General features: G+C 63.4%; 58 protein-coding genes (2 of these 58 only partly in view). 20 read left to right on the top strand and 38 right to left on the bottom strand.

What is annotated here, in order from left to right; genetic code table 11:
• Together sdhA and HJO_RS10875 are read left to right on the top strand one after the other, a co-directional pair.
• Window positions 1-643, top strand: the 3' end of a protein-coding gene (gene sdhA / locus HJO_RS10870) for a succinate dehydrogenase flavoprotein subunit (RefSeq protein WP_035617169.1). It extends 1,145 nt beyond the left edge of the window; the window shows 643 of its 1,788 coding nt (coding positions 1,146-1,788); its start codon lies beyond the left edge, outside the window; the stop codon is at window positions 641-643.
• A 10-nt stretch (window positions 644-653) separates the two neighbouring features.
• Window positions 654-1,436 (top strand): succinate dehydrogenase iron-sulfur subunit, encoded by a 783-nt coding sequence (locus tag HJO_RS10875; protein WP_035616878.1) that lies wholly within the window; start codon window positions 654-656, stop codon window positions 1,434-1,436.
• Window positions 1,437-1,449: 13 nt separating this feature from the next.
• On the opposite strand, the gene HJO_RS10880 is transcribed toward HJO_RS10875, so the two are convergent.
• The 4 genes from HJO_RS10880 to HJO_RS10895 form a co-directional block, all read right to left on the bottom strand.
• Window positions 1,450-2,460 carry an alpha/beta fold hydrolase gene (locus HJO_RS10880; protein ID WP_051618522.1) on the bottom strand — a complete coding sequence of 337 codons (1,011 nt, stop codon included), beginning with the start codon at window positions 2,458-2,460 and terminating at the stop codon, window positions 1,450-1,452.
• Between the two features lie 68 nt (window positions 2,461-2,528).
• Complete coding sequence (locus HJO_RS10885) at window positions 2,529-3,281, bottom strand: HesA/MoeB/ThiF family protein (protein ID WP_035616879.1); 753 nt, start codon at window positions 3,279-3,281, stop codon at window positions 2,529-2,531.
• Window positions 3,278-3,871: a nicotinate-nucleotide adenylyltransferase gene (locus HJO_RS10890; protein ID WP_035616881.1), complete on the bottom strand. Its 594-nt coding sequence runs from the start codon at window positions 3,869-3,871 to the stop codon at window positions 3,278-3,280. The genes HJO_RS10885 and HJO_RS10890 overlap by 4 nt, the downstream gene beginning before the upstream one ends.
• Complete coding sequence (locus HJO_RS10895; RefSeq protein ID WP_084141925.1) at window positions 3,868-5,154, bottom strand: glutamate-5-semialdehyde dehydrogenase; 1,287 nt, start codon at window positions 5,152-5,154, stop codon at window positions 3,868-3,870. The genes HJO_RS10890 and HJO_RS10895 overlap by 4 nt, the downstream gene beginning before the upstream one ends.
• 192 nt (window positions 5,155-5,346) lie before the next feature.
• Between HJO_RS10895 and HJO_RS10900 the strand changes: the two genes are divergently transcribed.
• On the top strand, window positions 5,347-6,915 hold the full coding sequence (locus HJO_RS10900) for a long-chain-fatty-acid--CoA ligase (RefSeq protein ID WP_035616883.1): 1,569 nt from the start codon (window positions 5,347-5,349) through the stop codon (window positions 6,913-6,915).
• 63 nt (window positions 6,916-6,978) lie between these two features.
• Here HJO_RS10900 and HJO_RS10905 read toward each other — a convergent pair whose 3' ends face one another.
• The 5 genes from HJO_RS10905 to HJO_RS10925 form a co-directional block, all read right to left on the bottom strand.
• A complete protein-coding gene (locus tag HJO_RS10905; RefSeq protein WP_035616884.1) occupies window positions 6,979-7,512 on the bottom strand; it encodes a CarD family transcriptional regulator in 534 nt (177 codons plus the stop codon).
• A gap of 248 nt (window positions 7,513-7,760) precedes the next feature.
• Entirely contained in the window at window positions 7,761-8,102 is a 342-nt protein-coding gene (fdxA, locus tag HJO_RS10910) for a ferredoxin FdxA (RefSeq protein ID WP_035616885.1), read from the bottom strand.
• 96 nt (window positions 8,103-8,198) lie between these two features.
• Window positions 8,199-8,645: a tellurite resistance TerB family protein gene (locus tag HJO_RS10915; RefSeq protein WP_035616887.1), complete on the bottom strand. Its 447-nt coding sequence runs from the start codon at window positions 8,643-8,645 to the stop codon at window positions 8,199-8,201.
• Window positions 8,645-8,929 (bottom strand): RNA-binding S4 domain-containing protein, encoded by a 285-nt coding sequence (locus tag HJO_RS10920; protein ID WP_035616888.1) that lies wholly within the window; start codon window positions 8,927-8,929, stop codon window positions 8,645-8,647. Before HJO_RS10920 ends, HJO_RS10915 begins: the two co-directional genes overlap by 1 nt.
• Window positions 8,926-11,637, bottom strand: coding sequence for a helicase-related protein (locus tag HJO_RS10925; RefSeq protein ID WP_051618523.1), 2,712 nt, complete (start codon window positions 11,635-11,637; stop codon window positions 8,926-8,928). The genes HJO_RS10920 and HJO_RS10925 overlap by 4 nt, the downstream gene beginning before the upstream one ends.
• 142 nt (window positions 11,638-11,779) lie before the next feature.
• Between HJO_RS10925 and HJO_RS10930 the strand changes: the two genes are divergently transcribed.
• Complete coding sequence (locus HJO_RS10930; protein WP_156945595.1) at window positions 11,780-12,730, top strand: hypothetical protein; 951 nt, start codon at window positions 11,780-11,782, stop codon at window positions 12,728-12,730.
• A 99-nt stretch (window positions 12,731-12,829) separates the two neighbouring features.
• On the opposite strand, the gene HJO_RS10935 is transcribed toward HJO_RS10930, so the two are convergent.
• Window positions 12,830-13,390 carry a DUF1993 domain-containing protein gene (locus tag HJO_RS10935; protein ID WP_035616892.1) on the bottom strand — a complete coding sequence of 187 codons (561 nt, stop codon included), beginning with the start codon at window positions 13,388-13,390 and terminating at the stop codon, window positions 12,830-12,832.
• A 257-nt stretch (window positions 13,391-13,647) separates the two neighbouring features.
• Between HJO_RS10935 and HJO_RS17780 the strand changes: the two genes are divergently transcribed.
• Window positions 13,648-14,280: a hypothetical protein gene (locus HJO_RS17780; protein ID WP_051618524.1), complete on the top strand. Its 633-nt coding sequence runs from the start codon at window positions 13,648-13,650 to the stop codon at window positions 14,278-14,280.
• A gap of 5 nt (window positions 14,281-14,285) precedes the next feature.
• Window positions 14,286-14,594, top strand: coding sequence for a winged helix-turn-helix domain-containing protein (locus HJO_RS10945; protein ID WP_035616893.1), 309 nt, complete (start codon window positions 14,286-14,288; stop codon window positions 14,592-14,594).
• 13 nt (window positions 14,595-14,607) lie between these two features.
• Here the strand turns inward: HJO_RS10945 and HJO_RS10950 are convergent, their stop codons facing one another.
• Complete coding sequence (locus HJO_RS10950; RefSeq protein ID WP_035616894.1) at window positions 14,608-15,423, bottom strand: UDP-2,3-diacylglucosamine diphosphatase; 816 nt, start codon at window positions 15,421-15,423, stop codon at window positions 14,608-14,610.
• A gap of 128 nt (window positions 15,424-15,551) precedes the next feature.
• Here HJO_RS10950 and HJO_RS10955 point away from each other — a divergent pair, with 128 nt between their 5' ends.
• Window positions 15,552-16,139 carry a YdeI/OmpD-associated family protein gene (locus HJO_RS10955; RefSeq protein ID WP_035616895.1) on the top strand — a complete coding sequence of 196 codons (588 nt, stop codon included), beginning with the start codon at window positions 15,552-15,554 and terminating at the stop codon, window positions 16,137-16,139.
• 10 nt (window positions 16,140-16,149) lie between these two features.
• Here HJO_RS10955 and HJO_RS10960 read toward each other — a convergent pair whose 3' ends face one another.
• From HJO_RS10960 to ftsE, 7 genes are all read right to left on the bottom strand, one after another.
• Window positions 16,150-16,713 (bottom strand): HNH endonuclease, encoded by a 564-nt coding sequence (locus tag HJO_RS10960; protein ID WP_035616896.1) that lies wholly within the window; start codon window positions 16,711-16,713, stop codon window positions 16,150-16,152.
• Between the two features lie 135 nt (window positions 16,714-16,848).
• Window positions 16,849-17,484, bottom strand: coding sequence for a DNA-3-methyladenine glycosylase family protein (locus HJO_RS10965; RefSeq protein WP_051618525.1), 636 nt, complete (start codon window positions 17,482-17,484; stop codon window positions 16,849-16,851).
• The gene (locus HJO_RS10970; protein ID WP_035616898.1) at window positions 17,481-18,527 is read right to left on the bottom strand and encodes a DUF2125 domain-containing protein; all 1,047 of its coding nucleotides are present in this window, start codon (window positions 18,525-18,527) and stop codon (window positions 17,481-17,483) included. Before HJO_RS10970 ends, HJO_RS10965 begins: the two co-directional genes overlap by 4 nt.
• The gene (locus HJO_RS10975; RefSeq protein ID WP_241764730.1) at window positions 18,524-19,279 is read right to left on the bottom strand and encodes a lysophospholipid acyltransferase family protein; all 756 of its coding nucleotides are present in this window, start codon (window positions 19,277-19,279) and stop codon (window positions 18,524-18,526) included. The genes HJO_RS10970 and HJO_RS10975 overlap by 4 nt, the downstream gene beginning before the upstream one ends.
• A gap of 27 nt (window positions 19,280-19,306) precedes the next feature.
• Window positions 19,307-19,897, bottom strand: a complete 591-nt coding sequence (locus HJO_RS10980) for a YdcF family protein (RefSeq protein ID WP_051618526.1) — start codon at window positions 19,895-19,897, stop codon at window positions 19,307-19,309.
• Entirely contained in the window at window positions 19,894-20,763 is an 870-nt protein-coding gene (locus HJO_RS10985) for a cell division protein FtsX (protein WP_035616900.1), read from the bottom strand. The genes HJO_RS10980 and HJO_RS10985 overlap by 4 nt, the downstream gene beginning before the upstream one ends.
• Window positions 20,764-20,765: 2 nt before the next feature.
• Window positions 20,766-21,518: a cell division ATP-binding protein FtsE gene (ftsE, locus tag HJO_RS10990; RefSeq protein WP_051618527.1), complete on the bottom strand. Its 753-nt coding sequence runs from the start codon at window positions 21,516-21,518 to the stop codon at window positions 20,766-20,768.
• 63 nt (window positions 21,519-21,581) lie between these two features.
• On the opposite strand from ftsE, the gene HJO_RS10995 reads away from it, so the two are divergent.
• Window positions 21,582-22,319, top strand: coding sequence for an MJ0042-type zinc finger domain-containing protein (locus HJO_RS10995; RefSeq protein ID WP_035616901.1), 738 nt, complete (start codon window positions 21,582-21,584; stop codon window positions 22,317-22,319).
• On the top strand, window positions 22,316-22,846 hold the full coding sequence (locus tag HJO_RS11000; protein WP_035616902.1) for a phosphoribosyltransferase: 531 nt from the start codon (window positions 22,316-22,318) through the stop codon (window positions 22,844-22,846). Before HJO_RS10995 ends, HJO_RS11000 begins: the two co-directional genes overlap by 4 nt.
• A gap of 34 nt (window positions 22,847-22,880) precedes the next feature.
• Here HJO_RS11000 and HJO_RS11005 read toward each other — a convergent pair whose 3' ends face one another.
• Complete coding sequence (locus HJO_RS11005; RefSeq protein ID WP_035616903.1) at window positions 22,881-23,474, bottom strand: hypothetical protein; 594 nt, start codon at window positions 23,472-23,474, stop codon at window positions 22,881-22,883.
• A gap of 30 nt (window positions 23,475-23,504) precedes the next feature.
• Here HJO_RS11005 and HJO_RS11010 point away from each other — a divergent pair, with 30 nt between their 5' ends.
• Window positions 23,505-24,563, top strand: a complete 1,059-nt coding sequence (locus tag HJO_RS11010) for an asparaginase domain-containing protein (RefSeq protein WP_035616904.1) — start codon at window positions 23,505-23,507, stop codon at window positions 24,561-24,563.
• Between the two features lie 72 nt (window positions 24,564-24,635).
• On the opposite strand, the gene HJO_RS11015 is transcribed toward HJO_RS11010, so the two are convergent.
• From HJO_RS11015 to HJO_RS11030, 4 genes are read right to left on the bottom strand one after another with little or no spacing between them, the layout of a single operon-like run.
• Window positions 24,636-25,028, bottom strand: a complete 393-nt coding sequence (locus HJO_RS11015) for an MAPEG family protein (protein WP_035616905.1) — start codon at window positions 25,026-25,028, stop codon at window positions 24,636-24,638.
• Window positions 25,029-25,087: 59 nt separating this feature from the next.
• Complete coding sequence (locus HJO_RS11020) at window positions 25,088-25,555, bottom strand: VOC family protein (RefSeq protein ID WP_199285760.1); 468 nt, start codon at window positions 25,553-25,555, stop codon at window positions 25,088-25,090.
• 2 nt (window positions 25,556-25,557) lie between these two features.
• Window positions 25,558-26,016: a hypothetical protein gene (locus tag HJO_RS11025; RefSeq protein ID WP_035616907.1), complete on the bottom strand. Its 459-nt coding sequence runs from the start codon at window positions 26,014-26,016 to the stop codon at window positions 25,558-25,560.
• Window positions 26,017-26,071: 55 nt separating this feature from the next.
• Window positions 26,072-26,956, bottom strand: coding sequence for a bifunctional helix-turn-helix domain-containing protein/methylated-DNA--[protein]-cysteine S-methyltransferase (locus HJO_RS11030; protein WP_035616909.1), 885 nt, complete (start codon window positions 26,954-26,956; stop codon window positions 26,072-26,074).
• Between the two features lie 143 nt (window positions 26,957-27,099).
• On the opposite strand from HJO_RS11030, the gene HJO_RS11035 reads away from it, so the two are divergent.
• Window positions 27,100-28,410 (top strand): O-acetylhomoserine aminocarboxypropyltransferase, encoded by a 1,311-nt coding sequence (locus HJO_RS11035; protein WP_035616910.1) that lies wholly within the window; start codon window positions 27,100-27,102, stop codon window positions 28,408-28,410.
• A 77-nt stretch (window positions 28,411-28,487) separates the two neighbouring features.
• On the top strand, window positions 28,488-29,435 hold the full coding sequence (locus HJO_RS11040; protein WP_035616911.1) for a glutathione S-transferase: 948 nt from the start codon (window positions 28,488-28,490) through the stop codon (window positions 29,433-29,435).
• Between the two features lie 15 nt (window positions 29,436-29,450).
• Here the strand turns inward: HJO_RS11040 and HJO_RS11045 are convergent, their stop codons facing one another.
• Window positions 29,451-29,858, bottom strand: coding sequence for an ExbD/TolR family protein (locus tag HJO_RS11045; RefSeq protein WP_051618528.1), 408 nt, complete (start codon window positions 29,856-29,858; stop codon window positions 29,451-29,453).
• A 177-nt stretch (window positions 29,859-30,035) separates the two neighbouring features.
• On the bottom strand, window positions 30,036-32,543 hold the full coding sequence (locus tag HJO_RS11050; protein WP_051618548.1) for a TonB-dependent receptor plug domain-containing protein: 2,508 nt from the start codon (window positions 32,541-32,543) through the stop codon (window positions 30,036-30,038).
• Window positions 32,544-32,746: 203 nt separating this feature from the next.
• Between HJO_RS11050 and HJO_RS11055 the strand changes: the two genes are divergently transcribed.
• Entirely contained in the window at window positions 32,747-33,556 is an 810-nt protein-coding gene (locus tag HJO_RS11055; protein ID WP_035616913.1) for an SDR family NAD(P)-dependent oxidoreductase, read from the top strand.
• Here HJO_RS11055 and HJO_RS11060 read toward each other — a convergent pair whose 3' ends face one another.
• Window positions 33,557-35,944 carry a hypothetical protein gene (locus HJO_RS11060; protein WP_035616914.1) on the bottom strand — a complete coding sequence of 796 codons (2,388 nt, stop codon included), beginning with the start codon at window positions 35,942-35,944 and terminating at the stop codon, window positions 33,557-33,559.
• A 203-nt stretch (window positions 35,945-36,147) separates the two neighbouring features.
• Between HJO_RS11060 and HJO_RS11065 the strand changes: the two genes are divergently transcribed.
• Window positions 36,148-37,848 carry an acyl-CoA dehydrogenase family protein gene (locus HJO_RS11065; protein ID WP_035616915.1) on the top strand — a complete coding sequence of 567 codons (1,701 nt, stop codon included), beginning with the start codon at window positions 36,148-36,150 and terminating at the stop codon, window positions 37,846-37,848.
• Between the two features lie 21 nt (window positions 37,849-37,869).
• Here the strand turns inward: HJO_RS11065 and HJO_RS11070 are convergent, their stop codons facing one another.
• Window positions 37,870-38,754 (bottom strand): N-acyl homoserine lactonase family protein, encoded by an 885-nt coding sequence (locus tag HJO_RS11070; protein ID WP_035616916.1) that lies wholly within the window; start codon window positions 38,752-38,754, stop codon window positions 37,870-37,872.
• Between the two features lie 35 nt (window positions 38,755-38,789).
• Window positions 38,790-39,191: a phosphoribosyl-AMP cyclohydrolase gene (gene hisI, locus HJO_RS11075; protein ID WP_035617181.1), complete on the bottom strand. Its 402-nt coding sequence runs from the start codon at window positions 39,189-39,191 to the stop codon at window positions 38,790-38,792.
• 93 nt (window positions 39,192-39,284) lie between these two features.
• Here hisI and HJO_RS11080 point away from each other — a divergent pair, with 93 nt between their 5' ends.
• From HJO_RS11080 to HJO_RS11090, 3 genes are all read left to right on the top strand, one after another.
• Window positions 39,285-39,839: a DUF421 domain-containing protein gene (locus tag HJO_RS11080; RefSeq protein ID WP_035616918.1), complete on the top strand. Its 555-nt coding sequence runs from the start codon at window positions 39,285-39,287 to the stop codon at window positions 39,837-39,839.
• A gap of 63 nt (window positions 39,840-39,902) precedes the next feature.
• A complete protein-coding gene (locus tag HJO_RS11085) occupies window positions 39,903-40,733 on the top strand; it encodes an enoyl-CoA hydratase (RefSeq protein ID WP_035616920.1) in 831 nt (276 codons plus the stop codon).
• 18 nt (window positions 40,734-40,751) lie between these two features.
• Window positions 40,752-41,663: a hydroxymethylglutaryl-CoA lyase gene (locus HJO_RS11090; RefSeq protein WP_035616921.1), complete on the top strand. Its 912-nt coding sequence runs from the start codon at window positions 40,752-40,754 to the stop codon at window positions 41,661-41,663.
• A gap of 1 nt (window position 41,664) precedes the next feature.
• On the opposite strand, the gene HJO_RS11095 is transcribed toward HJO_RS11090, so the two are convergent.
• The gene (locus HJO_RS11095; RefSeq protein ID WP_035616922.1) at window positions 41,665-42,423 is read right to left on the bottom strand and encodes a YebC/PmpR family DNA-binding transcriptional regulator; all 759 of its coding nucleotides are present in this window, start codon (window positions 42,421-42,423) and stop codon (window positions 41,665-41,667) included.
• A 138-nt stretch (window positions 42,424-42,561) separates the two neighbouring features.
• On the opposite strand from HJO_RS11095, the gene HJO_RS11100 reads away from it, so the two are divergent.
• The gene (locus HJO_RS11100) at window positions 42,562-44,583 is read left to right on the top strand and encodes an alkyl/aryl-sulfatase (protein WP_035616923.1); all 2,022 of its coding nucleotides are present in this window, start codon (window positions 42,562-42,564) and stop codon (window positions 44,581-44,583) included.
• Window positions 44,584-44,589: 6 nt separating this feature from the next.
• On the opposite strand, the gene HJO_RS11105 is transcribed toward HJO_RS11100, so the two are convergent.
• Together HJO_RS11105 and HJO_RS11110 are read right to left on the bottom strand one after the other, a co-directional pair.
• Window positions 44,590-45,165 carry a TetR/AcrR family transcriptional regulator gene (locus HJO_RS11105; protein WP_035616924.1) on the bottom strand — a complete coding sequence of 192 codons (576 nt, stop codon included), beginning with the start codon at window positions 45,163-45,165 and terminating at the stop codon, window positions 44,590-44,592.
• 94 nt (window positions 45,166-45,259) lie between these two features.
• The gene (locus HJO_RS11110; RefSeq protein WP_035616925.1) at window positions 45,260-45,820 is read right to left on the bottom strand and encodes a carboxymuconolactone decarboxylase family protein; all 561 of its coding nucleotides are present in this window, start codon (window positions 45,818-45,820) and stop codon (window positions 45,260-45,262) included.
• Between the two features lie 168 nt (window positions 45,821-45,988).
• Between HJO_RS11110 and HJO_RS11115 the strand changes: the two genes are divergently transcribed.
• Complete coding sequence (locus HJO_RS11115) at window positions 45,989-46,414, top strand: DoxX family protein (RefSeq protein ID WP_051618529.1); 426 nt, start codon at window positions 45,989-45,991, stop codon at window positions 46,412-46,414.
• A gap of 15 nt (window positions 46,415-46,429) precedes the next feature.
• On the opposite strand, the gene HJO_RS11120 is transcribed toward HJO_RS11115, so the two are convergent.
• The 3 genes from HJO_RS11120 to HJO_RS11130 all read right to left on the bottom strand — a co-directional run bounded on the left by HJO_RS11120 (window position 46,430) and on the right by HJO_RS11130 (window position 49,765).
• Complete coding sequence (locus HJO_RS11120; RefSeq protein WP_084141929.1) at window positions 46,430-47,143, bottom strand: DUF4328 domain-containing protein; 714 nt, start codon at window positions 47,141-47,143, stop codon at window positions 46,430-46,432.
• A gap of 69 nt (window positions 47,144-47,212) precedes the next feature.
• Window positions 47,213-48,034 carry a TIGR00282 family metallophosphoesterase gene (locus tag HJO_RS11125; protein WP_035616928.1) on the bottom strand — a complete coding sequence of 274 codons (822 nt, stop codon included), beginning with the start codon at window positions 48,032-48,034 and terminating at the stop codon, window positions 47,213-47,215.
• An 87-nt stretch (window positions 48,035-48,121) separates the two neighbouring features.
• Window positions 48,122-49,765, bottom strand: a complete 1,644-nt coding sequence (locus HJO_RS11130) for a hypothetical protein (RefSeq protein ID WP_035616930.1) — start codon at window positions 49,763-49,765, stop codon at window positions 48,122-48,124.
• 65 nt (window positions 49,766-49,830) lie between these two features.
• Between HJO_RS11130 and HJO_RS11135 the strand changes: the two genes are divergently transcribed.
• Window positions 49,831-50,550: a M48 family metallopeptidase gene (locus HJO_RS11135; RefSeq protein WP_035616932.1), complete on the top strand. Its 720-nt coding sequence runs from the start codon at window positions 49,831-49,833 to the stop codon at window positions 50,548-50,550.
• A gap of 173 nt (window positions 50,551-50,723) precedes the next feature.
• On the opposite strand, the gene HJO_RS11140 is transcribed toward HJO_RS11135, so the two are convergent.
• The 4 genes in view from HJO_RS11140 to HJO_RS11155 are tightly spaced (at most 58 nt apart) and all read right to left on the bottom strand, a layout consistent with a single transcriptional unit that may run on beyond the window.
• Complete coding sequence (locus HJO_RS11140; RefSeq protein WP_051618530.1) at window positions 50,724-52,640, bottom strand: cation:proton antiporter; 1,917 nt, start codon at window positions 52,638-52,640, stop codon at window positions 50,724-50,726.
• 42 nt (window positions 52,641-52,682) lie between these two features.
• Window positions 52,683-53,207, bottom strand: coding sequence for a hypothetical protein (locus tag HJO_RS11145; RefSeq protein WP_035616934.1), 525 nt, complete (start codon window positions 53,205-53,207; stop codon window positions 52,683-52,685).
• 43 nt (window positions 53,208-53,250) lie between these two features.
• Window positions 53,251-54,261, bottom strand: a complete 1,011-nt coding sequence (locus HJO_RS11150; RefSeq protein ID WP_035616936.1) for an endonuclease/exonuclease/phosphatase family protein — start codon at window positions 54,259-54,261, stop codon at window positions 53,251-53,253.
• Between the two features lie 58 nt (window positions 54,262-54,319).
• Window positions 54,320-54,464: the end of a hypothetical protein gene (locus HJO_RS11155; protein ID WP_035616937.1), read on the bottom strand. It continues 275 nt past the right edge of the window; 145 of the gene's 420 nt are visible here — the last part of the coding sequence; its start codon lies off the right edge, out of view — the gene reads right to left on this strand; it ends in the stop codon at window positions 54,320-54,322.

A 54,464-nucleotide genomic window follows, 5' to 3' on the forward strand; every position in this document is an offset into this window, starting at 1 on the left:
GCCGGGCCTGATGGCTGTCGGCGAAGCGGCCTGCGTGTCGGTGCATGGCGCCAACCGCCTCGGTTCCAATTCGCTGATCGACCTTGTCGTGTTCGGCCGCGCGGCCGGGCTGCGCTGCGGTGCAACCACGGAAGCCGGCGCGACCCAGCCGGAGCTGCCCGCTAGCGCCACTGACGCCCACATCGCGCGCTTCGACCGGATCCGGAATGCGACGGGCGACCAGCCGGTCGCCAAGCTGCGCCTGGAAATGCAGAAAGCGATGCAGGCCGATTGTGCCGTGTTCCGCACCGGCCCCGTCCTCAGGAACGGTATCGAGGCGATCGATGCGGTCTACAAGAAACTGCCCGGGCTGGACGTCAAGGATCGCGGACTGGTCTGGAACACGGACCTTCTGGAAGCGCTGGAATTCGACAACCTGATCGCACAGGCGGCGGTGACCGTGAATTCGGCTGCCAATCGCGAAGAGAGCCGCGGCGCACACGCCCGCGAAGACTTCGCCGACCGCAATGACGAGAAGTGGATGAAGCACACGCTCGCCTGGGTCTCCGACACCGGCAAGGTGACGATCGATTATCGCGGCGTGCACGATTACACGATGTCGAACGACATTGCGTACATCGAGCCCAAGGCACGGATTTACTAGGAGTTTTGATATGGTCCAACTGACGCTTCCAAAGAACTCCAGGGTCGGCAAGGGCAAGACGTGGCCGAAGCCGCAGGGCGCCACCAACCTGCGCCAGTTCCGCATCTATCGCTTCAGCCCGGAAGAGAACGGCAACCCGCGCTGGGACCTGTACTGGGTCGACCTGGACAAGGCCGGGACCATGATCCTGGACGTCCTGTTGTACATCAAGAACAATATCGACCCGACACTGGCGTTCCGCCGGTCCTGCCGGGAAGGCGTGTGCGGCTCGTGCTCGATGAACATTGCCGGTAACAACACCATCGCCTGCACCAAGGGTTTCGACGAACTGCCGGGCGGCGTGATCTCGATTGCCCCCCTGCCCCACCTTCCGGTGGTCAAGGACCTGATCCCCGACCTGACGAATTTCTACGCGCAGCACGCCTATGTGCAGCCCTTCCTGAAGACCGTCACGCCGAACCCGGAGAAGGAACGCAAGCAGTCGGAAGAAGACCGCAACGAACTCAACGGCCTCTACGAGTGCATCCTGTGCGCCTGCTGCTCGACGTCATGCCCGTCCTACTGGTGGAACGGCGACAAGTATCTCGGCCCCGCCGCGCTGCTGCAGGCCTATCGCTGGCTGATCGACAGCCGCGACGAAGCGACCGGCGAGCGTCTTGACGACCTTGAAGACCCGTTCAAGCTGTATCGCTGCCACACGATCATGAACTGCGCGCAGGTCTGTCCGAAAGGCCTGAACCCGGCCAAGGCCATCGCCAAGATCAAGAAAATGATGGTCGAACGCGTATCCTGATCGCCGGGAGCGCCTAGTTCCCGGCCATTGCATCTGCAGCAGACAGGTCTGCTGCAGGCGCTGGATAGACCGTTCCTGACAGGAAGGCGCGCAGGTCGGCAAGCGACTCGGCAGGCACTTCTTCCTGCGGCAGGTGGCCGACATTGGCATACAGTTTGAACGTCGAGCCCGCGATCGCGGCATGGAACTTCTCGCCATGCGCAGCCGGCACAAGATTGTCCTCTGCGCCCTGCAGGATCAGTGTCGGCGTGGTGATCGGGGCCAGCACAGCATCACTTGCATCGCGCCTGTCGCCGCGCCTGGTCATCAGGCCCAGGATCGCCTCGCGGTGGCAGGGCGCCCGACCGAGCGCGGCGTAGCGTTCCACCATGGCATCCGTCACGCGCGTCGTGTCCGAAAAGCTGTCTTCGAGGCCGGACCTGATTAGGCCGGACATGTCGAGGTCTTTCATCACGTTGCGCGCGACCGGATTGGCGAGCAGCTTGAACACGATCGGCGACGACTTGGCCTCGTCCTCGGTCGATGGCCAGCCCGATGCATCAACCAGAACCAGGCCGTCCAGCTTTTCCGGATGCGCAAGCGCATAGTTCCAGGCCGTGTGCCCACCCATCGAGCTGCCAGCCAGGGTGAAATGCTCAATGCCAAGCTGGCCCGTCACCCGGTCGATGACATCGACAAACTGTCCGATGCCGGCCGGTTCGTCAGCAAAGCAACGGCTGAGGCCATGCCCTGGAAGGTCGAGGGCCACCACGCGGTAGTCGCGGGCGAGGTGCTTGATCCAGGGTTCCCACGTGTGCAGCGATGCGGAAAAGCCGTGGACCAGGACGAGCACCTTTCCGTCACGCGGGCCGACATCCCGGTAATGGATCCGGACATCGTCGCCGAGCGGCATGAACTCGCTGTCTGACCCGGCATACAGGGATTCAAGACGGTCGTAAGGAATGTCGGCACGGCGCATGGCGAACCAACCGGCCCCGAGAACAATGGTCAGTGTTACGACTATTGCGACAAGGCTGCGGAACATCGATCAGGTCCTCCCAAGGATTCATCGCTTATCTGGCGGCAACTAAGCATGTGAGTCCACCGGACCTGTCAATTATTGCCGGATTCGCCGCAAACTCTACAGGTTGCATCTCTTCGCAACGCTAGGGTGCGGCACGTGGATGCGAGGCCATCCGTCAGCATGATCCGCCCGATCAAGGGCGTCCCGGCGCCGGTCAGGAGCTTGACTGTCTCCAGCGCCATCGCCGATCCGGTCATGCCCGTCAGTGCACCCACAACGCCGACTTCATCGCAGGCTTCGGCGTCGGGCGGCGTTTCGGGAACCCAGCACCGATAGCACGGTGCGCCCGCCTGAACGCCGGAAGCGAACACGCTCACCTGTCCGGTCCAGCCGGCCGCAGCGCCGTGCACCATGGGCCGGTGGCTGGCGTGCGCCAGCGCATTCAGCGCGTAGCGCGTGGGGAAATTGTCGGAGGCGTCAATCAGCACCCGGCCCGCTGGCGCGTCGCTTTCGGTAAACCTGCGGGTCACCGCGGACACGTTCAGGCGCGGGTCCAGCGCCAGGAGCCGGGCGGCGAGGATCTCGGCCTTCTTGGCGCCAATGTCGGCGTCGCTGAACTGGACCTGCCGCTGGAGGTTTGACCGGTCGACCCGATCGTCATCCCATATCTCGATCTGGCCGACACCCGCAGCCGCCAGGAACAGGGCGCAGGGTCCGCCCAGCGCGCCGGCGCCAATGATGGAGACAGACGCATTGCGCAGCTTCTGGACACCGGGCCCACCGATCTCCTTCAGGAGAATGTGGCGCTTGTGCCGTTCGAGTTCTTCAGCCGAAATGCTCATGTGTCACCATTCCGTAGGGCCGTGGATGAGGTGGGGTCGAGGGGGGCCGTGAGGTAGGTCCAGGCAGGGGGCGGCGTGGTGGCAAGCGTGCGGGCCGCACTCGCCGGGATGCGATACTTCGCATAGCGCCGCGCGAACGGCGAATTGCGCGCTCCCGGCCCGACGCCCGGCCGGGCGACCACGGCAATCGGCAACGTGCCGGCGATGCCCCGCCAGTCTTCCCAGTGATGGAACCCGACCATGTTGTCTGCGCCCATGAGCCAGACAAAATGCGCGCCGGGCGCCTGACCGACAATCGCCGACAGCGTGTCGTGCGTGTAGGTAAGCCCGAGCCGCGCCTCGATGTCTGTGACGATCATGCGCGGATTGCGGGCAACGGCGCGGGCGGACGCTAGGCGCGCTGAAAAATCACCGTGCGATGTCTTCAACGGATTCCCGCGCGCAACGACCCACCAGACCCAATCGAGCTGGAGCCGCCGCATTGCGGTCTCGGCCACCAGCAGGTGCCCGGAATGAGCGGGATGGAAGCTTCCGCCGAACAGACCGATGCGCAGGCCTGCCGTTGGTCCGGGAAGCCTGACTCTTCTCAAGGACGTGTCTGCCCCGTTCCCCGGACGACGTACTTGTAGATCGTGAGCTGGTCAGCCCCGACAGGTCCGCGTGCGTGGATGCGTCCGGTGGCGATGCCGATCTCGGCGCCGAAGCCGAATTCGCCGCCGTCGGCGAATTGCGTCGAGGCATTGTGCAGGACGATGGCGCTGTCGACGCTGGCAAGGAAGCGGTCGGCGACGGCCTGGTCCTCGGTGATGATGGCGTCGGTATGCCCCGACGACCAGCGCTCGATATGGGCGAGGGCACCATCCAGGCCATCGACCACGGCAACCGCCAGGATCGGCGCGAGGTATTCGGTGGCCCAGTCTTCCTCGGTCGCCGTCTTCATGGCGGGCACGATGGCGCGCGCGCGGGCGTCACCGCGCAGTTCGCAGCCGGCCGCCGTCAGGGCAGCAGCGATCCTTGGCAGCAGTGTGTCGGCGACGGCGGCATCAACCAGCAGCGTCTCCAGCGAGCCGCACACACCGGTGCGGCGCAGCTTGGCATTGACGACGATGTCGATCGCCTTTTGCGGGTCTGCTGCGGCGTCGACATAGGTGTGGCAGAGGCCTTCGAGGTGGCCGATGACCGGCACGCGGGCATCCTTCTGAACCCGCTCGACAAGGCTGCGCCCGCCGCGCGGCACAATGACGTCGACCTGGCCATCCAGGCCCGACAGCATCTGGCCGACAGCTTCGCGGTCGGTCGTGCCGACGAGCTGGATCGCATCCTCCGGCAGGCCTTCGGCCTTGAGCGCCGCGCGCATGGCATCGACAAGGGCGTGCGACGAGCGGGTGCTTTCCGATCCGCAGCGCAGGATCGCGGCATTGCCGGAGCGCAGGCAAAGCGTGCCGGCATCAGCGGTCACGTTCGGGCGGCTTTCATAGATGATGCCGATCACGCCGAGCGGCACTGCCACCCGGGCGAAATCGAGGCCGTTGGGCTGTTGCCAGCGGGCGAGTTCGCGACCGATCGGGTCAGGCAGCGCGGCAATTGCCTCGACGCCGGAAACGATGCCGTCGACCCGCTTTTCGTCCAGGGCGAGCCGGTCGAGCATGGCCGCATCAAGGCCCTTCTTGCGGGCGGCTTCCATGTCCTGCCTGTTCGCGTCGAGAATGGCCGGCGCGGCGGCACGGATCGCAGCGGCGATTGCCTTCAGGCCGCGTGTCCGGTCGTCCGCGCTGAGGCGGCCGAGGGCACGCGATGCGGCGCGCGCGCGCGTTCCCATGTCCAGCATGGTTTGGGTCAGGGTATCGTCGGGTTGGTGTGTTTGAACTGTCATATGCCTCTGGTGCCGGAAAGACGCCCTGCCTGCAAGCCCGTCCGCCCTGCCAGCAGGCAGCGCGAAAGCCGCACGGAACCGGGCCGACTGTGCCCTCGGACCGGAGGCCAGACCGCGGGCGGAGGCGATTAGACAGCTGACTCTTGCTGAGAATACCGTAAGTTCAAGGCAACAAGACGACCGGAGGATACCATGATTGACGTCGACGCCATGCCGTTCATTGCCGACATACCGCGCGTGCAGGCCGAGCGACGGCCTGACGCCACTGCATTCTGGTTCGAAGGCACGACAACCAGCTATGCCGAACTCGACGTCCGCGCCAACCAGGTCGCCAACGGGCTGATCGCACTCGGCGTACAACCAGGCGAGCGCGTGGCCTATCTCGCCAAGAACACCAGCGCCTATTACGAGATACTCTACGGCTGCACCAAGGCCCGGGCCGCGATGACCGGGGTGAATACCCGTCTCGCTGCACCGGAAGTCCAGTTCATCCTGTCGGATTCGGCGGCACGGGTCCTGTTCGTCGGCAAGGAATTCTACGCCATCATCGACCAGATCCGCGACCAGCTGCCGGCCCTCGAACGCGTGATCACGCTCGACGGCGACCGCGAGGACTGGGACTATTATCCGAGCTGGCGGAATTCGAAGCCGAACCAGGCGCCCGACCGGACGCCGCTGGGCGATGACGACGTCATCCAGCTCTACACGTCGGGCACGACCGGGCGGCCGAAGGGCGTCCAGCTGACCAATGACAATTACCAGGCCTTCTTCCGCCAGGGCCAACTACTCGACTGGGCCAGCTATGGCGCGGACGAGGCGGTGATGAATGCGATGCCGCTGTTCCATGTGGCCGGCGTGAATGTCGGCATCCTGGCATCAGCCCAGGGATCCAGGACGGTTGTCCTGCGCGACATTGATCCCGGCCTGATCCTGGACCTGGTGGAGCAACAGAAGATCGCCCACGCCTTCTGGGTACCGGCCGTGATCATGATGCTGACGCAGCATGCCCGGGCCCGGACGACGGACTGGTCGTCGCTCAAGGTGGTTGCCTATGGCGCCTCACCGATCGCCGAGAGCCTCCTGCTCGAGGCACGGGACATCATGGGGGTCAGGTTCACCCAGCTCTACGGCCTGACCGAAACGGTCGGCGCGGGAACCTACCTTCCCCCCGAAGCGCACGACCCGGCCTGGGGCAAGTTGCGCAGCTGCGGCGTGCCGTGGCCCGGCGCCATCGTGCGCTGCCTCGATGCTGACGGCAATTCCGTGCCGACCGGCGAAGTCGGCGAGATCGCGATCAAGGCAGCCTTCGTCATGAAGGGCTACTGGAACCGCCCTGACGCGACGGAGGAGGCCATCCAGGGCGGGTTCTTCCGCACCGGCGACGCGGGCTATTTCGATGAGGACGGCTTTCTCTACATCCACGACCGGGTCAAGGACATGATCGTGTCGGGCGGGGAGAACGTGTACCCGGCCGAAGTCGAGAATGCCGTGTTCGGCCATCCCGGCGTCGCGGACGTGGCAGTGATCGGTGTGCCGGACGACAAATGGGGCGAGGCGGTCAAGGCGATCGTCGTGGCCAAGCCAGGTGAAACCCCGACGCCGGATGACATCATCGCCTGGGCGAAAGAGCGCATCGCCGGCTTCAAGTGCCCGAAGAGCGTCGACTTTGTCAGCGAGCTGCCGCGCAATCCGTCAGGCAAGATCCTGCGCAAGGACCTGCGCGAACCCTTCTGGGCCGGGCGGGAACGGCGCATCGGCTGAAGCACAAAAAAGCCCCGCGCCTTTCGGTGCGGGGCTTTTGATCTTGTATGATCGCGGTGCCGATCAGGCGGCGGCGGCGACTTTCTTCTTGGCTGCAAGACCCTTGGCCAGCTTTTCCATGGCGGTTGCCTTGTCGATGCTCTCGACGGCAGCCAGCTCACGGGCCATCCGGTCGAGCGCGCTTTCGTACAGCTGACGCTCGGAATAGGACTGTTCCGGCTGGTCTTCGCCGCGGTGCAGGTCGCGCACGACTTCCGCGATCGAGATCAGGTCGCCGGAATTGATCTTGGCTTCGTATTCCTGGGCGCGGCGCGACCACATGGTCCGCTTCACCCGGGCACGGCCGCCGAGGGTCTTCATGGCGTCATCGACCAGTTTCGAGCCGGCAAGGGCCCGCATGCCGGATGCTTCGGCACGGTTGGTCGGCACGCGCAGGATCATCTTGTCCTGTTCGAAGGCCACGACATAGACTTCCAGTTCCATGCCGGCGACAGTCTGTTTTTCAACGCTGGTAATCTTTCCTACACCATGCGCAGGATATACGACGCTCTGACCCACTTCGAATGCAAGTGCTGCGGTGTCTGCTTTTTTAGCCATGAAGAGTATCGCCCTTTTCTACGCATTCAGAGCCAAACAGGCTTTGCCCAGTCCGTAGATCACGGCCTGAGGTTAGACTTTTCAGCGCTGGTTCAATTATTGTTCAAGTCGTAAGACTATCACAAACGTGCTGGATTTACAACAGGGTGCGACAGGTTGACCCTGCGTGCACACCCCAGCGAAATCGACAGGCTCGTTAACCTTTGTTCACCGCTGCTGCACCTGTTGCAGGTGCCAGCTGTCCGCCCTCAGTCGCCCGTGCCGGGCGCCGGGCTGAAGTATTTTTCCAGTTTTCCGGTTTCCTGGGCAAATTCTTCCCGATCGGCGGGCGGTTCCTTCATCCGGGTAATATTCGGCCATGTCTTGGAAAATTCGCTGTTCAGTTTCAGCCATTTGCCATCCGGATCGTCTTCCGTGTCGGGCTTGATCGCCTCGACCGGGCATTCCGGCTCGCACACGCCGCAATCGATGCATTCATCCGGGTGAATGACGAGCATGTTCTCGCCTTCATAGAAGCAATCGACCGGGCAGACCTCCACGCAATCCATGTATTTACAGCGGATGCAGGCATCAAGGACGATATAGGTCATGAACGGGAGGGCCTCGTAATAGGTGGTCTCCCCGCGAAATGGCCTTCACGCTCCCCAGTGTCAATGAGACAAGCTGCGCCGTCGGTTTAGCAGCCTTCAGGCGGCTCCCCCGATCCGCGCCTCGGCCCGTTGGCGCGCCCCGGCACGGGAGACATCATCGACATAGAGCAGGGAGGCGACCTGCCTGATATAGGCCTCTTCGATGGGGCTCTTCTCGCCATCCGCCAGCGCGACACGGTAGAGCCCCTCGATGATCGATACGCGCTCGCTCATGGCCAGCTTCTTCACGTGGCGGGTGAACTGGTAGGAATCCACCGCCTCTTCAGCCAGCGCCTCGCCTTCGGCCAGCACGGCATCGGCCCGATCGGCATCGAATCCGAACGCCTCGAGCAGGATTTCGGCGATCATGTCGCTCTCGATGTTGACATAGACCCCGTCCACCAGGGCGGCCTCGACCATCAGCGCGGCGGCGGCGACCTGCGGATCCATCGCCCTCAGGGCGGGTGTTTTCGGAGAAAACATGCGTTTCAGTGCGTCCATCATCACTCGTTCTCCAATAACTTGTACAGTGCCTGCGCCTCTTCCGCCGGTCCGCGGCGATCGCCGAGGGCGAGGATCTGGAGGGTCTGTATATGCGGTCCGCGACCGAAAGTCACAATATCACCGACTGATACCACTGTCGCGGGCTTGTCGGTGCGGCGGGTCTGGCCGCTGCGGGACAGGCGCACCCCTTTGCGCTTCACATGATCGGTCGACAGCGCGCGGGTCCGGAAGAGGCGCGCGCGCCAGAGCCAGACATCCAGTCTGAGACCGGTCTCCGAGTTCACTGGAAAGGCGTATAGGCAAAGCCCGTCTTGGCGGGCGTCTCGGCCCCCTTCGGCTTGCGTTTGCGCTTGCGTTTCTCCCGGGCGGGAGGGGTGGGCGGCAGGAGGGCGGCGAGGGCGGCAAAGGGGCTGTCAGGGTCCGCCTGCCGCGCCGGAGGGGTGCGGCGTGGGGGTGATGAGGGCGCGCGAGGGGGACGGTTGCCGCCGGCCTGGGGCCGGGGAGAGCGGTCGCCGGGCGCGCCTTGCTGGCCTGTCGGACGTTCGCCGCGGGGCCGGGCAGGCCGGTCATCCGGACGCGCCCGGGCGGCATAGCGCCAGAGGGTGACCGCGTCGGTCTCCTTGTCCTTCTCGGCGGGCGCGAGGCCGAAGCCTTTCAGCACGGCCGGCCAGTCATCCGACGGGCAGGAGACGACCGAGGCGAGATCAATCGGGATGGCGAAGGCGTTCTTGTCAGCCTCCTTGCGGCGCTTGGCGATTTCCCAGCCGAGGCGTTCGGCGAGGTCGGCCCGCACGGCGCGGCGACCGAAGCGGAGATAGCCATTGGCGGCCAGCGCCTCTTCCGGCCAGGTGCCGTCGAGCGGGAACGAGCCGGCGCCTTCAGGGGCCAGCGGGAAGGGCGCACCAGCCTGCACGGCGCGCAGGATGGCAATCATCCGCTGGGCGGCAGGCTTCTGGGCATCCGGCGCATGGGCAGCGACGCGGCCGGCACGCAGGCCGAGGGCCTTCAGGGCGTCACGCTGTTCGGGCGTGAGGCGGGCGCCGGGATCGTCCTGGCGGAGGTCCACGCTGGCGCCGCTTTCGAGGATGCGGAAGGCAAGGCCGCGGGCAAGGCCCTCGAGCGCATCGCCAGCCTTCTCGTGGCGGAGTTTCCAGTGCGTCGGCAGCACGCGCGACATTTCGTGGGCGAGCCAGTCGGTGACGCGGGCGCGGGCGGCGTCGCGTTCGGACGGTTCGACCTCGGAGGCACCGACAAGGTCGACACCCGGGCTCATCCAGTCCGGGCCCTTGGAGAGGCGGGCAATGGTGTTGCCGCCGAATTCCACGTCACCATCATCATTCAGGCTGAAGGCGGCGACAGGCGCGCTGGCGATCTGGGCGAGGCGCTCGACCAGCATGGGGCGGATGGCGGCGAGTGCCGCGCCACGTACGGCCTTGCCTTCAAGCGTCCGTGCATCCAGCACGGGTTCGAAGGTAAGGCCCTTCAAGCGGCCGACGAGATGGCCTTCCACGGTCACGTCGCCATCCGGCGTCAGGTCAGTCACGAGGGCGTCTTCCTTCTTCAGACTGGCCAACAGGGCCGTCGTTCTTCGATCTACAAAGCGTGCGGTCAGTGCCAAGTGTAGCGCATCTGACAGGGTATCTTCAATCTCGCGCGTTCTGTCCTGCCACCTGGCCGGATTTTCCAGCCAGTCAGGCCGGTGCGCCGCATAGGTCCATGTGCGGATATTGGCAAGCTGTTGCTGCAATTTCGCAATACCGCCAGCCGTGCCGCTAAGGTCGTCAAGGCGCCGTTCGAGCCCGGCATCGGAGAGGCGCGCATCGGGATCGGCCAGTGTTTCGGCGAGGCCGAGCACGAGGCGGGCATGGCCTTCGGGGCCGGCCTTCCGGAAGTCCGGCAGGCGGGCAAGGTCCCACAGGCGGCGCACTTTCCTCTGGCCGGTGACGTTCGGCCCGATGGCGCCATCCTCGGCCATGCGCCGCAGCACCCATTCATCGAGCGCGTTCGGATTGTGGATCAGGACCGGGTTGCCGGAGGGGTGTTCGAGGCTGCTGATGAGAGTCTTCAGCGAGGCATGATCGAGCGCGGAATTGCGCCACTGGATATGGTCGACCGGGTCGAACCGGTGTTCCTCGATCCGCTTCCAGACCTCGCCCTCGAAAGGCGGGCAATCACCGGTCTCGCCGAATTCGCCATCGGTGCGGAAGCGCCCAGCCCGGCCCGCGATCTGTCCGCACTCGGCAGGTGTCAGCGCGCGGTGGCGGCGGCCGTCGAACTTGGTGCGCGAGGCGAAGACGACGCGCTCGACGTCCAGGTTCAGGCCCATGCCGATGGCGTCCGTGGCGACGATATAGTCTACCTCGCCGGACTGGTACATGGCGACCTGGGCATTGCGCGTGCGCGGGCTGAGCGCGCCCATGACCACGGCAGCCCCGCCCTTCTGCCGACGGAGCAGTTCGGCAATGGCGTAGACCTCTTCGGAACTGAAGGCGACGATGGCCGTGCGCTTGGGCAGCTTGGTGATCTTGGTCTTGCCGGTATAGCGCAGTTCGGAAAAGCGCTCGCGCGCCTCGGTGTCGACGCCGAGGTTCAGGGTGCGCAGCAGGCCGCGCATCGTGTCGGCGCCGAGCAGCAGCGTTTCCGAAGCCCCCCGCATGTGCAGGATGCGGTCGGTGAAGACGTGGCCGCGATCCTCGTCCTCGGCGAGCTGGATCTCGTCGATGGCGACGAAGTCCGCCCGCACATCGACCGGCATGGATTCCACGGTGCAGATGAAATAGCGCGCGTTCGGCGGAACGATGCGTTCCTCGCCGGTGATGAGGGCGGCATGGGCCGCGCCCTTGCGCTCGACAACGCGGTCATAGACCTCGCGCGCCAGCAGGCGCAGCGGCAGGCCGATCATGCCCGTGCCGTGGCCCATCATGCGCTCGATGGCGTAATGCGTCTTGCCGGTATTGGTGGGGCCAAGAATGGCCTTGAGGGAGGAACTCATGGCGCGAGGTGGTGCGGGGGATAAGGAGCGGAGTCAAGCGCTTGGGATCGACAGCAGAGCTCGCGGGAACGAAACTAGAACAACCGGCGTGACCAGAAAAGAGAATCGAGTCATATTTTAGGGGTTTAGCGGCGGATGTAACATGCCCGATATTGATCCTGCGTGGTGGATATTTATGACAAAGAAGCTTGGGCCGACGTTTGTCGTCTTATGGGCACTGTCCGGTGTCATCTTCGGATCATTGACCTGGCTCGGGCTTCACAAGTTGGCCGCGGATCCTGTCGCAACAACACCAGAGACGTTAAAATCTGCCTCGACCGAAAGCACTTCACCCGGCGTTCAATCACGCAATCAGGACAACCTACGCATTCAAGCGCCCACACACTCAGTGAGTCAGACCAATATTTCGGGACCCATTACAGTGGTGATGCCGCAACGCCATAAAAATTTGTCAGCTTCACCATTCGACGACTTGCAGGTCACAAAGGAAGAAGTTGGAGTCGACTTCGGTCATCAGCAAAAAGCCATCGTCAGTGTTTGGGTGCTTTGGCGCGATGCATCGTGGCAATCCAATAAGGTCAAAATCAACAGCCCTGATAAGGTCAGGGAGTTCTTTCAAAGTTCCCGGCTCCAGAATTCACTCAGATCGGAGCAAGTCATAGGTTGCGTTGGGCTCGCGTCCAATCAGATGACAGACAAGTGGAGGAATTCTACTGACTCGTTGCGAGAGCAGGAATTCGGCGCACTGTCTGATCGGCGGTCATTCGAACTGTGCCAGATGCTCGCTGAAGCAACTCAGAATTTGCCGAGCAGCCCACGGTTCATAGGTGTGGGCCTCGGCTACAATGTGCACCCTTCCTTGACCAAAGCTGATGAAGCGAAGCAAAGGGCATTGGTTTTCTTGGCCGTTCGATCGACCTCCGGGAAGCCAATCGAAAAAGCCGGCGTTGATGAGATCATTCGGAAGGTCATCAACGATAGAACTATGGAAGACTTTCACCCGGGCGAATATTCTCGGGTGGCCCAGAGACGGCCAATCTGCTGGGTATCCATTGAGCGAGGCAAAATGAGCCCGTCGCCTTCCGACTGCTGACCCAAAATCGCTACTCCAACCCCAGCTCATCCACCGGCGTGGCAGCTGCCTTCGGAACCGGTGCACGTACCGTGCCCGGGCGGAAAAAGATGCCGCACCTCAGCCCGCAGGCGCCGTCCCCGGACGGAGGAAGGCGAACATGTGCTGGACATAGTCGGCCTTGCCGAGGTCGACGCCCTGGTTTCGCAGGATCGCGTAGGCGGCCATGAGGTGGAAGTAGAATTGCGACAGCGCCCAGTCGCGGGCGTAGCCTTCACCGTCCAGATCGAAGGCGATGCCCGTGGGCAGCTCCAGCGCGAGGGGACGCCCGGCGCCAGCGTCCAGCGCATCCGGCGCCAAGCCATCCAGGAAGGCGAGCGCCTCGTCGATGCGGGCCAGTGCCTCGGCCATCGTGCCGGGCCGGTCACCGCCATTGCGCCCTTCGTCCAGCAGCGCCTCAAGCGCCGCAGGCAAGGGTTCATGGCGCAGGCGGTAGGCGCCTTCATAGGCCTGGACACAGGCGAACCGGACCTGGGTCGACAGCGGGAACATGTCCGGCGCGAGCCGCGCGGCCGACAGCGCGTCGGCGTTGTCCACCTGCGCCTCTGCCTTGCGAAGCCATAGCGCCAGCGCCTGAAGCATCTGGCGGTAGGTGGGTATCAACAACTCGGTGAGCGTCATGGGAATCCTCTGCAACGCGGTGGGGCCTGGACTGGCTGTATCGGGTTGCGCCGATCAATTGGCAATGTGCTAGCAACCGGGCTGTCGCCAGCCAAGGGCCTTCAGGCCAGTTCCAGATCGCCCACCGGTGCGGTCGCCGCCCGCTCAAAAATTATGCATAAACTGGTTTACATTATAAACTCGATGCCTTATAGCTGCGCTCAATCTTGGGAACACGTCACGTCGCGGACAGAAGCGACACATGCAAAGGAGCAGAAATGACACACGATTCGAGACAAGCCGAAGACGACCTCGCATTCATGCGGGCGCTGGTTGCAGACCGCGGCTCCGACACGCACAGTTTTGGCATCATCTACATGTCCGCCGGCGTCCTGTACGGCCTGCAATGCCTTTTGAACGGCGCGCTGCTGGGAGGTGCGATCCCGACCTCGACGCCTGCCTGGATACTGATCGGTGTACTGCCGACAGTGGTGTTCCTGGGCGTTGTCTTCTACGAGCGCTGGCGCACTCGCGGAACAGATGCCGGCGCCGGGACAACCAGCCGCGCCCTGAAGGCGGCCTTCGTCGGCGGCGCCATCGCCAACATGATCGTGGCGCTGATCATCGGATGGGTCGCCTACGAGCGGCGCGATTGGTCGATCTGGTTCCTTTTCCCCGTCGTCGTCTGTGCATTCCAGGGTGCCATCTGGTTCACGGTGGCCACCCTGCGCCGCCGCGCATGGCAGGGCGCGACAGCAATCTGCTGGCTGGCGTCGGCGGTCGCGCTGGGATTGCTGATCGATTACACGGCGGCCTATCTCGTGACGCTGGGTATTGCCTTCTTTGCCTGCATGGCGCTGCCCGGATACATCATGGTCCGGTCACCCGCGCAGACCCAGGCGACGGCGTAACCGGCATGTCGGACAGTGGTATCGACAAGATCAGCGAGATCATCCACGGGCGGCTGCGGCTTGGCGTGATGGCCTATCTCGCCAATGCCGAGGCAGCATCCTTCACCGAGCTGAAGACAGTCCTGAATGTCACGCAGGGAAACCTGTCGATCCAGATGCGAAAGCTGGAGGACGCCGGATACATTGCCATCGACAAGGCGATTGTGGGGCGCAAGTCGCTGACCACCGTGAGGATCACGCCGGAGGGACGCGAGGCCTTTGCGGCCTATCTCGAAGCGCTTTCCGGGGTGCTGGGCGGCAATCTGAAAGCGTGACGGCCGGACACAGCTAGGCGAGTTCCAGCTCGCCGACCGCTGCGGCCTTCACCACCGGCACGGAAGTACGCACGGCATCCGGGCGGCAGTCGAGCAGTTCCCAGCGGCCGTCATGGTGCTCGACAAGGGCGGTGCAGCTTTCAACCCAGTCGCCGTCATTCATGTAGGTGATGCCATCGATGTCGCGCATCTCGGCGACATGGATGTGGCCGCAGATGGCACCGTCATAGCCCTTGCGGCGGCAATAGGCGGCGACGTGGTCTTCGAAATTGTGGATATAGTTGAGGGCGCGCTTGGTGCGCTTCTTCAGTGCCGCCGAGAGCGACCAGTAAGGCAGGCCGAACAGCCGGCGCACGCTGTTCAGGTTGGTATTGATCCAGAGCAGGAAATTGTAGGCGTGGTCGCCAAGATGCATGATCCATTTGCGGTCGGCGCGCATCATGCCGTCGAACATGTCGCCGTGGACGACGAGATAGCGCTTGCCGTCGGCGCCTGCATGCACGGCGCGGTTCTTCACATGGATGTCGCCGAAGTTGAGCCGGAAATGCATGAAGGCGCGCAGGAACTCGTCATGGTTGCCGATGATGTAGGTGACATCCGTGCCGCGCTTGGCAGCCGTCAGGATACGGCGGATGGCGTTGGTGTGCTCCTGCGGCCAGAACCATTTCCTGCGCAGGCGCCAGCCGTCGATGATGTCGCCGACGAGGTAGAGGTGGGTCGCCGTGTTCATCTTGAGGAATGCACACAGGGCACCGGCCTGGCTGCCGCGCGAACCGAGGTGCACGTCGGAAATGAAAATGCTGCGATACGCGGGCCGGGCATGGGTCATCAGGTTCGGCCCATACGCTGATTTCAAAAGCCTTTTGTGACGGATATTCTGCAGATTTGTGAACGGCGCAGCGGGCGCTGGACAGACATCGGCACGTGCGGCAAAAATCCACCCGGCAAGGAGACACCATGCCTGACGTGAATCCAAAAGTGGACGCCTTCTTTGCCAGGCCCGGGCCATGGCAGGATGAACTGGCCGCCCTGCGCGCCATCCTGCACGCCTGCCCGGTGGAGGAAACCTTCAAGTGGCGCTCGCCGGTGTACACGGCGCACGGCGGCAACGTGGCGACGGTGTGGCGCCTGAAGGAGGCCTGCGGCCTGTCCTTCTTCAAGGGCGTACTGCTGAAGGACAGGCAGGGCATACTGGTTGCGCCGGGCGAGAATTCGCGCGCGGTGCGCCTGGCGAAATTCACCAGCGTCGCGGACATCACGCGGCTGGAAAAGACGCTGAAGGCCTATGTGAAGGAAGCCGTTGCGGTGGAGAAGGCCGGCCTCAAGGTCGATTTCCCGCAGGATGACCTGACGTACCCGGACGAACTGGTAGACGCGCTGGACGCGGACGCGGCGCTAAGGGAGGCCTTCGAGACCCTCACGCCGGGGCGACGGCGCGGATGGGTGCTGCATGTCTCGCAACCGAAGCAGTCGGCCACGCGCGTGTCGCGGATCGCCAAGGCCAGCCCGCGCATCCTGGCCGGCAAAGGCATGCACGACCGGTAAGGCGTATCGCCTAGCTCTCCAGTTCGACGTCCCAGTAGAGATAGTCCATCCAGGTGTCATGCAGGTGGTGGGGCGGGAATTTGCGGCCGATATCCTGCAGCTGGTAATTGTTCGGCCGGAACGGCTTGTGCTGCAATTGCACGTCGGAATGCTTCAGCAGCTTGCCCCCCTTGCGCAGGTTGCAGGGACTGCAGGCAGCGACGATGTTCTCCCACGTGGTGCGCCCCCCCTTGGACCGGGGAATGACATGGTCGAAGGTCAGGTTGTCGTGCGCGCCGCAATAGGCGCACTGGAAACGGTCACGCAGGAACACGTTGAACCGCGTGAAGGCGGGCGGCCGGTCCTGGCGCACGAAATCGCGCAGGGCGATGACCGACGGCAGGCGGAATTCGGTCGACGGGCTGCGCACGACATAATCATATTCGGCGATGATATCGACACGGTCGAGGAAGACGGCTTTCACCACTTCCTGCCACGGCCACAGCGATAGCGGGTAATAGGAGAGCGGCCTGAAATCAGCGTTCAGCACAAGGGCAGGCCGTCCATTGGGCGGCGCAGTAATGATCTCAGCCATGGTGACCCCCACGTGGCACGAGAAGATGGGTGACCTGTTTGAACCCGCTGAAGGCAGTACTCCTTTGCTCGTTCGCCCGTCTATTAGGCGATTCCGATCATAAGATTATGACAGTGGTGAGCATTTGCAACGGGTCTAAACCGTGACCCGGCCCTCGCGCACGGCATGGAACCAGGCCCAGAGGAGATGCGCAGCAACGCCCCGGTAAGGTCGCCATGCCTCGGCATGGGCCGTGAAACCCTTGATATCCATACGGGTTTCAGCCCCGGAGAGCTGCCTGTGGGCCTCCATCAGGCCGACATCGCCTGTCGGGAACGCGTCCATCGCGCCGGTGGCATAAAGCAGGAACAATTCCGCCGTCCAGGGGCCGATGCCGCGCACTGCCAGCAATTCCCGGCGTGCCGAATCCAGCGGGGCGGCGCAGACGCGGGGCAGGCTGAGCGTGCCTGTGACCACCGCTTCGGCAATGGAAACGAGGTGGCCGACCTTCGGGCGGGACTGGCCGCAGGCACGTATCGCGTCCGGATCGGCGGCCAGCACGGCCTGCGGCGTCACCTCGCCCAGGAGCACCTCGGTACGGGCCCAGATCGCGGCGGCAGCGCCGAGCGATATCTGCTGATGGGTGATCATCCGCGCGAGCATGGCATAGGATGCCTCGCCGCCGCGCCATTCAGGAATGCCAAGGGCGGAATACGCCCTGGCGAGGGCCGGATCGGTAACAGACAGTGCGTCGCAAGCGGCTTTCAGCCTCGCCCGCGACGGCGCAGTCAAAGCCCGGTGCCCGGCAGCGCAGCGACCATGACCGTGCCGATCATCACCTTGTTGTCCTTGACCGTGAATGTCAGGAACCCGCCATCCTTGGAGGCCGTCTCCAGGGTCGCGACCGTGGCCTGTTCCTGAAGCCGCCACCGCCCCGCCGACTTGAGGGCCGCTTTCAGGTCTTCCGGATCATCAATCCTGACGCCGAACGACCCGTTCACTTTGCCATTCTCGGCTGTCAGGTTGCCCTTGGCACCAAATTTCAGGGGCCCCCAGCCGAGCAGGGCCTGTCCGAGATCTATCCCGCCGCCGGTATCCATGAAGGCCTCGTACAGGCGTTCGGGATCGCCGCCGCTGCGGACCCAGGCCGGGTAGAAATTGTGAATCTCGACGATCAGGCGGCTGGCTTGCAGGTCGGTGCCCAGCCAGGGCGCCTCGGCCGGAGCCGCATCAAGGGTCAGCGCATCCCATTGCAGGGCGACGAGCAGGTCATCAGGCGCATCCTTGCCCGGCGCCAGGTTCAGCGAGAAACCCTTTGTCGTATAGGCTTGGCCGTCGATCAGGGCGGAGACGTCGTGCAGGTCGATGGCCGCACGCCGGATGCCGTCTGCGGTCCAGGACAGGCTGCCGGCCGACTTGCGATCAATGTCGAAGGAATGCCGGATGCCGAGCCGGTCGGTCACGACACTGTGGCCCGGTGCCCGACCGATGATGTGGTGCCAGTTCCACGGCTGCATCACGACCTGCAGTGTCTCGCCTTCCCACTTGGCCATGCGGGCGGGCTGGTAGACCGGATCGGTGACTTCAAGCTCGAACCGGAAGGGATAGCCACCAATCTCGCGCGACGAGAAATCAACGATGGCACCGTCGGCACGCTCTGCCGCGACCCATTCATCGACGCCACGCTCGATTTCGGCCCGGGCGTAGATCCAGTAGGCCGAATAGACCAGGACGCCGAGAATGAAGAGGACAAAGGGGAAATACAGCCAGAAGCGCGAACGGCGGCGCTTGGCGAGTGGCTCAACGAGGCCGGGGTCGTTCCAGTAATTGCTCATGTGCCTTGCAGTTCCCTTGTCAGTCCGGCGCGGCCCTGCGCGGCAAGGCCCTCCTGCAACAGTTCTTCCACTGCTGCCTCTGTGGCGGTTTCGAGCCGGGCCATCAAGGTTTTCCGGTCGAGTCCCGCCGGGATGGCCGGCAGGATTTCATAGACAACACGGCCCCGCCGACGCCGGATTCCGTGCGCCGGCCAGCACAGGCCGGCATTGGTGGCGACCGGTACGACGGGTACGTCGAGGGCGCGGTAGAGCGCGGATACGCCCGCAGCGTGATAGTCGGGCGCGTCACCGGGCGCGGTGCGCGTGCCTTCCGGGAAGATCACGACCTGACGCCCCTGCGCCGCCCGGACCTTGGCCTGCGCAACCATTTTCCGGAGGGTTTTGGTGGTGCCGGCCCGGTCGATGGCGATCATGTCGCTCTTCAGCGCGTTCCAGCCGAGGAAGGGATACCAGAGCAGTTCCTGTTTCATGATGATCACGGGATCGGGCACGACGAGGAACGGCACGAAGATATCGAACATGCACTGGTGCTTGCCGGCATAGATGAACGGGCCGTCAGGCAGGTTTTCCAGCCCGCGAAATTCGGTCTCGATGCCGCATATTACCCGCATGCCGAAGCGGATCATGCGGGCATACATGGCAATGGCCGCCATGATGACGCGCCGCGGCATGACCAATGTCACAATGAAAAGGGTGCCCATGAGGGCCATCGCGCCATACAGGTAGGCGACAAACAGGAGTGAGCGGAGCATCATCATCGGACCGGCAGGTTTAGCTGTTCAATTCAGGCCCGTCACCCGCCACTTTGCCCATTCTGTCAGGACACCGCGAAACGACCTGAAATCGCTCAGCACGGCGGTCGGGTCGACCACGGTGCGCACCGGGTAGGGCTGGAGTTCGATATCCGGCATCGCCCGCTGCAGCAGGAGCAGGCTGCGGGGCATATGATAGTCCGAGGTGACGATGACCAGCCGTGTATATCCGTGCTCGTAGGCCCAAACGGCGGTCTCTTCGGCGTTTCCGATCGTGGTTTCGGCGCGGTAGCCGATATCGACGCAGCAGGCATAGGTTTCCGGGGCGCCGCCCGCGAGCGCGATCAGGTCATCCAGCGTCACGTCGGGATTGACGCCCGAGATCAGCAGCCGGGCACCGCGCCCCTTGGCGACCAGGTCGACGCCGGCGGCGATGCGCAGGCCCGATCCGCCAGTCAGCGCGACCACGGCATCGGCCGTCTGCACGCTCGCCGGTACGCTGGCACCAGCGCGCCGCGCAAACATCAGGAAATCGAAGCAGACCCCGGCAAGGACCAGCAGAACCAGCACGGGCAGGATGCGGGACCGGCGGGCGGTTGATCGGTCAGGGCGGCTCACATCATCCCTTTCAGGGCCCGGATCACGGTGATGCGCGCAGCAAACCGAGAGGCGAACCCGGCAATCACGGGCGTGACGACAAGGATGATGAGGTCGAGGAAGTCGAGGCTGAGTTCCGGCAGGAGACCGGCCCGGCTGCCATGCGCCTGGACGGTGAAGATCATCAGCGCAGCCGCGCCGAGCGCCAGCAGGGCCCCGACTGTGCCCGCGCGCAGGCCAAGCACCCAGAACCGCCGCTCGAACAGGCCGGCAATGAACCGGTCACGCGCACCCGCAAGGTGAAGCACGTCGACAATGTCCCGGCGCGCCAGCAATGCAGCATGGGTCGCAAAGGCAATGACCGCAACCGCCGTCGAGGCGAGCAGCGCGACCGCGATCAGGGCTGTCAGGCGGGCAACACCCAATACGCGGCGCACATCACCTGCCCAGTCGGCATGTTCGTCCACCGCATTGGCGAATCCGGCTTCGGTGAGACGGCGCGCAATGGTCGGACCCATGTCGGCCACAGCCGGATCGGCCTTCACGGCGACAAGCTGCGGCAGGGGCAGGCTGTCGGGCAGGCCGCGGCTGCCGAAATTCGGTTCGAGCAGGGCATCGATCTCGGCCTTGGTCAGGACGCGCGCCTCGCGCACGCCTTCGGTCTCTGCGATCACCTTGCGGGCCTCGTCGGCGCCGCGCCGGTCGACATCGGGCAGGCTGACAGTCAGTTCGCCCTGGACCTCGGCCGTCCAGCTCTTGGCTGCGCCATAGGTCGACTTGGCCGACAGGGTGGCGAGCGCCGCCAGGAAGCAGAGCGCGCCGACAACGAAGAACAGGGCCGCTTCGCGCACGTCCTCGACCGGCAGGAGCGGGGTTTCCTTTGCCATGCTCATATCCCCTTTCCGGGATCTGTCCGCCGCCGGGCGACCGTATCCGGGCCGTACTCCACGTCCTTGACCAGCAGGCGGTTGGCGAGGCGGTAGACCGGCGCTTCGACCTGGCGCACCAGGCCGAGATCGTGGGTAGCGATGATCACCGTGGTCTTCCGGCGCTTGTTGAGTTCGAGGAAGAGGCGCATCAGGCGCGTGCCCATTTCGGGGTCGACGTTGCCGGTCGGCTCGTCGGCGATCAGGATATCGGGCTGGGTGACGACGGCGCGGGCAATGGCGACGCGCTGCTGTTCGCCGCCCGACAGGGTCGGTGGCTTGGCATGCAGGCGCTCGCCCAGGCCCACCCAGGCCAGCAATTCCTCGACATCAGCGCGGTAATCGGCCTCGCGCCGGCCCAGTACGCGCAGCGGCAGGGCGACGTTTTCATAGGCTGACAGGTGTTCCAGCAGGCGAAATTCCTGGAAAACGACGCCAACACGGCGCCGCAGCGCGGACAATTGGTCGCGCGTCAGGTTGCTGGTCGGGCGGCCAAACAGGCTGACCTCGCCCCGGCTTGGCTTCAGGGCCAGGTAGAGAAGTTTCAGCAGACTGGTCTTGCCAGCACCGGACGCACCCGTCAGGAAGCTGAAAGAGCCGGGTTTCAGGACGAGATCTATGTCGCTAAGTATGTCCTCTGAGGTATCATAGCGCAGCGATACCGAATCAAGACGTACGGCGACATCGTCGAAGAGGTCGTATCGTGGATGGGTCATGGGCTCCCGCCTGCTGGCTCAGGCTACTGGTTTAATGGGGCGAATTGCGGGAAAGACCAAGTCATGATCCTCACCTGTCCCTCATGTGAGACCCAGTATTTCGCCGATGACTCAACAATCGGTGAAAGCGGCCGCACTGTGAAGTGTGCTGCCTGCGGCCACAGCTGGTTCGTGAACCCCAAGGGCGTGCCCGGGGTGTCCGGCGCAGCTGCGCCTGCAGCGCATGAAGTGTATCGTGAACGCGTGCGCGAACAGCGCCGGCGCAAGAGCCGCGTCGCCGCGACGGTCTCATGGATCGTGACGGCTGCGGTTTTCTTCTCGCTCGGCCTCGCGGCGATCATATTCCGCAACGATGTCGTGAAATTCTGGCCGGAATCGGCAGCCGCCTACAAGCGAATCGGGTTTTCGGTGAACCGCTTCGGCCTGGAATTCAGCGATATCGAGCGCAGCCGCACGTTCAATGACACGATTCCCATCGTCACCGTCTCCGGCAAGGTCGTGAACGTGGCACGCACGACGATCGATACCCCGGCCGTGCGGGTCAGCCTGATGGACGAGCAGGGCAAGCAGGTCGCGGCCAAGTATGGCAAGGTCAATCCGGTGCAATTGCCGGCAGGCGAAACCGGGGCTTTCCTGATCGTGCTGGAACAGGCCCCGATGGAAAGCTTCGAGATCGAATTGTCCTTCGTCGATCGTGCCGATATTCCACCTGACCCCGAACCTGCCACAGCGCCGACCGAGCCATCAGAGTCCGGCGGAACGGACGAAACCACCCCAGACCCAGAAAGCGCGCCGGAATGACAGACATGCCGAAGATCGAAGTGCTCGTCCCCGAGGACGAGTTGCTGGCCCGCGTCGATACGCTGGCTGACCGGCTGGCCCCACGCCTGAAGGGCGACTGGTCGGCTGTATCGATCCTGATCGGGGCGACGCCGTTCACGTCCGACCTGATGAAGGCCCTGGCCCGGCGCGACGTGCACCCCGTACTGGATGTGATCTGGCTGGAAAGCTATCGCGACGCGCGCGAAAGCTCCGGCCGCGTCGTCGTGCGCGCGGATCTCGGCCGGTCTGTCGAAGGGCGCGGCGTGCTGTTGCTGGATGATGTTTTCGATACGGGGCGCACGCTGGCATTTGCAAAGACGCACCTGTTGTCGAAAGGCGCGCGTGAGGTGATCACCTGCGCGCTGACGCAGAAGCCGTGGGCGCCGCGCGGCGAAGACGGCGTTGATTTCTGCGCCTTCGATTCACCGGGCCGCTACCTTGTCGGCTATGGCATGGACGATGCTGGCAAGTATCGCGGCCTGCCCTATATCGGTGCGCTGGACTAGGCCAGCTGGTACTGGCCGGGCACGACAGACGCGCCTACAGGAGCGATCGCAACTTTTCCTCAAGGACCGGAATCCATTCCGGGAAGAGTATCTGCGCCGAGAAGGCCAGCACGACGATCGTGACCATCACCAGCAATGACAGTGACCATGCTCGATAGTACGCCCGCCCCAGTAGCCGCGCCGCTGCCATAGGGTGACTGGCAAGTCGGTTTCCGACCCGATTCGGAAGGCGTTCGTCGGGCCAGATCCTGTCTTCCAGTTCACGCGCAGCGCCGGCCGCCACGGTAATCGAGGTGGAATAGCGGGACACACCGATGTGGAGCATCAATACGCCGAACAGGACGCCGAAACTGAGAACGATCGTCATCATTGGGTGGTCTGCAGTCGTGCCGCCGAAAATGATTCCAAGCGCCGCGAAAACCAGCACCGTGCCTTGCGTCAGCAACGACATGACCAACTGGTCGAACACCCCGACGGACTGTCGGATCGATTGCCAAGCGTATACATCATGATCGGAAATGCCGCTGGCAGTGGCAGTCGGCTCCGACGGCGCATGTGTTGACGCCGCCGGACGCGTCGTATCAATGCCGGCCGTGACAGGATCGTTTGCTTCTTTGCCTTCAATCATGCCTACTCCTTCCGGAACCAAGAGGTTATCATGCAAGACCAGACTAGCGGAGCACAGCGCGGCCAGTCAAAACCCCGGAAAAAAAAGATCGCCGTGCTGACGACCGGAGGCACGATCGGCTCGCTTCTGGGAGACGACGAGATATCCATCGAGGCGTCGGGAGAAACACTCAAGGGGCGGTTGGGCGAGTTGGCCGCGCGGGTCGAAACGGACATCGCAATCTACCCTGTCTCGAATGTCGCCTCACCGAACCTCGAGCCGGAAGACTGGACCGCATTTTCCAGCCAGATTGCCACGTGCCGCGCGCAGGGCATTGACCGTTTCGTGCTCACCCACGGCACGGATACGCTGCACTACACGGCAGCATTCCTCAGCCTCCAGTTTCAGGGACATGATGTGAGGGTTTGCATAACCGGCGCATTTTTCCCGATCAACGATCCCAGGAGCGACACAAATGCGAATGTCGTTTCCGCCTTTCAGGCAGCAACAGATGATCGCATCAAGGACGGTGTTTACGCTGCCTTTGCCGACCGGATGACGGGCGACCTGGCGGTCGTGCCGGGCATCGACCTGATGCCGCCCTTATATGACGAACCCGCTTTCAGGTCGGTCTTCGACAAGGCGCCGGATGTCACGAACACGGTCGATCATGCCGACAGCCTGTTCAACCAGATCAACTGGCCTGGGCCACGAAGCATCATCACGTCCGCGCAACTGGCGCATGCAAAGGGCCGGGTGGCGGCAGGCCGCTTGTACCCAGGCATGGACATGCGAATATTCCAGACCCTCGAAAAGCACGCGACGCTCATACTCGAGGGCTATCACAGCGGAACCGGCACGGCCCGCAGGCTTCCGACCGGGATCAGGGCCCTGATCGAGACCCGTCCCGACCTCACAATCTGTCTGGCATCCATTCCGTCGCCCAGCGTGCCTGTACCCTACGAAGCCTCCAGAATACTGTCCGATGCAGGCGTCCGGGTATATCGCGACCTGCCACCGCACCTGCTTTACGTGAGTGCATTAGCTGGAATTGCGGAAGGCAAGAGCGGGCCCGAAGCGCTCGAGATGTACAGGAACTATCGCATCTGATGCGCTAGGGTGCCGTCGCTGGCATGGACGCTGCCGGCAAGTATCGCGGCTGCCCTATATCAGTGCGCTGGACTAGGCCAGCGCGTACCAGATACAGGCACCGGCCGTTACCAGTTGAACGACCAGCGTGACCAGCGTGCCAACCATCCGTCCCAGGCTTGATCCGGACGAACCGCCGAGGCCGATGGCGTGAAAGATGCGGGCGACAAGGAAGCTGCCGCCCAGCGCATGGATCAGCACGACCGGGGCCGAGAGGGCGGCAAGCCCTGCGATACCGATCAGCACGACCGGCACATCCTCGACCGCATTTCCCTGCACACGGATGGCGCGTTGCATGGCCTCGTTGGCACCGTCGCCAAACATGACCTTTTCCTTCGTACGAACCCGGCCGACGTTCATTTTCAACGCCAGCATCAGGAGGCCGAAGAGGCCGAAATAGAGTGTCGCAGCAGCGAATGCCGTCATGGATAATCCTCCCAGTTTCGGAGAGACTTAGCGCAATTCAGCCAATCTGCACGGATTTTCTACCAAGCGCCGATGTTCTCGGCGCTGGCCCAGGGTTCCTTGGGTGCCTTGCGCTCGCCCTTTTGCAGAAGTTCGACGGAAATGCCGTCCGGTGAGCGGACAAAGGCCATGTGGCCGTCGCGCGGCGGCCGGTTGATCGTGACACCCAGCGCGGCGAGACGCTCGACCGCGGCATAGATGTCGTCGACCATATAGGCCAGGTGCCCGAAATTGCGGCCGCCCTGGTAGGTTTCCGGGTCCCAGTTATGGGTGAGTTCGACCATCGGGATGTTCAGCTGGGTAGGATTGGCGTTCTCCGGAACGCCGCCGAGGCGTTTCACGTCATCCGGCGACGCGAGGAAAACCAGCGTGAACCGGCCCTTTTCATTATCGACGCGGCGAACCTGTTCGAGACCGAGCCCGTCGCAATAGAATTTCAGGGCTGCGTCGATATCGGCGACGCGCACCATGGTGTGCAGGTATTCAATGCTCATGTCAGGCCTCCGTTCAGGTCGCGCACCACCTGTTTCAGGTTGGGTGGCATCAGGGCGTAGTAGCGCCGCATGGCGACGGCAAGCAACAGGATCATGAACGCCATGATCGCGAGAAAAACCGAGAATGTGTGGATCAACGTGCCTGTTTCGAAGACCGGCGACTTGCCGGACGCCTCCCACATGGCCCGCCAGACCATGTTGAACGCCGCAACGAAGGGCGCCAGCAGCACCGCCATGATGGTGGCGCAGGCGAAGAAATATGTCGGCGCGCGCGGCCCCTCGCTACGCAGGTAGAGATCGGTGAATTCCGCATCGGTGACGTCGGCCGGAATTTCGCCGGACTCCTTGCGGGCGGCAAGCACTTCAGGCGCAAAGTCCCGTGCCTGCTTCCAGCGCCAGGCAATGTGGGCACCCCAGGCGAACAGGGCAACAAAGAGCAGGATCATCGGCAGCATGGCTGGTCTGGCAGGCCCGGATATGCGGCGAAACGCCGGCTACCCAGCCGGCCTGTCAGGCAGCGTGGGCTCGTTCATAGGTCAGCATGGCACGTTTGCGCGCCACACCCCAATGATAGTTATGGAGCCGGCCGTCTGCTGCAAGGGCCCGGTGGCAGGGGATGAACCAGCTGATCGGGTTGGCGCCCACTGCAGCGCCCACTGCGCGCGCCGCTTTCGGGTTGCCGGAAACAGCCGCGAGTTCGCCATAGGTCTGCGTCGTTCCGGCCGGGATTTCGAGCAGCGCCCGCCAGACCTGGCGCCGGAACGGCGTGCCATAGAGCGCGACAGGCAGCGGCTCACCCGCCTCGAACACGCGCCGGGCGAACTTTGCTGCTTCGGCATCGTCGCGGCAGATGTCGGCATTGGGATAGCGGGCGGCAAGATCTGCGAAAGCCTGCGCCTCGCCAACGCCCTGATGCTCGAAACCGGTCCGGGCGGGCGCGCCTTCATCAATGAACCCGAGGCCGACCAGGCCACGCGGCCCGATCAGCCACGCCCCTTCCCCGAACGGCGTCGGTGCCCGTCCGATGATCAGGTCGGCGCCCCGCCCGCCCGCCTTGGCCTCGCCGGGCGTCAGGCCTTCATGGGCAATGAAAAGATCGTGCAGTCGGCCAGGCCCTGACAGGCCAGCCTCCAGCGCCGCATCAAGAACGCTCGCGCCACTGCGCAGCAATTCGCCTGCCTCGCCATGCGCCAGCGCGGCCTGGAACTGTTTCGGGCTGATGCCGGCCCAACGGGTGAATTCACGCTGGAAATGGCTGGGCGAGAGGTTCATTTCGGCCGCCACGCTGGCAAGGTCCGGCCAGTCGCGCCACGTGTTTCCGAGATGGTCGAGTGCGCGGGCCATGCGGTCATAGGCCAGGGCGCGTTCGTCGAGGGGGGCGAGTGTCAGTGTCATGGGTGCAGTTTGCCCGCAGGGGCATGACCGTTCCACCCGTTTCTTGCGGCGTGTCTGCTCAACGCACCTTTTAGTCGCGGGCCCTGTGCAGGCGGGCTTCACACGCTAAAAGGGATGCGGACAAACCAGACAGGGAGAAATAAGTGACTCAGGGATTTTCAACACGCGCCATTCATGCCGGTAGCGCACCAGACCCGGTGACCGGGTCGCGCGCCCAGCCGATCCACCAGACAACCAGCTTCGTGTTCAAGAATGCCGAGCATGCCGCCAACCTGTTCGCGCTGAAGGAATTCGGCAATATCTATACACGGCTCGGCAACCCGACCACGGGCGCGCTGGAAGAACGCATCGCCAACCTGGAAGGGGGCACGATGGGTGTGGCGACGGCATCCGGCCATGCCGCCCAGCTGCTCGCCTTCCACGCGCTGATGTCCCCCGGCACGAACATTGTCGCTGCGCGCCAGCTCTATGGCGGCTCGATCAACCAGCTGTCACATGGTTTCAAGAAGTTCGGCTGGGAGGTCAAATTCGTCGACATCGACGATGTCGAGGGCTTTGAAGCCGCCATCGACGACAAGACCCGCCTGATCTTCACCGAGAGCCTCGCCAATCCGGGCGGCCTGGTCACGGATATTGCGGCGGTTGCCAAGATCGCGAAACGGCACGGCCTGCCCTTCATTGTCGACAACACGATGGCCTCTCCCTACCTCTGTCGCCCCCTGGAGCACGGCGCGAACATTGTCGTGGAGAGCCTGACGAAATTTGTTGGCGGACACGGCAATTCGATTGGCGGCATGCTGGTCGATGGCGGCAATTTCGACTGGATGGCCCACAGGGACAAGTTCCCGACCATGGCGACCCCGCAATCCTTCTACAATGACATGGTGTTCGGGGAAGCCTTCGGCGCGGTGCCGCTCGGCCCGGATGGCGCAAACGTGAATATTGCCTTTGCCATCGCGACCCGTGCGTTCTCGCTGCGCGACCTGGGTGCGGCCATGTCGCCGATGAATGCCTTCCTGATCATGACAGGCTGCGAAACCCTGCCTTTGCGGATGGACCGCCATTGCGCCAATGCCCTGGCCGTCGCCGAGCACCTGTCCAGTCACGAAAAGGTCGGCTGGGTGCGGTATGCAGGCCTGAAGGGCGACCCACACTATTCCCGGGCGCAGACATATATGCCGAAGGGCGCAGGCGCGGTCTTCACGTTCGGTCTGAAGGGCGGGCACGCCGCCGGCGTGAAACTTGTCGAGAGCGTGAAACTGTTCAGCCACCTCGCCAATATCGGCGACACGCGCTCGCTGATCATCCACCCCGCATCGACCACGCACAGCCAGTTGACCGATGCCCAGAAGGTTGCGGCAGGCGCCGCGCCTGACACCGTGCGCCTTTCGGTCGGGATCGAGGATGTCGCCGACATCATCGCAGATCTTGACCAGGCGCTGGCGGCGCTCTGACGCGCAAGAATCCCCTTCCCTGATGTGCTGAACGCCTGCATTGTATGCGCTTGGCCAACAGGGGAGGGCTCACGCCCATGGCAGATGCCCGCAGCGTTATCCTGCACGAATATCCGACGTCTCCCTTTGCGGAGAAAGTGCGCCTGGCGCTCAAGCTGAAGAACCTCGCCTACAGCCGGGTCGAGATCCCGGTCATCATGCCGCGGCCCGACCTGATGCCGCTGACCGGTGGCTATCGCCGCACGCCGGTGATGCAGATCGGCGCGGACATCTATTGCGACACCGCGATCATCCTGCGCGAACTGGAAACCCGGTTCGCTACCGTGTCGCTGCGTACGCCCGGCCAGGAAGGCCTTTCCCAGATGGTGGCGGGCTGGACCGACGGGCGCTGGTTCCAGTCTTCGGTCGCGGTGATCTTCGGCGCGATCGGCGATTCCGTGCCGGATGCCTTCAAGAAGGATCGTGAGGAACTGTCCGGCCGGCCGTTCGACACCGAGGCGATGAAACAGGTCGCCCCCATGATGCGCGACCAGTGGCGCGCCCGCCTGATGTTGCTGGAAGAGCGCCTGCAAGCCGGCCGGGGCGCCGGGGCAGGCAATTACCTGATCGGTGCCAAACCCGGCTTTGTCGATGTCCATGCCTATATGAATGTCTGGTTCATGATGAATACGCTGCCCGACTTCGCCAATACCTGCCTCGAAGCCGCGCCGCTGACGCGGGCATGGTATGACCGGCTGACCGAGGCGGAAGGCCAGGAGCCGGAAACGATTTCATCCAGGGCCGCGCTCGACATTGCGAAACCCGCCGCACCGCGCCTCGTCATGGCATCAACGGTCAACGAGCCTCAAGGCTTTGCGCCGGGCGAAACAGTGGCCGTCGCGCCGGATGATTACGGCCAGGTCTGGGTCGAGGGTGAACTGGTGCATGCCGACGCGCAACGCATCGTCCTGCAACGCACCTCGCCGGAAGCCGAGACGATCCATGTCCACTTCCCGCGCGCCGGCTTCCTCGTCCGTCGCGCCTGACCGAACCCGCCTGCGTCAGGTTTTGCGGTCGAGCACGAAGTTCACGCCTTCGGTGTAGCCGGCCGCATAGGCCGCATCACGAATGAGGACGACCGTGCCGCTCTTCGCCTTGGGGTCGGCCTTGATAAGGATGCGAACATCCGGCGACGCAGCCCGGACGCGTTCGATATTGGCGCGGACCGAACCGATATCGGTCGGGCGGCCATCGACCGTGACGACACCGGATTCGGCGACCGCGACGACCATCGCTTTCTGGGCCGGGTCTGCCGTTCCGTCGGTGGGGGGCGGCTCGAGCCCGAGCGCGTCTTCCTGCGCGAATGTCGCTGTGACGATGAAAAAGATCAACAGGATGAAGACCACGTCCAGCATGGGCGTCAGGTCCACATGCGATTCTGTCATCCGGCGAATTGAACGCCCTCTCATGCGCATTTCCTCCTTGCATTGCCCGGATGTCTGATCGCATCCGTTACAGGATACCATAACATGAAATGGCGGATCCCCCCAGAGTCTTTCGATCATCATTCCGGACTGGGGGCCGGAACGGAAAACGCCGCCCTCTTGCAAGGGCGGCGTTTGTTGGTGGACTGAAGGCTGCGGTGCCTAGAACTTGACGACCGCCTTGCCGTACACGAAGCGGCCGGAGCTGCCGTACGGGATATAGCCCGAGAATGGCGTATTGCCGGTGCCGTTCTGCGATGCCGGAGCCGGATCGCCATACTCGTCGAACACGTTGTCCGCGCCGAGCGACAGGGTCACGCGTTCGTTCCAGGTATAACGGCCCTCGATATCGAGGAGCGTGTTGGGATCGATCGTGTAGTCGTTGGCAGGGTTGGAGCTAGGCACGAGCACTTCGCCGTAGCGGATGGCCCGGACCGTCGCCCCGAACGGACCGCGTTCCCAGTCAAGCGAACCGGTGAACTTGTCCTTCGGTGTGCCGTCCTCGAACGTCTTCACGTTGATACGGGCGAACAGGACCGGATTCGAGGGCAGTGCCGTCAGCTGAGGGATCGCCGGAACAGCGGTCACATCCGTCTTGTTGAAGTTTGCCCCGAACGTCGCGTTGAACTTGCCGAAGTCCGTTTCCGGGAAGGCGTAGTTCGCAACGATATCGACGCCGGACGTTTCCGTGTCGACGCCGTTCAGGAAGAACCGGCCACCGCCGGATCCGATAAAGCCCTCGGACTGGAGGAAGTCACGCACGTCCTGCGATGTCAGGTTTTCCGACAACACGATCCGGTCGTTCACATCGATGCGGTAGGCATCGACGGTCACATTGAGCGGTCCGTTGCGGAACACCGCGCCGATCGAATAGTTGATCGACTCTTCGGCATCGAGCGGCTCGGCCCCGAGCGCCACGGCCACCGGGTCTGTAACCGGGAACGTGGTGATGTCGAACGGCACGCCATTGATGAAGTTCGTCGACGTGGTCGCATAGTACTGCTGCTGCAAGGACGGCGCACGGAAGCCGTTCTGGACCGAGCCGCGAAGTGCGAACATGTCGTTGAAATCATACCGGGCAGAGATCTTGGCAGTCACCGTCTCGCCGAAATCCGAATAGGATTCGGCACGCACGGCACCTGACAACAGGAAGGCATCGGTGACGTTGGCTTCGAGGTCGATATAGGCGCCGATAGCTGTGCGGTCCTCATCGACTTCGTTGGCCGGACGGAAGCCGGGGAACACCTGGCTGCCCGATGCGGTGGGCCCACCGCCTGGAAGCGTGACGCCACCATTGATGTAGCTGTCCACTTCGCCAGCATTGATCTCGTACATTTCCTGACGTGCTTCCACACCCCAGGCGACGTTGAGCGGGGACGCGAGCCCGCCGACATCAAATCCGCGAACGGCCGAGAGGTTTGCCACGACCTGGCTGTACTTGAAGCCACCAGCATCGAAGGCAGTCTTCGACGACGGTCCGATCGAACGGTTCAGTGTGTTCTCGATCGTGAATTCCATCTCGTTCGAGCCGTAGACCACGGACGCATCCATGTCCCAGCCACCGGCCTGGAAGCGGGCACCGCCTGCAACCGACGCATCGGTTGTCTCAGGCGAGATCAGCGGCAGGAAGCCATTGGGATAGATTTCGATGACATTTCGGTCGTCGAGGGCCCGGCGATAGAAGCCCGCAGACGTCGTGTCACGGTCCTGGTAGCTGGCCCAGCCGTAAAGCTCGACACCGTTTTCGAGATTGTAGCCGGCATTCGCGAAGATCGTGCTCTGTTCAAGTTCCGGCTCGCCTGTCCAGGCGTTGAAGCGGTTGATTACAGCCTCGCCGGGATCAAATCCACCGCCCACGGGCGTCGGGTACTGCTGGCGCACATCGAAGCCGGAGCGTTCAGTATGCTGCTGGTCCTTGTACTCAGCCGACAGGGTCAGCCAGCCATCCTGACCGAGGGCAAAACCCTTCCAGCCGGACAGCGTGACGACATGGCCGTCGGACCGTTCGCGGGAAATCTCGCCGCTGGCAGGCACCGAGACGCCCATTCCGGCGGCAGGTGTGTTGACCGGAACGGTGTATTCGGTTTCGCGCCAGCCATAGCTGACACCGGCGGAGCCGCCTTCGGATGCTTCGCGCAGATTGACGTTGATCACGCCGGCGATGGCGTCGGAACCGTACTGGGCCGAAGCACCATCACGCAGGACTTCGATACCGGACACGGCATCGGTCGGGATCGTGTTGAGGTCGACGGCCGACGTGCCGCGGCCGATTGATCCGTTCACATTTACGAGAGACGCCATGTGGCGGCGCTTGCCGTTGACCAGGACGAGCGTCTGGTCGGGGCCGAGGCCGCGAAGCGTTGCCGGGCGGACGGAGTCCGTACCGTCATTCAGCGCCGGGCGCGGAAAGTTGAAACTCGGAAGCTGGACCGACAGGGCCTGGTTGAGTTCGCCGATGCCGATCTTTTCGAGCGATGCGGCCGAAACGACATCCACCGCAACCGCGGTGTCGAGCGCCGACCGGTTGGCGACGCGCGTACCGAGTGTCACGACAGTCTCCAGCGTACGGTCTGAATCCGCTGCCGTGTCTTCCTGCGCGAGTGCGGGGATGGTGATTGATGAGATGGCCACAAGCGCGGTGGCAGCACGCAGAACATGCTTCAATTGCATGGTTTGGTCCTCCTTGACCTGTATGGGCACCCGCTGTGGGACCCTGAAAGAATGCCCCCTTGAGCACCCAAAACCAAAACAAAGAGTGGAGATAGCCGAACAAATCTCAAGTGGACTTACTCTTTTGTTTCCTGCTTGTGGCAATTATGACACTGCCGTCACGACCAAGCTGAATACGAGCAATCAATTCTGAAGGGGCCGAAATGAATAGACGACTTTGCCTGATAACAGGGGCTTCGGCCGGAATCGGGGCAGAATTTGCCCGCCAGTATGCCGCACTCGGCTGGGACCTCGCGATCACCGCGCGGCGCAAGGACAGGCTCGAAATGCTCGCGACCGAGCTCGAGGCAACCCACAAGATCACCGTCATTCCGCTCGTGCAGGATCTCGCCCGGGCCAACTCGGCAGACAAGATTCTGGAGACGCTTGCAGGCCAGGGCCGGCATGTCGACGCCCTCGTCAACAATGCCGGTTATGGCCTGCCCGGCACTTTCTTCAACACCGGATGGAAGGACCAGGCGGCATTCATCCGGGTGCTGTACTCTGCCCCCGTCGAGCTGACCCACAAGGTGCTGCCCGGCATGGCCGAGCGCGGCTATGGCCGCATCATCAATGTCGCGTCGCTGGCCGGCTATGCGCCGGGCACGGCAGGCCACACGCTGTATGCCAGCGTCAAGGCCGGCCTGATCAAGTTCTCCGAGAGCATCAATGCGGAGTGCGCTGCCGGCGGGCACAAGGACATCCACTGCACCGCGCTGTGCCCCGGTTTCACCTGGAGCGAATTCCACGACGTCAACGGCACGCGGGAGGATACCGACAAGATGCCGAAATGGATGTGGATGGAAGCCGCGCCAGTGGTGAGGGCCGGCATAGACGCCGTCAACAAGGGCAGCCCGGTCATCGTGCCCGGCCTCGCCAACAAGACCCTCGCCACCCTGACCCGCATCCTGCCCGAGCCCCTGACGCGTACCCTGGCAGGCCGGCAGTCAAAGCGGTACCGCCGGACGGAATAGCTAGGGCGTGCGCGTCCGGAAGGACTTGAGAATCGCGATCTTTGCCTGACGCGCCGCTGCAGCCGACTTCCTGGCTTCTACGGCCTCCATGAACACGACGACGTCCAGCGCGCGTTTCCGTGCCGCCTTGCTGGCATTCACGTTGACACCGATCGCCTGCAACGCCGTGTAGGCGTGCACCCGCATCTCGTCCCATCTTTGGCGCAGGGCCGGGCGGGGAAAGCCAATCGATGCGTCCATGGCCGCGAGGATCTCGGGCGCATCATTCAGGTGGTCGTTCGTCATCACCGTCAGCGCCAGAAGCAGGACCGACATCTCGGTGCGCGTCTTCCCGATCAGGTCGATTGCAAGGATGTTGGCATAGCCGAATTCAGGCCGGTCCTTTGCCTCGGCGATCATGAAGGCGAGGCGGCCGAGTTCGGCATTCGACACCGTGCTCGCCCGGTTCCTGGCATCGATAAGCACCTGCTCGAAATTCTGCTTCTCGGTCAGCGCGGTCGCTTCACTTGCGCGCGGCAGGTTCAGGCCGGACCAGCGGTCGGCGAGCTGCCAGATCTGGTTCTTGGGATCGCCGGCCAGCAGGCTGTACTTGGCGATCATCCAGCGTGCGCCAGCTTTGACATCGTCGCGATGGTCAGTCACCAGTTCGTTCAGCCGATCCCGGCTGTAGGGCCATTTCACTGTGGCCGACTGACTGTTCACGTGCCGCTCGACGCGCTCGACGAATGCCCGTTTGGCCTTGAAGAAGGAATTTTCGGCAAGCATCACGACGGGGTTCTGCGGCTGGTCTGTGGCAGGCGCTTCCTTCCACGCCGCGTATTCCTCGGCCGTGGCCGGTTCTATCCCGCGCTCGAAGAAATCCTCCTCGGTGATCGGGTCCAGCACATCGAGCTGGCCTGAATCGTAGAGCTTGCGCTGCGCGCTGTTGCGCTGGACGATCGAGATGGCCTGGAACAGCGCCGCCATCACCACGAAATCGACCAGGACGCGCGCACCAAAGATCAGGTGCTTGCCGATCGTCGCGTCGGGATGGGCCTCGATGATGTTCGGCTGCGGCGTGAACCCGTAGATTTCCGCCCAGTCGACAAGCGGAACCGCCTTGAACAGTTCGAGCCCGAAGAACTGGATCCAGTCAACGAATGTCTGGTCGCGCACGAGTTCGCTGCGCAGGGTGAAGGCCCCCGTCATCTCGTTGAGCTGGAACAGGGTCAGCGGCACCAGAATGAACAGGTAGGCGTAGGCGAGCATCGCTTCGTCGCGCAGGTCGTTACCGAAGCCGACATGGATGTCCTGGCCCTTGGTGGTGCGCAGCCGCGCGGCCGTCTCCCGGTCCCCTTCGATCCACGCCCACCGCCGGCCAACCGCCAGGGCGAACAGGAATGCCAGAAAGATCGGGATCAGCCCCCACGGCTCGGGCAAGGCATAGCCAAGGGCCGTGAGGGGCGTCATCACGCCGATGACATAGAGATGATGCCAGCCCAGCCCGTGCCGCCCGTCCGGGGCCTGCGTTGCGCCCGTCATCGGCGCGACAAGGCGGACAAGGATCGAGTCCAGCCAGCTGGCCCACTTGGCGGGCGACAGGGCGAATGCCGGGCCGGCGGCCGCCACAGGCGGTTTCGACCTGCCCCGCTCGGAAAACAGGTTCAGTCCGCGCGTGATCGACGAAATCACGATGAAGAACACGAAGGCGAACACGATGAACAATGTCGCGAGCACACCCATGTCGGGACCGATGGACTGGAAGGCCTGGCGCCCCGCGGCCCAGGCCAGCAGGACGATCAGGCCCATCGCGAGCGCGCCGAAAAGGAGCGAGCCCGGAGAAATCGCGTCGTCCCGCAGCAGCTTGCCGCCACGTTGCGTATTGGCGACATCGCGCTCTGTTGCATAGATGCCGAAGGCGACCGGCACGAACGCCGCAAAAACCAGCGTCAGGAACACGATCCTCTGCCAGGCGATGTCGAGGTCGATCCCGAATCCCAGGCCGGGAACCGGGTTGCGGGACAGGAAGGCCGCCAGCGCCAACACTGCCAGCGAGATGAACAGCCAGGCGAAAAGTTCAGTCACGCACAGGCGGCGCGCTTCCTGGCCCCTCGCATCGCGCTGTTTGAATTGCGTCTGACGCGCCCGGACACGCAAGATCCTGCCGGCCTGGAACAGGGCCCAGCCGGCCGTGCCTGATCCTGCCGCAAGGAGGCCGGGGCTCAGTTCGCGCCCACCGGGCGTGGCGAATGCAGTCATGTGGGCGCCCACAAGAAACAGCATGGCGAGAGCCACCAGCACCAACCCGTGGAGTTCAAGCAGGCCGGGCCACGTTTCGAACCGGTCGATCCGGAACCGGCGCGCCCAATCCTTGCTCGCTTTTAGCGCGAATTCTGCGTCTGCCTCCACGTCCCGCTCCCACCCTGGATTTAACATTTTGTTAATTCTAGGCCCATCCAGCCAGAACGGGGAACCCGCAAAACGACCGCAGCGCGAATTATTTCGTTTTGGAAACAAACGGCCCTGCGTTGGTGCACCGCACAATTCCGGCCATGACTCTTCGCGCCCGCGCACTATAGTAGGTGCAACGACCGAAGATCGTGGAGAACAGTATGGACGGCGCAGCAGGCGAGACACTCGAGAAATCCCCCGTCATGACAGGGCTTGTGCCTGCCATGGCCAGCGCTGTGTCAGCGCTGGAAGCCTATGTGGCGGCCGCCACAAGCGCTGCCGGGGCACAGCTGAAACGCCCGGACGGCAAGCCGGACCGCAAGGCGCTGGAACGTCACCAGCACATGGCGCACGGCCTGTCCTGGGTGACCACATATCTCGAAACCCTGCGCCAGACGGCCGCGTGGGCCGCCCGGCTCGATGCCGAGGGCAGCTTCGGCGAAGTGGAATCCCTGCTGTCACAGATCCTGTTTGGGGAATATTGCGCCCAGCTGATCGGCGGCATTCCGATGAACCAGGGCGAAATCGTCCGCCCAATCGACCTCGGCTGCTCGACCGCCGACATGCAGCTCCTGTTCGCACCGCCGATCCAGCGCTTCGTGCTGGAAGGCAAGACGCCGGCCACGATGGCGGCGGCCGCAAGGTTCCTGCCTGACGCCCTCTCCCGCAATACGGTCGAGAATACCGGGCTGGACGAGACGATGAGCATGGTGCGCGACCAGTTTGCGAAATTCGCCTCCGACAAGATCAAGCCGCACGCCCATGGCTGGCACATGCGCAACGACTATATCCCGATGGACGTGGTCAGCGAGATGGCCGATCTCGGCGTGTTCGGCCTGACCATCCCGGAAGAATTCGGTGGCTTCGGCATGGGCAAGATCGCCATGTGCGTTGTCTCCGAGGAACTGTCGCGCGGCTATATCGGCACCGGATCGCTTGGCACACGCAGCGAGATCGCAGCCGAGCTGATCCTGATCGGCGGCACCGACGACCAGAAGACAAAATGGCTGCCGCTGATTGCCAGCGGCGAAATCCTGCCAACAGCCGTCTTCACCGAGCCGAACACGGGCTCGGACCTCGGCAGCCTGCGTACGCGCGCGGTGAAAACCGAAGACGGCAGCGAATACGCGATCACCGGCAACAAGACCTGGATCACCCACCCGGTCCGGGCCGACGTGATGACTGTGCTGGCCCGTACCGATCCGGATACGAACAATTTCTCCGGCCTGTCCATGTTCCTGGCGGAAAAGCCGCGCGGTGACGATGCCAATCCCTTCCCTGCCGAAGGCATGTCCGGCGGCGAGATCGAGGTGATCGGCTATCGCGGCATGAAGGAATACGAAATCGGCTTTGACGATTTCCGCGTGAAATCGGAAAACCTGCTCGGCGGCGTCGAGGGCCAGGGCTTCCGCCAGTTGATGGCGACATTCGAAAGCGCCCGCATCCAGACGGCCGCACGCGGTATCGGCGTGGCGCAGAACGCCTTCGAGATCGGCCTGCAATACGCGCTGGACCGCAACCAGTTCGGCCACCCGATCTATTCGTTCCCGCGCGTGTCCAACAAGCTGGTGATGATGGCTGCCGAACTGATCGGCGTGCGCCAGCTGACCTATTTCTCGGCCCGCCAGAAAGACGCCGACAAGCGCTGCGACCTCGAAGCCGGCATGGCGAAACTGCTCGCCGCGCGCGTCGCCTGGGCGGCCGCCGACAATGCGCTGCAGATTCATGGCGGCAACGGCTTTGCCGTCGAATACCCGATCAGCCGCCTGCTGGCCGATGCGCGCATCCTCAACATTTTCGAGGGTGCCGGTGAAGTTCAGGCCATGGTGATCGCGCGCAGGCTGCTCGAAGGCGGGAACTGATCCCCGCCTTCGACGCCCCGCCTAGCGGATAATGCCGCCCAGCGGTTCAATGTCGGCTGGTTCGTGCTGGATGATGACCTTCGCACCGAGCCGGTCAGCGCGCGCTTCGAACGTTTCCATCGAGGCCAGCGTGTCGGGTTCGCTGGAATTGAAGCTCGGGACGCGTTTCAGTTCCCGGCTTTCGGTGCGGTGATAGAGGTCGCCGGTCAGCAGGACAGGGCCGCTTTCCGGCATCATCAGTTGCAGCGATGAATGGCCCGGCGTGTGGCCCGGCGTCTCGAAGATTACGACCGACCCGTCACCGAACACGTCATATTCATCGCCGATCACCTGTTGTTTCATCGGGCTGAACATCGCGAAGGTCGGTGCGAGGCTCGGGTCGTAGGGCGCCGAGCCGTCCGGCGGGAACATCGCGTCCTTTTCCTTCTGGTTGACCAGCCAGGTGGCACCCTGAACCTGGTCGACCTGGCCGATATGATCGAAGTGGCTGTGAGAGATCGCGACATAGGTAATATCGGACGGCGCGATGTCATACGCGGCCAGCTGGTCCGTGATCGACCTGTCCATCGACACCGTGAACACGCCTTGCGTCATCTCGCCATTGCCAACCAGCATGCCGGGCAGGCCCAGGTCCCACAACAGCATGCCCTTCGGATGATGGACCAGGAAGCACGTGTCGGTGAACGTATCGGACTGGCCGGCATAATCGCCAGCCGTGGAGAAGATATCGAGATCGGATAATTTGATCGTGCCGCAATCCAGCACCGCCACATGCAGGGGCTTTTCAACGGTCGCTGCTTCAGTCTCGACAGGAGCCGCTTCCGGCGCCAGCGCTTCGGTCCTTGGCGAGCAAGCTGCCAGCAAAGTTGCGGCTGACACCGCAAGCAACAGGTGGGTCAGGCGCATCGTGTTTCCCTCGGGTTTGATCCTTGTCGGCGATTCTAGTCCGAATTCGTGTCGTGTGAAAGCGTCTGTCCGTCGGGGCCCACCGTCCGGTAGAAACAGCTGTCGCGGCCGGTGTGACACGCCCCGCCCGTCTGGTTGACCCGCAGCAGCACCGCGTCCTGGTCACAATCAACACGCACTTCGACCACGTCCTGAACGTGCCCGGACGTCTCACCCTTGACCCAGAGTTCACCGCGCGAGCGTGACCAGTAGGTCGCCCGCCCCGTTTCAAGGGTGGCCGCCAGCGCATCAGCATTCATCCAGGCCAGCATCAGCACGTCGCCGCTGGCCGCGTCCTGGGCGATCGCCGCGACCAGGCCCTCGGCGTTGAATTTCGGACGCAGTTCAAGCGTCTCGTCCTGTTGTGTGCCGGAAAACGGCGGCGGAAAATCGGTCATGGCGCCTTCCATAGTTCAGCCCGCCCCGCCGCGCCAGCGGAACCCTCGCTTTGAAGGCGCGCTAGGGAAGGGTCACACAGAAGGGATTTCACGATGGACTGGATTGCCGCAAGCCCGCAGGCGCTTGGAATGGTCGCATTCACTGCCGCCACGATGTACGCTGCGCTGATCATCATGACGCGGGTCGCCGGCGTCCGCAGTTTCTCCAAGATGAGCGGCTTTGACTTTGCGGTTACCGTCTCGATCGGTTCTGTTCTCGCATCGGTCATTCTGACGCCGGACCCGCCCCTGGCGCAGGGCGTCATGGGCCTTGCCGTCCTGTTCGTGCTGCAGATGAGTGTTGCCTGGTTGCGCGTGCATTCCGACCTGTTCGAAGGCAGCACCAATAACAAGCCACGCCTGATCATGGCGAATGGCGAGATGCTGCGCGACCAGATGGCCAAGGCGAAGATCACCGAGAGTGACCTGCGGGGAAAGCTTCGCGAAGCCAATGTGCTGGACGTCAGCCAGGTGGATGCAGCCGTCGCCGAGACCACGGGCGACATCTCGGTCCTCCACCGCGAACGCGGCGACGCCCCCCTTTCGCCCGGCCTGCTGGACGGCGTCATTGACGCACATCGCTACCAGCCCCGACCCGTCCAGGCTTGATCTTCGCTGCCCTTTGCCGTGAAACCCGTCTAGACTGACAGGAAATCACTGAGGAGACGCGGCATGGCTGCATATACGGAAATTCTCGAGACACAGCAGGACGGCGTCCTGACCCTTACCCTGAATCGGCCCGAGCGCCTGAACGCCTGGACCCCGGTCATGCAGGCCGAACTGGAAACAGCCATCCGGGCCGCGGGTGACAATCCCGACGTGCGCTGCATCATCATTACCGGCGCGGGCCGTGGCTTTTGCGCCGGCGCCGACATGAACCACCTCCAGGACATCCAGGATGATACGGGCGGCGCGGCCGAGACGGCCACGGCGAGTGTCGAGCGTCCTGCACCCGCCGGTCTCGAGAAGATCTATGATGGCCGGTTTGGCTATCTCTATGCTTGTCCCAAGCCCATCATCGCCGCGATCAACGGGCCGTGCGCGGGCATCGGCCTCGTCTTTTCCCTGTTTGCCGACCTGCGCTTCACGACAGACGATGCGAAGTTCACGACGGCCTTCTCGCAGCGCGGGTTGATCGCAGAGCACGGCATCGGCTGGCTGTTGCCGCGCCTTGTCGGCGAAGCGAACGCGCTCGATCTTCTGTTCACCGGCCGCAAATTCACCGGCGCCGAGGCCGCAGACCTCGGCCTGGTCAACAAGTCGCTGCCTGCTGGCGAACTGATGCCGCATGTGCAGGAACTGGCCACGTTCCTCTCGACGCAGGTATCACCGCGCTCTCTTGCGGTCATGAAGCGGCAGGTCAGGGCATCCTATTTCCAGTCCTATACCGAGAGCCTTGCAGAAGCCGACGTTGAAATGGCGAAAAGCTTCACGACATTTGACTTCAAGGAAGGCGTGGCGAGTTTCGTTGAACGCCGTGCACCAGCCTTCCAGGGCAAATAGGCAGGAAAGACCCATTCCATGACCCGCCGCATAGACATTGTCGAAGTTGGCCCGCGCGACGGGCTGCAGAATGACCCGGCCAACCTGTCGGTCGAACAGAAGCTGGAATTCATTTCCCGGCTGGAGGCGGCCGGTGTGCGCCGGATGGAATCGGGCAGTTTCGTCAATCCGAAGGCCGTGCCGAAAATGGCCGACTCCGCCGCCGTCTTCGCCGGGCTCGACCGATCGCGCCAGACCCGCCACATCGCCCTCGCCCTCAACGAGAAGGGCGTCCGCCGCGCCATTGATGCGCGCGCCGACGAGATCAATTTCGTCCTCGTGGCAGGTGAAGGATTCGGCCGCCGCAACCAGGGCATGAGCCCGCAGGAAAGTGCCGACATGCTGGCCCAGTGCGCGCCGCTCGTCCTCGAGGCCGGCATTCCGCTATCGGCCACGATCTCAGTCGCATTCGGCGATCCCTATGACGGCGATGTCGATATTGCCGTCGTCGGAAATCTTGCGGCCCAGGCCCAGAGATCCGGCGTCAACGAACTCGCGCTCGGCGACACGATTGGTGTGGCGACACCCTGGGACGTGCGTGCCCGCATCGAGCGCGTCCGCATGGAAGCCCCTGACGTTTACCTGCGCATGCACTTTCACGACACGCGCGGCGCGGCGCTGGCCAATGTGGCCGCCGCGATCGACATGGGTGTGGACGTGATCGACGCGAGCTGCGGCGGCATCGGGGGCTGTCCGTTCGCACCGGCGGCGACGGGAAATGTTGCCACCGAAGACGTGGTCTACATGCTGGAACGGGCGGGCTTCGACACGGGGCTGGACCTTGGCAAGCTGATCGAGACAGCGCACTGGCTGGAGAAAGTCCTCCAGCACCCGGTCTCGTCGTCGCTCAGCCGGGCTGGCGCGTTCCCGCCAGCCAAGGTGCCGGTCTAGGCTATTCCGCCGCCAGGCGCGCCGCTTCGTCGTCCGACAGTTCCGAGTTGTCATAGACGTTCTGCACGTCATCAAGCTCGTCGAGCACATCGAGCAACTTCATCAACGTGTCGGCAGCATCGCCTTCGACCGGGATATTGTTCTGCGGTTTCCAGATCAGCTTTGTGGATTTCGCCTCGATGTCAGCGCCAAAGTGTTCAGCCAGCGCGTCAGCCACCGTCTGCAGGTCTTCCCGCGCCGTATAGATCCAGTGGCTCTCCTCGTCGGATTCCACGTCCTGCGCGCCTGCCATGATCGCCGCTTCCATCACCGCGTCTTCCGTCGCGATGCTCGCGTCGTATTCGATCTCGCCAACCTGGTCGAAGCTGAACGAGACAGAGCCGGTTTCGCCGAGATTGCCGCCATTCTTGGAAAAGGCCGTGCGGACATCCGTTGCCGTGCGGTTCTTGTTGTCGGTCGAGGCCTCCACGATGATGCCGACGCCGCCAGGGCCGAAGCCCTCGTAGCGGATGTCCACATAATCTTCGCCGGCGCCGCCCTGGCCCTTGTCGATGGCGCGCTGGATATTGTCCTTCGGGACCGACTGGCCCTTGGCGTTCTGGATGGCGAGCCTCAGGCGCGGGTTTCCGTCCGGGTCGGGCCCACCCATCTTGGATGCGATCGTAATCTCTTTCGACAGACGCGCGAACCGGACGGCACGCTTCTTGTCCTGCGCACCTTTACGGTGCTGGATATTTGCCCATTTACTATGGCCAGCCATGAAAACCTCTTTGGGGTCGGGAACCTGAAGCGTGCGCTTTAGCGCAGGAAAGGGCATGCGCCAAGCTCCCCGGCGACAGGCCTTGCAGCAGCGCGCCAATTCTCCGATGTTACGGAAAACTCCTGGGAGGAGACCAAGATGCGCCACCGCTTGCTGTTTCTATGCGCCATTGTCCTGTCCGCCTGCGCCACGCAGGCGCCCGCGCCGGAAGCCGACACGCCGGATGTCGTCGCGACGCCCGTGCTGCCTGCCGTGCCCGCGCCGCCGCCAGCCGGCGTCGCAACCGAGGCCACCCGGAGTGCCAATGCTGCCCTGGCCGCGCGCCTGCCGCTCGACGAGCAGAGCGATGTTGAAGACGCAGCCCGGGGCCGCATCGCCTTCATCGACGCGCCGGCCATCCTCAATGCCGAGGGCGGCGTGGTCTGGTCGATCCCGCAATTCGACTTCCTGAAGGGTGACGCGCCGGACACGGTGAACCCCTCGCTCTGGCGCCAGTCGCGCCTCGCCGCCGAGCACGGCCTGTTCGAGGTGGGCGAGGGCATCTGGCAGGTACGCGGCTATGATCTCTCGGTGATGAGCGTGATCGAGGGCAAGACCGGCTGGATCATCGTCGACCCGCTGACCAGCGTTGAAACCGCCAGCGCCGCCCTGAAACTGGTCAATGACACGCTGGGCGAACGCCCCGTCACCGGCCTGCTCTACACCCACAGCCATGCCGACCATTTCGGCGGTGCCCGCGGCGTGCTGACCGAAGAAGATGCAGCGGCCCGCAACGTGCCGATCCTGGCACCCGTCGGCTTCCTCGAACATGCCGTCAGCGAAAACCTGATCGCCGGCAACCAGATGAGCCGCCGGTCGACCTTCATGTTCGGCAACACGATTGCCCGCAGCCCGACCGCCCATGTCGGCTCGGGCCTCGGCCCCGGCCTGCCACAGGGCACGATCAGCCTGATCGCGCCAACCGAAGAGATTTCCGGGCGCGGCACGCAGCGCGTGATCGATGGCGTGACATTCGAATTCATCGACGCGGCGGGCACCGAAGCGCCAGCCGAATTCATGTTCTACCTGCCCGAACGCCGCGCCCTGTGCACGGCCGAAGTCGTCACCGCGACCTTCCACAACCTGCTCACCCCGCGCGGCGCGAAGGTGCGCGATGCGCTCGGCTGGAGCCGGGCCATCGACTATGTGCTGGAAACCTATGGTGACAAGTCCGATGTCGTCTTCGCGTCGCACCACTGGCCGACCTGGGGCGAGGAGAATGTCGAGACCCTGCTGACCCACCAGCGCGACATCTACCGCTATGTGCACGACCAGACCCTGCGCAACGCCAATGCCGGCGCGACGATGACAGAGGCCGCTGAGGCCGTCACCGAACCGGCCTTCGAGAGCGAGGCCGATGCCTTCAACACGCGCGGTTATTACGGCACGCTCAATCACAATGCCAAAGCGGTCTACCAGTATTATTTCGGCTGGTGGGGCGGAGTGCCGGCTGAGTACAACAAGCTGCCGCATGTCGTGACCGCCGCGCGCTATGTCGAGGCGATGGGCGGCCCCGACGCCACGCTGGCGCTGGGTGCAAAGGCGTTTGACTCAGGTGATTTCCGCTGGGCGGCGGAAGTGTTCAACCATGTTGTCTTCGCCGATCCGGAGAACGAAACGGCGCGCAACTGGCTCGCCGCCGCCTATGAGCAGCTCGGCTTCCAGGCCGAGAGCGGCGCCTGGCGCAGCTATTACCTCGTCGGTGCCAGGGAGTTGCGCAATGGCATTCCAAGCCTGGGCAACCCGCAACTCGGCAATCCCGAATTCCTGCGCGCAGTGAACTCGATCGACCTGATGGATTCCCTCGCCGCCCGGTTCAATCCGGCGAAGATGACGGGCGAGCCGTTCGCGGTGAACCTTGTCTTCCCGGACCGGGAAGAAACGGTGGCACTGGAAGTCGGCAAGTCGGTCCTCGTGCCACGCGCAGGCCGGAACGAAGTTGCTGCCGTCACGCTGACGATGGACCGGTCCGTGTTCGACCTCATGCTGCTTGGCAAGACGACGCTGCCGGAACAGCTTGGCTCCGGCGCAGCGACGGTTGCCGGTGACCCGGCCGCCCTCAGCGCCTTCTTCGGCACGCTCGACAAGCCGGACTTCTGGTTCCCTGTCGTCACGCCCTGAGGGCGATCAGGCCGGCGCCCGCAGGGCCTTGCCTGTCTGCGCCAGCGCCGCTGAGAATATCTTCCGGTCGCCGCAGGCGCGTGACACGATCAATGCGCCTTCAATCGCCACGACAGCGGCCGTCGCCCGGCGCCCGGCTTCGTCCGCCGCCATGCCGCTGGCAATCAGGGCATCGCGCAACGCGCCGATCCAGCCCTGGATAATGGCCTTCAGCGTGCCGCCCAGGTCAGGGCTCATGGACGGGGAGATCATCATGCTGGCCACCAGGCAGGGCGCACCGCCCCCCTCGTACATGTCGCTGGCTGAATCGAGCATCCGGGAAATCTTGGTCGGCAATTCACCGTCCGCATGCAATGGCTGGAACAGGTTCTCCTCGACCCAGGCATGGGCAAAGTCCGCCACGGCAATCGCCATCTCGTCCTTGCCGCCGGGAAAATGGTGATACAGGCTCGACCGGCCGAGCCCGGTCGCCTCGGATATGTCGCTCAGCGCCACGGCCTCGAAACCGCGACGGCGGAAGAGGTCGTAGAGCTTCAGCACGATGGCATCGCGGGCGCTGGTTTGGGTGGCAGTCTGGGTCATGGGGCAAGTGTCCTGCAAACGGCGCCGGAAATCAAAGCGCAAGTTGAGCAGGGTAGCCGGGCGAAGCAGCTGCCCCGCCCGGCCATGGTCATGCTCAGGCCGGTTCGGCAATCCGGTTGGCCTTCGCAGCCGGGAAATCGATCTCGGTATCGAAGACCTCGTTGATATAATTGGTGAAACTGTTCAGCGCGACATGCGCAACAATTTCGACGAGTTCAGCATCCGACAGGCCTGCTGCGCGTGCGGCATCAAGGTCTGCGGCAGGCACGGCGCCGCGGGCAACCGAGACTTTCCGGGCAAGCGTGACTGCGGCGTCCGCCTTCGCATCACCCGAGCGGCCTTCGCGGTTCCGGCTGACTTCGTCTTCCGACAGTTTCAGCATGTTCGTGGCGATATAGCTGTGAGCCGAGTTGCAATAGTCGCAGCCGTTCACATTCGCGACGGCGAGGGCGATCCGTTCGCCTGTCGCAGCGGACAAGGCGCCCTTGCCAAGCGCACCGGAGAGGGAGAGCAGGCCATCCAGCGCTGCAGGGCTGTTGGCAACGAGACGGTACATGTTGGGGGCAATGCCGAGTTTCGCCTTCAAGGCCGTGAGGTGAGGCTGGGCGGCCGCCGGTGCGGCGTCAATCGTGGCGGGGGTAGGAATACGGGACATGGAACAGATCCTTGCATTGGGTTGGCAGTTACGGTGTGTCTTGCGACACTCGCTATGTACCGATCGTTCGGTACAATTACAATGCCCGCCTCCACCCGCTCTCGTGTTTGTGATCGGAATTCCGCCCCGGACGTGCCAAGAGTCGTCTGACCGCAGGGGGAAATACGCATGGACGAAACGAAAACGAATGGGGCAACCCTGGCCGGGCGGGCCCTGCTCGGCCTGTATTTTCTCGTGCCGGGGATCATGAAATTCCTCGCGCCCAACATGCATGTCGCGCTGATGGAACATCACGGTGTCGGCTTTGCCCCGCCATTGATGTGGTTCGCCGCGGTGGTGAATGTCGCAGGCGGACTGGCGCTCATCACTGGACGGCACGTCCGCCTCGTGGCGGTCGGCTTCGTGATCTACATTCTCCTGGTCAACGCCCTGCTGCATGACTTCTGGAATTTCGACGGCATCGAAGGCGCGCACGAAATGCAGAACTTCATCAAGAACCTGGGAATTCTCGCCGGCCTGCTGGTGCTGGCCGGGACAAGCAAGCCGCGGGCAATATCCCTGACCAACTGGTGGAAATCAGACCGCGCAGCGTAACGCCAACGGCAGCAGTCATGTAAAAGTATCGGCGAGGTTGCCATGCGTGAATTGGTCCTGTGCGGTGCGAATGCGCCGGACAAGCCTCGCGAGCAACAGGGCCGCGGCGCCGCCGCTGAGCGTGGCGATGACGCTTGTGGTGAGCGAGAACATGAACTGGTCCGACATCAGGTTCGAGACCGAGGACAGGATATTGAACGCGAGCCAGGCGCTCCACCACCAGCTGACCAGGCTCGACGTGTTCAGCGATCCCGTTTCCGCGATCGACCCATGATGGATTTCCGACATCGCGTTGGCCGGCATGATGAAGTTCGCGAACGGCACGAAATACCAGTACACGGTGCTGGCCGGCGACATGTCAGGCACCGCGCTACGCACCGTATAGAGATTGCGCATGGCGCGGTAGGTGAACCGCCCGACCGTGAAGGCGCATATGACCAACAGCACACGCTCGGCCACGTAGAGCAGGAAGACAGACGAGGCGATGACCAGCAGCAGCCAGTCCTCCTCCGTCGCATCCTCGATGGCATACGGGTCCATCATGCGCGCATCCAGGAATGAATAGGCTATGCACGCCGCGAGCAGGACGCTGACCAGCGCATAGATCGGCAACAGCACGGCCAATACACTCGCAAACTTGCCGACGGGTCGGCACCCGTTTTCGTAAGCGTACTCGCTCGGTCCGCTTAACCGCTTGGGCATGTAGCCCGCACCCACCGTACCTTCCATAGTCCCTCATCCCATGCCGATCCTGCATGCAACTCTCGATCAGGGATCAGAGAAATACAACCTTAATTACTAATCTGGCACTTGTTCGCTCAGCCGACCGCCCATGCGGATCGGTTCAATGCGGAGGGCGAGGCCGGTCTTGTCGTCGGTCTCGACATAGGTGCCGCACAGGGTGCCGTCGCCGAGGGCTGGCTGGTAGCGCTCGCCCGGCAGCTGGGTGATGAAGCGGTTCAGAGAGTTCTGCTTCTGCATGCCGATGACGCTGTCATAGTCGCCGCACATGCCGGCGTCGGTCTGGTAGGCCGTGCCGTTCTCCAGGATCATCGTATCGGCGGTCGGCACGTGCGTATGGCTGCCGACGACGAGACTGGCCCGTCCGTCGCAATGGTGGCCCATCGCCATCTTCTCGCTCGTCGCCTCGCAATGCATGTCGACGATGACTGCATCGGCCACCGCGCCGAGCGGCATGGAATCGAGCGCTTCATCGACCGCTGCGAACGGATTGGTCAGCGACTGGCGCATGAACACATTGCCCTGCACCTGCACCACGCCCACGCGGCGCCCGTCCGGCAGTGCGAACAGGTGCGCGCCCTTGCCGGGTGCATTGGCCGCCGGGGGATAGTTGAGCGGCCTCAGCAGGCGCGGTTCGCGCTGGATGTAGGTCAGCGCCTCGCGCTGGTCCCAGGCGTGGTCACCCAGGGTCAGGCAATCAGCGCCAGCGGCGAAGAACTCGTTGGCGATCGCTTCGGTCAGGCCAAAGCCGCCAGCGGAATTCTCTGCGTTCACCACGACAAAATCGAGCCGCAGGCGCGCTTTCAGGCCGGCCAGGTGGTCCAACACGGCCGCCCTGCCCGGCTTGCCGACAACGTCTCCGAAGAATGCGAGTTTCATGACAAACAGCCTATGCCCTGCCCGGCGGACAAAGAAAAGCGCGCGCCTCCACATGGAGGCGCGCGCGATTGCAGCCGGAGTGTGCCGCTACTTGTTGGAAGCTGCGAAGCCGAGCGCAGCCTTGGTGTAGGCCGAAGGGTCTTCCATGTCGGCAAGCTCGCCCACTTTCAACGGCGTGGCAGGTGCCAGCGTGATCGTCAGCGTCTTCGGATCCGTGAGGAAGCTCGAGAAGGCCGTGGCCAGTTCGGTGAGCAGTTCCGGATCGATGCCGGTTCCTGCCGCCATCATCGGTGCCATGGCCATCTGGCCGGCGATCTGGCTGCGCAATTGCTGCGGGTCCTGTCCGGACTGGGCCGCAAAGGCATTGAAGGCCCGATCGACAAAACCGTCATCCGCCAGGGCAAGCTCGAACCCGTGGATCTGGAGATTGTCGAGCGCGTCCTGCATCAGGTCGCCGGGGGCCTGGTCCGTCGCGGCGGCCTGGGCCTTGGCGATGGCGGCGGCACCTTCATACTTGGCCGAGTAGTCCAACTTGAAACCGTTCTCGAGTTTCAGGAAGTTCTTGCCCTTCACCAGCGTGACGAAGTCCTTGTCCGGATCATAGGTCTGCTCGCCCTGGCCGCTGAGCTCCAGCTTTTCGTAGCCCAGTGTGGCCAGCTGCGTTCCCAGTTTTTCGCCCAGTTCACCCTCGCTCGAGCCGAGCGTCATCTTGAACGGCTCGGTAACGACCTTTACGGCCCGGCCCTTCTTGTCGCGCGACACTTTCGACGAAAGTTTCGGCATGGTGAAGTCGGCGCCTGATACGGCCACTTTCAGGTTGTCGATCAAGACCGAGTCATAGCCCGGATTGGCCGGATCGTTCTGCAACATTTCGACCATGCCCTTTGCGACCCCGTCGCTCGGACCGTCGTCGGCCGCCGACAGCAGCGCGAGATTGACGTTGCGAAGGTCGATGCCGCCAAGCGACGCCTTCACGTCCGTGTCCTCTTCGGAATCGAACATGTCGAAGGTCATATTCTTGATCGACATCTGCGCGACCTTCTCGTCCTTCACGCCGACCACGTTGATGCCGTCGATGACGAACGCGCCTTTGTCGCCGCCTTCTTCATCGATCTGGAAGTTGAGGTCGTCCATCGACCAAAGGTCAAAGGCCAGCGCCTTGCCTTCTGGCATGTCGATGGCTTCACCCTTGCCGAAAAGGCTTGCGATCCAGGCCGCCGTTTCCGGCGAGGGATTGACCAGTTCGACCGACTTGACCTTGGTCGACCCATGCGCCTCGGCGCCTTCCTTCGGCACGAAGGTGACGTCGGACAGCACCATGCGCGAGAAATTCGCCTGGCCGTCGATCATGCCGAGGCCTTCGAATTCCAGTTTCCCGGCTTTCAGGTCGGATCCCTTGATATGCAGGCGATCATCATCGCCAAATTCGACGTCGGCATCATCTTCCTCGGCGTCTGCCGACGAAATGATGGTGACATCGGTAAACGCAGCCTTGGCCCCGTTCACGCTGCTGGTATCGAAGCTGACCCGACCCGCACCGGACTTGTCGAGCGACAGGGCGGAGAGAACTGCGCCGGCAGAGGCTGGGTCTCCTTTCCGGAGTTTGACGTTCGGAGCTTTGCCCTGGGAAATTTCCACGCCGGCCGGCGAAGCGCCATCCTTGTCCTTGTTTTTGTCACCGCATGCCGTAAGCAAGGCTATGGCGGCAACGCCTGTCAGCAGATATTTCATCTTTGGTCCCTTTATTGAATAGCTGCGAGCAGGGCTTCCCCCACGCGTCTCTTGAGAGTTTATCCATGGCATACAACAATGGCCAGACAATGACACTGAAAGCGCCGAATGGTTCGCGCGTTGTTGTACGATTTGAGGTAAATTCCAAGGCACGGCGGCTAATTTTGCGCCTCGACGAGCGGCGCCGCGAAGCCGTGGCCGTTGCGCCGACAAACCGTCAGATCAAGGATGCTGCTGCATTTGCTGCGGAACGCGTCGAATGGATCTCGACCCGCTTGCAGCACCTGCCGGACCTGGTCAGCTTCGAGGAATCCGAAATTATCAGCTTCCGCGGCGAACCCTGCCAGGTCACCGCAAACGGCGAAGGCCGGCTGGCGAAGATGTGGCCGGGCGACCCGAAACTGCTTAGTGTTCCAGGTGATCCCGAGACGCTGCCCCTGCGGGTGACGCGCTACCTCAAGAAACAGGCCAAGGCCGACCTGACACGGGCGGTCAAGCGCCATTCCGCGACCTTGGGCGTTGAATTCAGTGGAATTTCTGTCAAGGATACCCGTTCCCGTTGGGGGTCGTGCACGTCAGACGGGCATCTGTCCTTCTCCTGGCGCCTGATCATGGCGCCTCCGAAGGTCCTCGAATATGTCGCTGCGCATGAATGCGCGCACCTGCTGGAAATGAACCATTCCCCGAAATTCTGGGCGCATGTCGCAAGATGTGTCCCGGATTGGAAGCGCCAGCGGGCCTGGTTGCGTGCCAACGGAGCGGGGCTTCAATCAGCTGGGGAATAATCTGCCTGCTGAAGTTCGTGTACAAAAATTAAATCCGCACACCCGCCCGGCCCTGCAAAAAAATATTCTTCCAGTTCAGGATAAAGACTGACCGCCTAACAAAATCCGTATATTGGACTTAGATCGGAAACAGCAGCCTGAGTCTACATTATAGATGAATCAGTCGCGCCGGTTCAGCCCGCCTGCACGGTTGCCAGTTCCCGATCGCTGTCTGCCGGACGGGCCGGGCCGAAACTGATCAGCGTGACACCGTCTCCGCCCCGTGCCTCGCGGTTCGGTCCCAGGAAATGGATACTGCCATCGGTCCGCAACTCGGCGATGAGATCGGCTTTCGGCCGGTCTTCGAGGAAGTTCGCAAGCGTGTAGGTGTCAGTCAGCTTGGTCTTGCCGAAGGTCCAGCCGCGGTAATGATCCCGGATCAGGCTGTCATAGCCGCGTCCGCGGCGAATCAGGGTCCGACCGCGCGTTCCCATGCCAATGGCCCGCGGATCTTCCTCCTCGGTATCCTGCGCCGACAGCTGGTGGACCTTGTGGCGGCCGAGTTCGGGCGCGAAATGGCCGGAGACAAGGGCATTGTAAGGTTCGTTCGCCGACAGGCCGACAACCTGGTCGAAGGCCGAATGGTCGAGCCTGACTTCGGCGTCTTCCGACAGGACCTCGCCGAAGAACGTGTTCAGGCCCGCTTCGCGCGCTGGCCGCAGGCGGCGCCAGTTATTGTCCGCCAGCACCGGTTCGATGCCGATATCCTTCAGCGTCTTGGCCAGGTCGATGCTCCACGGATTGACGCCAACCAGCAGCACGCCGGGCTTGTCCTTGCGGGCAAGGCCGAGGCGCCGGGCCAACGGGCCGATGGTGAAGCCGTGCACGACGACCGTGACGAACACCATGGCGAAGGCCAACGGCGTGATCTGTTCGGCGCCGGAAAAGTAGAACTTGCTGTCGCCGCGCCGGCCCAGGTCCTCAAGCAGCGTGGCAAACAGGCTGGAGACGGCCACGGCGACGATCCCGCGCGGCGCGATCCAGCCGAGCAGCAGCGCTTCGTTGAGCTTCAGCGTGCCTGCGGTCGATATCCACACCGACAACGGCCGCACGATGAACAGCATGGCCAGCAGGAAGGCCAGCGTGCGCCAGGTCAGGGCATCGGCGATCACGTCCGGCCGGAGGCTCGCGGTCAGGATCACAAACACGCCGGACACCAGCAGGACCGCAATGTCCTCCTTGAACTTGCGCAGTTCCGCGAGGCCCGCCAGGCGCGAGTTCGCCAGCGTCATGCCATAGGCCGTCACGGCGACGAGCCCGATTTCCTTCTCGATCTGCTCGGCGAGGGCATAGCACAGGATGATCGAGGCAAAGATGATCGGCGCTTTCAGGTATTCCGGCGTCCAGCCCGCCCGGAAGGCGCGCACCATGCCCCAGCCGAACGCAATCCCGAGCGCAACGCCGAGACCGGCTGAGAACACGATCAGCGCGCCCTTGCCGAGGATCGACTCGCCGGTTGCCGCCACGCTGATGATCTCGAATGACGCGACCGCGAACAGGGCGCCGATCGGGTCGTTGACGATGCCCTCCCATTTCAGGAACTGCCCCGCCTTGCCGCCAAGCTTCGACTGGCGCAGCAGCGGCATGATCACGGTCGGGCCGGTCACCACCATGACACCGGCAAACACGATGGAACTCGACCAGTCGAGCCCGGCGGCATAGCGCGCCGCCAGCGTGCCGAAAATCCAGGCCAGCGGCCCACCGATGAACACCATGCGCCGCACCGCAGCACCGGCGTCCCGCAGGTTCTCGAATTTCAGGACCAGCCCGCCCTCGAACAGGATCACGGCGACAGCCAGCGACACGATCGGGCGCAGCAGTTCATTGCCGCCGCCATTGAACACGTCTTCCGGGTCCAGCAGCGGCGACCCGAAGATCACGGCCCAGAGCGGACCGACGGCCAGCCCGGCCAGCGCCATCAGCACGATTGCCGGAGCCTGCAGGCGCCAGGCCAGCCATTGCGCGCCTATGCCGAGCGCGCCGATCAATGCACAGGCAAAGATCAGTTCGTTCGAGCCGGCACCCGCGAGGGCAAAATCCATTTCGTTCATGCGCGCCCTATCAGCCCGGTGGTCCGGTTGTGCCTGCGTGCTCTAGGCACGCTGGATCTGGATGTCATCTGCAAAATCGAACCCGATCTCCCGGGCACCGTACTCGCCGACCTTGTAGCGCTCGATATTATCAGAAAACCAGTTCAACACATGTGAATACACGTGTGAGTAGAATGGCACCGGATCGGTGTCCTGCATGGGCAGGCGGAATTCGTACTCCGCGCCATCCTCGATCTGGACGACAAAGGATTCCCCGCTCTTGCGGCACTGCATGCTGACGCGCAGCCAGTCGGCATGGCTCGACACCCTGACAGCGAGCCCGAATGCGATCGGTTCGAGCTGTCGAAAACCCCGTGGCGCCATCGAAAACGCGCGGTCGCCATACGGTTTGGGTTCGAACTGGCCGGTCGGCGGCACAAGGTGCACGCAAATGCCGTCCGGCGCGCCAATATAGTCGCAGAGTCCGCTGCGCACGGCCTCCGCAAGCGTCCGGATGCGGTTGTAATTCTCGGCCGCAAGCGTCTGATAGGTCTCCACGACCGCAACAAGTTCTTCAAATCGGGACAATGTGTGCGCCCTCCAGGCTGACGGGTCAGATATGGACGCGACTCTAAGGGTTTAAGGCCTGCCCTTCAAACTTTATGCTCGCCACCAGCGGGCAGTGATCGGACGCCTTGGGCTCGAACCAACCGATCCCCGGATAGCGAAACCCCGTGTACCGCGCCGCATGATAAGGTGATCCAGCCCGGATCACCTCCATGCCGGCTGCCGGATTCTGCGCTGCAAGGCGCGGCGAGACCAGCATGTGATCGAGCGCGCCATACGTGTCCTCCTCGGTAAAGTGATGCGTCCAGCGATCCAGCGGATCGGCAATCGCCCGTGGCGCGAGATCCACAGCAAACCCGTCATCCAGTAATGGCCCCAAACCGCAGTCGGACACGCGCTGGCCGTCCACCTCGCAATAGTCGTTGAAATCCCCCAGGATCACCCAGTCCGCCGCCTCGGGGGCCTCAAACCGCAGCGAAACCACCCGCCTCACGGCCGCAGCTTCAGCCTGGCGCACGGCGCGTGTCTTTCTGCGCCCGCCATGCATGGATTTGAAATGGCAGACAAACAGCGTCAGGACGCGCCCGTCCTTGACCACATCCACTTCAAGGCAGTCGCGCCGGAAAGCGTAGTCATTCACCGTCAGGCCGACCGGCGGGCGCACGCCCAACCGGCCGAATGTCTTGCGGGCATGGCTGCGCTGGAAACTGACTGGCAGGCGCGACAGCAGTGCCACGTCGATGCCCCGGGAATCATTGCCTTCGTGCAGCACACGCTGGTCGAACGGGCTGCCCGTCCACTCGGCAATATAGCGCCTGTCAAAGGCCGTCAGGGTGACGAGGTTCTCGACTTCCTGCAGGGCGCACACTTCCGCACCGGTTGCCGCCAGCGCCCGCGCTGTCAGCGTGCGGTCATCCTCCGACAGGACATCGAATGCCGTGTCGACCTGTTCAGCGACCAGCGGGCTGTCGACATCGGTCAGCTGCTGGCGGGCATTGCGGATTCCTGCGCGGCGAAAATCGCAGCGCATCATCAGGTTTTCGCAATTGAATGTGGCAAGGCGGATGTCCGGCATGGGCACGACCCTCGCCCGTCGCGGACGGCCGCGTCAATGCCGCTTGTCCAGCCTCAGGTCAGGCGACGCGGGGCCGGCCTGAATCGTCGGGCGTCTCGGCCAGGCGGTAGCCGTAGAGCAGGAGGCCGCAATAGGCGAGCACGATGCCGAGATTGCTCGATGCCAACGTGCCATAGTCCTGGCCGCGGGCCGGCAGGATGATC

Origin of the sequence: Hyphomonas johnsonii MHS-2, assembly GCF_000685275.1 — a bacterium.
Taxonomy (GTDB): domain Bacteria; phylum Pseudomonadota; class Alphaproteobacteria; order Caulobacterales; family Hyphomonadaceae; genus Hyphomonas; species Hyphomonas johnsonii.

Excerpts from the sequence above, each read along its gene's own strand:
- HJO_RS10875 (WP_035616878.1), top strand. The coding sequence starts at position 654 with ATGGTCCAACTGACGCTTCCAAAGAACTCCAGGGTCGGCAAGGGCAAG.
- HJO_RS11115 (WP_051618529.1), top strand. The coding sequence starts at position 45,989 with ATGGACGAAACGAAAACGAATGGGGCAACCCTGGCCGGGCGGGCCCTG.
- HJO_RS11055 (WP_035616913.1), top strand. The coding sequence starts at position 32,747 with ATGAATAGACGACTTTGCCTGATAACAGGGGCTTCGGCCGGAATCGGG.
- HJO_RS11085 (WP_035616920.1), top strand. The coding sequence starts at position 39,903 with ATGGCTGCATATACGGAAATTCTCGAGACACAGCAGGACGGCGTCCTG.
- HJO_RS10930 (WP_156945595.1), top strand. The coding sequence starts at position 11,780 with ATGCCCGATATTGATCCTGCGTGGTGGATATTTATGACAAAGAAGCTT.
- HJO_RS11050 (WP_051618548.1), bottom strand. The coding sequence starts at position 32,543 with ATGCAATTGAAGCATGTTCTGCGTGCTGCCACCGCGCTTGTGGCCATC.
- HJO_RS10880 (WP_051618522.1), bottom strand. The coding sequence starts at position 2,460 with ATGTTCCGCAGCCTTGTCGCAATAGTCGTAACACTGACCATTGTTCTC.
- HJO_RS10970 (WP_035616898.1), bottom strand. The coding sequence starts at position 18,527 with ATGAGCAATTACTGGAACGACCCCGGCCTCGTTGAGCCACTCGCCAAG.
- HJO_RS10915 (WP_035616887.1), bottom strand. The coding sequence starts at position 8,645 with ATGATGGACGCACTGAAACGCATGTTTTCTCCGAAAACACCCGCCCTG.
- HJO_RS11030 (WP_035616909.1), bottom strand. The coding sequence starts at position 26,956 with ATGACACTGACACTCGCCCCCCTCGACGAACGCGCCCTGGCCTATGAC.
- HJO_RS10985 (WP_035616900.1), bottom strand. The coding sequence starts at position 20,763 with ATGGCAAAGGAAACCCCGCTCCTGCCGGTCGAGGACGTGCGCGAAGCG.
- HJO_RS11090 (WP_035616921.1), top strand. The coding sequence starts at position 40,752 with ATGACCCGCCGCATAGACATTGTCGAAGTTGGCCCGCGCGACGGGCTG.
- HJO_RS11065 (WP_035616915.1), top strand. The coding sequence starts at position 36,148 with ATGGACGGCGCAGCAGGCGAGACACTCGAGAAATCCCCCGTCATGACA.
- HJO_RS11000 (WP_035616902.1), top strand. The coding sequence starts at position 22,316 with ATGACAGACATGCCGAAGATCGAAGTGCTCGTCCCCGAGGACGAGTTG.
- HJO_RS11135 (WP_035616932.1), top strand. The coding sequence starts at position 49,831 with ATGGCATACAACAATGGCCAGACAATGACACTGAAAGCGCCGAATGGT.
- HJO_RS11040 (WP_035616911.1), top strand. The coding sequence starts at position 28,488 with ATGGCAGATGCCCGCAGCGTTATCCTGCACGAATATCCGACGTCTCCC.
- ftsE (WP_051618527.1), bottom strand. The coding sequence starts at position 21,518 with ATGACCCATCCACGATACGACCTCTTCGACGATGTCGCCGTACGTCTT.
- HJO_RS17780 (WP_051618524.1), top strand. The coding sequence starts at position 13,648 with ATGACACACGATTCGAGACAAGCCGAAGACGACCTCGCATTCATGCGG.
- HJO_RS10950 (WP_035616894.1), bottom strand. The coding sequence starts at position 15,423 with ATGACCCATGCCCGGCCCGCGTATCGCAGCATTTTCATTTCCGACGTG.
- HJO_RS10960 (WP_035616896.1), bottom strand. The coding sequence starts at position 16,713 with ATGGCTGAGATCATTACTGCGCCGCCCAATGGACGGCCTGCCCTTGTG.
- HJO_RS11005 (WP_035616903.1), bottom strand. The coding sequence starts at position 23,474 with ATGATTGAAGGCAAAGAAGCAAACGATCCTGTCACGGCCGGCATTGAT.
- HJO_RS10905 (WP_035616884.1), bottom strand. The coding sequence starts at position 7,512 with ATGGCTAAAAAAGCAGACACCGCAGCACTTGCATTCGAAGTGGGTCAG.
- HJO_RS11095 (WP_035616922.1), bottom strand. The coding sequence starts at position 42,423 with ATGGCTGGCCATAGTAAATGGGCAAATATCCAGCACCGTAAAGGTGCG.
- HJO_RS10925 (WP_051618523.1), bottom strand. The coding sequence starts at position 11,637 with ATGAGTTCCTCCCTCAAGGCCATTCTTGGCCCCACCAATACCGGCAAG.
- HJO_RS11100 (WP_035616923.1), top strand. The coding sequence starts at position 42,562 with ATGCGCCACCGCTTGCTGTTTCTATGCGCCATTGTCCTGTCCGCCTGC.
- HJO_RS10995 (WP_035616901.1), top strand. The coding sequence starts at position 21,582 with ATGATCCTCACCTGTCCCTCATGTGAGACCCAGTATTTCGCCGATGAC.
- HJO_RS11130 (WP_035616930.1), bottom strand. The coding sequence starts at position 49,765 with ATGAAATATCTGCTGACAGGCGTTGCCGCCATAGCCTTGCTTACGGCA.
- HJO_RS10955 (WP_035616895.1), top strand. The coding sequence starts at position 15,552 with ATGCCTGACGTGAATCCAAAAGTGGACGCCTTCTTTGCCAGGCCCGGG.
- HJO_RS10975 (WP_241764730.1), bottom strand. The coding sequence starts at position 19,279 with ATGCTCCGCTCACTCCTGTTTGTCGCCTACCTGTATGGCGCGATGGCC.
- HJO_RS11010 (WP_035616904.1), top strand. The coding sequence starts at position 23,505 with ATGCAAGACCAGACTAGCGGAGCACAGCGCGGCCAGTCAAAACCCCGG.
- HJO_RS11120 (WP_084141929.1), bottom strand. The coding sequence starts at position 47,143 with ATGGAAGGTACGGTGGGTGCGGGCTACATGCCCAAGCGGTTAAGCGGA.
- HJO_RS10945 (WP_035616893.1), top strand. The coding sequence starts at position 14,286 with ATGTCGGACAGTGGTATCGACAAGATCAGCGAGATCATCCACGGGCGG.
- HJO_RS11110 (WP_035616925.1), bottom strand. The coding sequence starts at position 45,820 with ATGTCCCGTATTCCTACCCCCGCCACGATTGACGCCGCACCGGCGGCC.
- hisI (WP_035617181.1), bottom strand. The coding sequence starts at position 39,191 with ATGACCGATTTTCCGCCGCCGTTTTCCGGCACACAACAGGACGAGACG.
- HJO_RS11150 (WP_035616936.1), bottom strand. The coding sequence starts at position 54,261 with ATGCCGGACATCCGCCTTGCCACATTCAATTGCGAAAACCTGATGATG.
- HJO_RS10885 (WP_035616879.1), bottom strand. The coding sequence starts at position 3,281 with ATGAGCATTTCGGCTGAAGAACTCGAACGGCACAAGCGCCACATTCTC.
- HJO_RS10895 (WP_084141925.1), bottom strand. The coding sequence starts at position 5,154 with ATGACAGTTCAAACACACCAACCCGACGATACCCTGACCCAAACCATG.
- HJO_RS11025 (WP_035616907.1), bottom strand. The coding sequence starts at position 26,016 with ATGCTGCCGATGATCCTGCTCTTTGTTGCCCTGTTCGCCTGGGGTGCC.
- HJO_RS11125 (WP_035616928.1), bottom strand. The coding sequence starts at position 48,034 with ATGAAACTCGCATTCTTCGGAGACGTTGTCGGCAAGCCGGGCAGGGCG.
- HJO_RS11140 (WP_051618530.1), bottom strand. The coding sequence starts at position 52,640 with ATGAACGAAATGGATTTTGCCCTCGCGGGTGCCGGCTCGAACGAACTG.
- HJO_RS11070 (WP_035616916.1), bottom strand. The coding sequence starts at position 38,754 with ATGCGCCTGACCCACCTGTTGCTTGCGGTGTCAGCCGCAACTTTGCTG.
- HJO_RS11105 (WP_035616924.1), bottom strand. The coding sequence starts at position 45,165 with ATGACCCAGACTGCCACCCAAACCAGCGCCCGCGATGCCATCGTGCTG.
- HJO_RS11015 (WP_035616905.1), bottom strand. The coding sequence starts at position 25,028 with ATGACGGCATTCGCTGCTGCGACACTCTATTTCGGCCTCTTCGGCCTC.
- HJO_RS11080 (WP_035616918.1), top strand. The coding sequence starts at position 39,285 with ATGGACTGGATTGCCGCAAGCCCGCAGGCGCTTGGAATGGTCGCATTC.
- HJO_RS11045 (WP_051618528.1), bottom strand. The coding sequence starts at position 29,858 with ATGAGAGGGCGTTCAATTCGCCGGATGACAGAATCGCATGTGGACCTG.
- HJO_RS10935 (WP_035616892.1), bottom strand. The coding sequence starts at position 13,390 with ATGACGCTCACCGAGTTGTTGATACCCACCTACCGCCAGATGCTTCAG.
- fdxA (WP_035616885.1), bottom strand. The coding sequence starts at position 8,102 with ATGACCTATATCGTCCTTGATGCCTGCATCCGCTGTAAATACATGGAT.
- HJO_RS10900 (WP_035616883.1), top strand. The coding sequence starts at position 5,347 with ATGATTGACGTCGACGCCATGCCGTTCATTGCCGACATACCGCGCGTG.